Here is a 55775-nt window from a genome sequence, read left to right on the forward strand (position 1 = left end):
GGCGTCGAGCTGCTCGCGACCGACTTCTCGGGGAACCCGGCGCTGCTAGAGGAGGTGTTCGAGTCGCGGCCGGAGGTGTTCGCGCACAACGTCGAGACGGTGCCGCGCATCTTCAAGCGCATCCGCCCCGCCTTCCGCTACGAGCGGTCGCTCGGGGTGATCACGCAGGCCCGGGATGCGCGGCTGATCACCAAGTCGAACCTCATCCTCGGCATGGGGGAGACCCGGGCCGAGATCTCGTCGGCGCTGCAGGACCTGCACGACGCCGGCTGCGACATCATCACGGTGACGCAGTACCTGCGGCCCTCGCCACGGCACCTGCCGGTGGCGTCGTGGGTGCGGCCGGAGGAGTTCGTCGAGATCCGCGAGGAGGCGGAGGAGATCGGCTTCCTCGGGGTGCTCGCGGGGCCGCTCGTGCGCTCGTCGTACCGGGCGGGCCGGCTCTGGGCGCAGTCGCTCCGGCGCAAGGGCTGGCCCGTCCCTTCGGGCCTCACGGCCCTCGCCGACGCCCCGGCCCCCTTCGCCCAGGCCGTCTGACCCGCCCCCGTCGAGAGGCACGCAGAATGCACCGCGTTCCGGGGCGGCAGCGAGGCCACACGTGAGGTGGGGGACATGCACGGGAGGTGCCGCGTGCACCCGGAACGCGATGCGGGTTCAGGATGGCAGGCGAAGACGCCGGGGCGTGATGAGCAATTCCTACTCCACTTCGGTCAGTACTGAAGCCCCTCGTCGGGCCCCACTGCCCGCAGCCACTCGAAGCCGTAGCCCGCGAGGGGAACCGTCGCGCGCCCTGAGGAGTCGAGGCCGATCGACTCGCCCCCGAGCATCCGGTTCAGGCGCCAGCCCTCGGTCGAGCCCGTGAACGAGCGACCGAGCGAGAGCGGCACGTCAGCGGGCTCGGCCGCGAAGTTGTGCAGCAGCACGATCGTGCGCCCGTCCCAGCTCAGCGTGTGAGCGAGCACCGTGGGCGAATCCGTGTCGAGCACCTCGAACCGCCCCCAGCCGAACTCCGGAGCGTTGCGGTAGTGCTGCACCAGAGAGCGGATGAAGGAGTACAGCGAATCCGGATCCCGCCGCTGGGACTCCACGTTGACGTGCGCGGGGCCGTAGCCGCCCGTCACGACCGCGTTCCGGAGCCGCGAGGGGCGGGCCGTCGAGAAGCCGCCGTTCGGGCCGTCGCTCCACTGCATCGGGGTGCGCACGGCCATCCGGCCCTCGGCCTGGAGGTTCTCGCCCATCCCGATCTCCTCGCCGTAGAACAGCACCGGCGTGCCGGGCAGCGAGAACAGCAGGCTGTAGACCATCCGGATGCGCCGAGGGTCGCCGTCGAGCATCGTCGGCAGGCGGCGCACGAGACCGCGCCCGTAGACCTGCATCTCGGGCGATGGCCCGAAGGCGTCGAAGACCTCCTGGCGTTCGCCGTCGCTCAGCTTGTCGAGGGTCAGCTCGTCGTGGTTGCGCACGAAGTTCGCCCACTGCGAGTCGGGGGAGCCCTGGGGGCGCGAGAGCAGTGCGGCGACGAGCGGCCGCGCATCCTGTCTCGCCAGCGACAGGTACAGGTTCTGCATGGCGATGAAGTCGAACTGCATGGTGAGCTCGTCGCCGTCGCCGAAGTAGAGCTCCTGCTCGTCGCGCGGCAGGTTCACCTCACCGAGCAGCACCGCGTCGCCGGAGCGCCGGCCGAGGAACGACCGCAGGTCGCGCAGGTAGTGGTGCGGGTCGGGCAGCAGCTCGGTGCCGCCGACCACGCCCGAGGCGTCGAGGAGGAACGGCACCGCGTCGACCCGGAAGCCTGAGAGCCCGAGCTGCAGCCAGAAGCCCATGATCTTCGCGATCTCGTCCCGCACCACCGGGTTGGTCACGTTGAGGTCGGGCTGGTGCCGGTAGAACACGTGCTGGTAGTACTGCCCGGTCTTCTCGTCGAGCTGCCAGTTGCTCGTCTCCTGGTCGGGGAAGACCGGTTCGCCGTCGTGCGCGGGCGGCTCGTCGCGCCAGACGTAGTAGTCGCGGTACGGATTGTCCCGGCTCTTGCGGGCCTCCTTGAACCACGGATGCCGGTCGCTGGTGTGGTTCACCACCAGGTCGGCGATCACCCGCATGCCGCGGTCCCGGGCGATCCGGATGACCTCGACCAGGTCGCCGAGGTGTCCGAGCCGGTCGTCGACGCCGTAGAAGTCGATGATGTCGTACCCGTCGTCGCGGTCGGGCGTCGGGTAGAACGGCATCAGCCAGAGGCACGTCACGCCGAGCTCGGCGAGGTAGTCGAGCCGGTTGGCCAGTCCCGCGAAGTCGCCCACCCCGTCGTGATTCCAGTCGAGGAAGGTCTCGACGTCGAGGCAGTAGACCACCGCGCTCTTCCACCACAGGTCGCTCGTGTCGGTGACTCGCATGTGCTCAGTCTGGCGGGTGCCGAGCCTCGGCGGCGCGTCGGATTCAGCGCGCGGCGAACAGCTGATCGTCGCCCACGCGGAATCACCGGGTGCAGGGCCTGGTTGCACCGAGCATGACTGATACCAGTACGCAGAAGCCCGCCGCCGCATCCGGAACCTTCGCCATCGGCGGCGACCTCACCGTCAACCGCATCGGCTTCGGCACCATGCAGCTCACCGGCCCCGGGGTCTGGGGCGAGCCCGCCGACCGCGCCGGCGCCATCGCGGTGCTGCGCCGCGCCGTCGAGCTCGGCGTGACCTTCATCGACACCGCCGACGCCTACGGCCCCTTCGTCACCGACGGCCTCATCCGTGAAGCGCTCCACCCCTACGCCGAGGGCGTCACCATCGCCGCCAAGGTCGGCAACACCCGCCCCGGCCCCGGCCAGTGGGTGCCGCTGGGGCGCCCCGAGTACCTGCGCCAGCAGGTCGAGCTCAACCTCCGCCACCTCGGCCTCGACCGCCTCGACCTGCTGCAGCTGCACCGCATCGACGCGAACGTCCCGCTCGAGGAGCAGATCGGCGCGCTCAAGGAGCTGCAGGACGAGGGCAAGATCCGCCACATCGGCCTCTCCGAGGTGTCGATCGACGAGCTGAAGGCCGCGCAGGAGGTCGCCCCGATCGCGTCGGTGCAGAACCTGTTCAACCTCTCGAACCGTCAGTCCGAGGCGCTGCTCGACCACGTCACGGCTGAGAACATCGCCTTCATCCCGTGGTTCCCGCTGGCGACCGGTGAGCTGAGCGGAGAGGGCTCGCCCCTGTCCTCGCTCGCCGCGCGGCACGAGGTGGCCCCGAGCCAGCTCGCCCTCGCCTGGCTGCTGCGCCGCTCGCCCGCGGTGCTGCCGATCCCCGGCACCAAGTCGATCGCGCACCTCGAGGAGAACGTGGCCGCCGCCCGGCTCGAGCTGAGCGACGAGGAGTTCGCCGAGCTCGACGCGCTGAAGTAGCGCGGGCGGGCATCCGCTCTGCCGGCTTCGGCCACGAGCGAGCGGATGCCAGGCCTGAGCGCCACCCGCAAGCCCCGCCGCGCACCCCCGCGGCGGGGCTACGCTTTTCCCGATGCACCGCACCGAGATGACGCCCCGCCCCGCCTGGCGCGACCGCCTGGACGCGGTCGGCTTCAGCTTCTACGACCTCGAGTCGGAGGGCGGCCGGCCGTACTGGAACGAATCCGCCGCGTACGTCTTCACGATGCCCGAGATCGAGCTCATCGAGGCCGCCACCGCCGAGCTCTTCGCGCGCTGCATGGACGCCGTCGAGCACGTCGTGCGCCAGGGCCGGTTCGATGAGTTCGGGATACCGGGGCGGTACCACGAGCTCGTCCGCGCATCCTGGGACGACGACGACCCCACGGTCTACGGCCGCTTCGACCTCGCCTACGACGGCGCGGGCACGGTCTCGCTGCTCGAGTTCAACGCCGACACCCCCACCTCGCTCGTGGAGACGGCCGCCGCCCAGTGGCAGTGGCTCGACGAGCGGCGCCGCGACGGCTCGCTGCCGGCCGGGGCTGACCAGTTCAACGGGCTGCACGAGCTGCTGGTGGAGCAGTGGACGCACATCCGCCAAGCTCGGTGGGGCCTCGCGCCGGGAGCGCGCCTGCACCTCGCCTCGCTGCACGACTCGGGCGACGGCTCGCTCATCGTCGAGGACTTCGACACGGTCGCCTACATGGCCGAGACCGCCGCGGCTGCCGGCTTCGACCCGAAGCTGATCTTCATGGAGGACGTGCGCTGGAGCATGGACCGCCAGCTCTTTCTCGACGGTTCCGACGAGCCCATCCGGCACATCTTCAAGCTCTACCCCTGGGAGTGGATGATCACCGAGCAGTTCGGCGGCTTCCTCCCCGTCAGCCGCGGGGCGACGCAGTGGGTCGAGCCCGCCTGGAAGCTGCTGCTCAGCAACAAGCAGCTGCTCGTCGTGCTCTGGGAGCTCTTCCCGGGGCACCCCAATCTGCTGCCCGCCTTCGCGACTCCGGATGCTCTGTCCGGCCGTCCTTTCGTGTCGAAGCCGCGGCTCGGCAGAGAGGGCGCGAACGTCTCGGTGCATGACGCCACTGGGGCTGTCGTTGCTGCCGCCTCGGGTGTTTACGGGTCGGAGGGGTTCGTGCACCAGGCTCTCGCTCGGTTCGCGCCGATCCCGGGGAAGACCGCGGTGATCGGGAGCTGGATCGTGGGGGAGACGCCGGCCGGGATCGACCTGCGCGAGACCAGCGGGCCGATCACCGGGGACCTCGCGGAGTTCGTGCCGCACTACATCGCTTCTGAGGAGTCATCGTGAGATCTGCTGCGTCGACGTCGCTGTCGCTGACCGGGATCGCCGCGGCCAACCGGCCCGGCCTCACCTCCCTGTCGCCCGGGGTGGCCCGCGGTGTCGCCGTCGCGTCGATCGCGGGAGCCGTGCTCGCCCTCTCGGGCTGCGCGCCGACCGAGGAGGGCGTGGTGCTCGAGGGCGCCGACGGCCAGAAGTACGTCGTGCCCTCGGACGCCGAGCGGCCCATGTACTCCTCGAAGGAGGACTGCATCGCCGACGTGACCGAGCAGATCGCCGTGCTCGAGAAGCAGGGCCAGGACATCGTGGACACCCCGGAGGAGCTCTGCGAGCCCTCCTCCCGCTACCCCACCGCCGGCTACGCCGGGCTCTGGCTCGGGCCGCTGCTCTTCGCCGGCTCCCGCTGGAACTCGCCGCGCGTCTCGGGCTGGGCCCCCGTGCCGTCGGCCGGCTTCGCCGCGCCGGGCTCTCGCCTGCAGACCGACGTGGTCTCGCCCGCCCCTGCCGGCGCCACCACGGGCGAACGCGCCCCCCTCAAGGCGGGCTTCGGCTCCTCGGGCAAATCCGGCTTTGCCTCCTCCACAGCCGGCGGCTGACCCCGGCGCTCGGCGGCTGACCCCGGCGCCTGAGCCTGGTGCCTCGGGCCGGTGTCGGGGGTGGCTGCCACAGTGGGGGGCATGAGCGAACAGGGCGACGACGGGACGTGCGGGTGGGCCACCGGGTCCGAGGCGATGCGGCGGTACCACGATGAGGAGTGGGGGCGGCCGCGGCGCGACGACGGGTACCTGTTCGAGATGCTCGTGCTCGAGGGGGCGCAGGCGCCGGGGCTGTCGTGGTCGACGATCCTGGGGCGGCGCGAGGGGTATCGGGCGGCCTTCAAGGGGTTCGACGTCGAGGCCGTGGCGGGCATGGGCGACCAGGAGCTCGAGGCTCTGATGAACGAGCCCACGATCATCCGGAACCGTCTGAAGATCGTCGGCACCCGCAAGAACGCCCTCGCCTTCATCGCGGTGCAGTGCGAGTTCGGCAGCTTCGCCGAGTACCTGTGGGGGATGGTCGGCGGCGCGCCGATCGTGAACCACCCCAGATCGACGGCCGAGCTGCCGGTGACGAGTGAACTGAGCGACCGCCTCAGCAAAGACCTGAAGAAGCGGGGCTTCACCTTCGTCGGCTCGACCATCATGAACGCCTACCTCGAGGCGGTCGGCGTCTTCGACGACCACGTGGTCGGCTGCCCCGCGAAGACACCCGAGGCATAGGCTCGAAGCATGGCCACGACCGAATTCTCCGTTCCCCAGGAGCGCAAGCTCGTCACCGAACTGCCCGGCCCGAAGTCGCGCGAGCTGCACGAGCGGCGCCGCAAGGCCGTGTCCCGCGGAGCCGGCACGCTCGCCGACATCTACATGGACCACGGGTCGGGCGCCATCCTGGTCGACGTCGACGGCAACCAGATCATCGACCTCGGCTGCGGCATCGGCGTCACCACGGTCGGCCACGCCCACCCCGAGGTCGTCGCGGCCGCCGCCGAGCAGGCCGCGAAGCTCACCCACACGCTGTTCACGGTCACTCCCTACGAGCCCTACCTCCAGGTGGCCGAGAAGCTCGCCGAGATCACCCCCGGCGACTTCGAGAAGCACTCGATCCTCGTGAACTCGGGCGCCGAGGCCGTTGAGAACGCCGTGAAGATCGCGCGCAAGTACACGGGCCGCCGCGTCATCGCGACGCTCGACCACGCCTTCCACGGCCGCACCAACCTCACCATGGCGATGACCTACCGCCCCTGGCCCGAGCGCGCGGGAATGGGCCCGATGCCCGGCGACATCTACAGCGTGCCGATCAGCTACCCCTTCCGCGACCCCGAGGGCATGACGGGAGAAGAGGCCGCCGAGCGCACGATCGACTACATCGTCACCCACATCGGCGCCACCGAGCTCGCCGCGCTCTTCGTCGAGCCGATCCAGGGCGACGGCGGCATCATCATCCCGGCGCCCGGCTACTTCCAGCGCCTCAGCGAGTTCTGCACCGACAATGGCATCGTCTTCGTCGCCGACGAGATCCAGGCCGGCATCGCCCGCACCGGCGCCTGGTACTCCATCGAGCACCACGGCGTCGTGCCCGACCTGGTCACGAGCGCGAAGGGCATCGCGGGCGGCTTCCCGCTCGCGGCGGTCACCGGCCGGGCCGAGATCATGGATGCGGTGCAGCCCGGCGGCATCGGCGGCACCTTCGGCGGCAACCCGGTCTCCACCGCGGCGGCGCTGAAGGTCTTCGAGATCATCGAGCGCGACGATCTGATCGGCGAGGCGCAGCGCGTGGAGCGCGCGTTCCTCGCCCGCATCGGCGACTGGGCCGAGCGCTTCCCGATCGTCGGCGAGGTGCGCGGCAAGGGCGCCATGTTCGGCGTCGAGCTGGTGCTCCCGGGCACCAAGAAGCCCAATCCCGAGGCGCTGGCAGCGATCATCCGCCACGCCACCTCGAACGGCGTGATCGTGCTCGACGCCGGCAGCTGGGACAGCGTGCTCCGCTTCCTCCCCAGCGTCGTCATCTCCGAGGCCCTCATCGACGACGCCGCGACGGTCATCGAACAGAAGCTCGCCGAGCTCTCGGCGTAGCCTCAGCCGACAGGGCCACACTCGCAGTCACGCACGCTCGGGGGTCTCCACATGAACGCTCGCACCAACCGGTTCGGTACGGGGCTGCTGCTCGCGCTCGCCCTCTCGGCGACGGTCTCCGGATGCTCGGGCGAGCGCGACCCGTCGGCCGGCGCCGAGGCGCCGACCCCGCCCGCCGCATCAGCCCCGTCGACCGGTGGGGAGGCGACCCCGACACCCGCGGGCACCGACGCCGCATCGATGGAGCCCCCGTTCGTCCAGCCCTACGTCGGTGACTACGACCCCGCCGAGTACGGTTCGGGCGACGTCGAGGACGACATGGCGATGATCGGACCCGAGCTCGTGGCCGGTGTCGAGGCGATCCGGGGCTACGCCCCCGGCCGCTACCCCGACGTCTACACGGGCCTCGCCAGCGGAACCCGCGGCGACCCGAACGTGCTGCGCATCTACCTCACCGAGCTCGACCCGGCGATCGAGGACGACCTGGTGAGCGTCTCGGGCATGAAGCGCGATCAGGTGCTCTTCGAGCAGTCCTACGTCTCGGCCCGCGACGCGCAGGCCGCATCCGACGCGGTGACGGCCGACGTCGACGCGGGCGACCTCGAGGGCATCGACCTCGTGGGCTGGGGCAGCGGCCTCGACGGCCTGCTCGAGCTCTCGCTCGAGGGCCACGACCAGGCGCAGATCGACACCCTGCTCGACCGCTACGGCCCCGCCGTCCGCATCCTCACCGACGCCCCGACGGCGACGGCCACCGACGGCAGCGCCGACACTGGCGCCACGCGCTGACCCGCTCGACCGCTCGCAGGTCTCACCTCACCCTTCGCGAGTGGTCACTTCTGGCGCCACAGCGGCGTGTTTCGCGCCGAAAGTGACCACTCGCGAGAGGGGCTCGGACGAGTGAGGGGGGTCAGCCCGCGGGGGTCGCGGCGGGGGTCGGGGCCGGGGCGTCGGGCACCACGGGGTCGGCCGGCGCCGGCGCGGTCGGTGCGGGCTTGGCGGGCGCCGGAGCCGGAGCGGGCGCCGGAGCGACCGGGGCCGGAGCGGTGGTGGCCGTCGGGGCCGGGGTGTCGTCCGAGTCCGAGTCCGACGAGTCCGTCGACGGCGAGTCGAAGCGCTCCGAGGTGCCGTCGACGAGGGCCTCGTCGGGCTCCGGGAACTCGTCGCCGCCCAGCACCTCGTCGTTGACCGTCATCATTCCGTTCCAGATGCGGTGCCGCACGGTGGAGCCGAGGTACCCGTTCGGGTAGACGTCGGTCATCGAGACGTCGCCGGTCACGTTGCCCACCCAGACGGCGGTCGCGGCCTTGGTGGACGCCCCGACCATCCAGGTGTCCTTCTCGTTGTCGGTGGTGCCCGTCTTGCCGATGTGGGTGATGCCGTCCTCGGGGTTCGAGGCGACAGCCGTGCCCTCCTCGATCGGGCCGAGCATCGCGTAGGCGAGGGTCGAGGCGATCGCCGGGTCCATGGTCTGCTGGCAGTTCGCCTGCGGCGCCTGCACGTCCTGCCCGTCGGGCCCGACGATCCGGTCGATGGCGACGGGGGCGCAGTAGATGCCGTTCGCCGCGATGGCGGCGTAGGAGGCGGCCATCGTCAGCGGCGCGATCTCGTTGGTGCCGAGCACCGAGGAAGGCTGCGTGTCGAGCGGGTTGCCGTCGGCGCGGTGCACGCCGAGCGACTCGGCCGTGGCCTTGATGGCGCAGAGGTCGAGCTGCTGCGCCATGGCGATGAAGGCGTTGTTCACCGAGTTGGTGAGCGCGTTCTGCACCGACATCGTTCCGGGGCGGGAGCTGCCGTCGTTCGCCGGCTCCCACGGCCCGCCGAGGGCCTGGCAGCTGTTCGGGAACGTCGACTGGTCCCACTCGCGCTCGTTGCCGCTGACCCGGTCGGAGAGGCTGTGCCCCTGCTTCAGCCACTCGGCCAGCGCGAACACCTTGTAGGTCGACCCGACCTGGAAGCCCGAGGATCCGCCGTAGTCGATGTCGGTGTTGTAGTTCAGCGCGGTCGACCCGGCCACCGGGGTGTCGGGGTCGGAGGCGTAGTTCGTGTTCTGGGCCATCGCCAGGATGCGCCCCGTGCCCGGCTCGACCGTGACGATGGTGGAGCCGAGGTCGGCCTCGTCGCTGGTGGCCGGCACGTACTCCTTCATCAGGGCGTCGGCGTTCCACTGCAGGTCGGTGTTCAGCGTCGTGTAGATCTTGTAGCCGCCGCGCTTGAAGTTCGACCAGCGCTCGTCGGAGGTGTCGCCGAAGGTGGCGTCGTTCCGCACGATGTAGGTGACGTAGTCGCAGAAGTAGGCGGCGCCGCTGGCGGCGGCCTGGCACCCCGTGGTCGGCGCGGTGATCACGGGCGTGACGGGCGTTGCGATGGCCTCGTCGTACTGCTGCTGGGTGATCGCCTGGTGCTTCAGCATCGACGCGAGCACGTCCTCGTCGCGGCGGGCCTGGTTGTCGGGGATGTTCTCGGGCTCGTCGATGCGCAGCCCGTTGGGCTCGTTGACGGTCGCGGCGAGGGAGGCGGCCTGGGCGACCGAGAGGTCTTTCGCGCTGACGCCGTAGTAGTACTCGGCCGCAGCCTGGATGCCGTAGACCGAGCCGCCGAAGTTCGCGATGTTGAGGTAGCCGAGCAGGATGTCGTTCTTCGAGTACTGCTTCTCGAGCGCGATCGCGAGGCGCATCTCGGTGAGCTTGCGGTCGACCGACTCGGTGGTCGCGGCCTCGTAGGCGGCGTCGCGCTCGGCCTTGGTGTCGAGCGACTCCGCCTGCTGCACGAGGATGTTGCGCACGTACTGCATCGTGATCGTCGAGGCGCCGCTCTCCACGCCGCCCGAGGCCACGTTGCCGAGGGCCGCCCGCAGCGTCGAGGCGATGTCGACGCCCGCGTGCTCGTAGAAGCGCGGGTCCTCGGTGGTGACCACCGCATCCTTGACGTAGGGCGAGATGTCATCCCAGCCCACCTCCTGGCGGTTCTGGTCGAACACCGTGGCGAGCAGCACCTGGGTGCCGTCGCTGTTGGTGGCGTAGATCTCGGAGTTCTGCGCGAGAGTCGACGGCCGGATGTAGTCGGGCAGCGTGTCGAGCACCTCGGCGGTGCGGGAGGCGTAGACCCCGGTGACGGCGACGGCGGGCACGGCCATCACGGTGACGAGCAGGGCAGACGCCACGCCGAGGGCGAGCATCATGCCGACGGGGCGCTTGGTGCCGTCGATCAGGCGCTGGAAGGCGCTGGTGAGGCGGTGCGGTGCTTCGGGCATATCCGCCAGAGTACGACGGATGCTTCGGAAGAGCCTGAAAGCGCGGCCCGACCGGGGGCGGCGGGCGAGGGCGCCTGTGCCTAGGGTGGTTGGCATGACGACGAGCATCGACATCCTCGACGACGGCTTCGGCCGCATCCGCGACACGGTGGCGGCCGCCCTCGACGGCATCGACCCCGAGCTGCTGACCGCCCGGGTCGACCCCGGCGCGAACACGATCGCCTGGCTCGTGTGGCACCTCACGCGGGTTCAGGATGACCATGTGGCCGACGCGGCCGGCACCGAACAGGTCTGGCAGTCGGGCGGGTGGGCCGAGCGGTTCGGGCTGCCGTTCGCTCCGGATGCGACGGGTTACGGTCAGAGCTCCGCCGACGTCGGGCGGGTGGCCGGCCCCGGCGTCACGGCCGAGAGCCTGCTCGGCTACCATGACGCCGTGCTCGCGGCGACGGGCGCCTACCTCCGCACCCTCGACGACGCCGCGCTCGACCGCGTGGTCGACGAGAACTGGACCCCGCCGGTCACCCTGGCGGTGCGCCTGGTCAGCGTGCTCTCGGATGACCTGCAGCACGCCGGCCAGGCGGCCTACGCCCGCGGCGCCCTGGAGCGCCGGGCCTAGAACTCGAAGCGGGCCGCGGCCTCGCCCGCGACCGCCGTGTCGATGCGCGCGCGCATCTCCTCGCTCATCGAGGGCAGGGCGTCGAGCGCGAACCAGGCCGCCTCCGTGTTCTCGCCGTCGGCCGGGAACGGCTCGCCCGAGACGTACCGGAACAGGAAGCAGAGGTCGAGGTACAGCGTGCGGTCGCCGTTGTCGTAGACCACCTCGGGCAGGGTGTGCACCCACACCAGGCTGACCGGCTCGGCGACGACGTCGGCCTCCTCGAGCACCTCGCGGGCGCCCGCGACGGCGGGCTCCTCGCCCGGGTCGATGATGCCGGTCACAGGGGTCCAGGCGCCGTTGTCGCTGCGTCGCACCAGCAACACGGAGGCCGGAGCATCCGGAACCGTCGAGGGCCGCAGCACCACCGCGGTCACCCCGGTCAGCCAGAGCTGGTCGTGCCCGATCTTCTCGCGCAGGGACAGGACGAAGTCAGGGGTAGGCATGCGCCAAGCCTAGGAGAGCTGGTTCTTCTCCACCCACGCGAGGTACTCGGGCGTGACCGTGCCGGTGACGTACTCGCCGGTGAAGCAGCTCATCTCGAGGTCGTGCACGTCGGGAGAGCCCTGCGTGATGGCCTTCCGCATGTCCTCCACCTCCTGGTAGATGAGGTGGTCGGCGCCGATGGCCGCCGCGATCTCGGGGATCTTGCGGTCGTGCGCGACGAGCTCGTGCCGCGACGGCATGTTGATGCCGTAGACGTGCGGGTAGCGCACGGGCGGCGCCGCCGACGCGAAGGTGACCTTGTTCGCCCCGGCTTGGCGGGCCATCTCGACGATCTCCTTCGAGGTGGTGCCGCGCACGATCGAGTCGTCGACGATGAGGATGTTCTTGCCCTTGAACTCGCTCGACATGGCGTTCAGCTTCTGACGCACCGACTTCTTGCGCGCCGCCTGCCCGGGCATGATGAACGTGCGGCCCACGTAGCGGTTCTTGTAGAAGCCCTCGCGGTACTCCACGCCGAGCTTGCGGGCCACCTGCATCGCGGCGGGGCGCGAGGAGTCGGGGATCGGCATGACGACGTCGATGTCGCCCATCGGCGTGTAGCGGGCGACCGTGTCGGCGAGGTAGTCGCCGAGCCGCAGCCGGGCCTCGTAGACCGAGATGCCCGAGAGCACCGAGTCGGGGCGGGCGAGGTAGACGTACTCGAACGAGCACGGGATGAGCCGCGCATCCGGTGCGCACTGCTTGGCGATGAGCTCGCCGTCGAGCGTGATGAAGACGGCCTCGCCGGGCTCGACGTCGCGCACGACCTGGTAGCCGAGGCTCTCCATGACGAGCGACTCGGAGGCCACGACGTACTCCATCTGGCCGTTCTGCAGCAGGCGGCTGCCGATGGTCAGCGGGCGGATGCCGAACGGGTCGCGGAACGCGAGCAGCCCGTGCCCCGCGATCATGGCGATGGTGGCGTAGGAGCCCTCGACGCGCTCGTGCACCCGCGAGACGGCGGTGAAGATCTGGTCGGGGTCGAGCGAGAGCCCGGTGATCTGCGACTGCAGCTCGTTGGCGAACACGTTCAGCAGCACCTCGGTGTCGCTGCTGGTGTTCAGGTGCCGGCGGTCGATGTTGTAAAGCTCGTTGGTGAGCTCGCGGGTGTTCGTGAGGTTGCCGTTGTGAACCAGGATGATGCCGTACGGCGCGTTCACGTAGAAGGGCTGCGCCTCCTGCTCCTGGGAGGCCTGGCCCTGGGTGGCGTAGCGCACGTGCCCGAGGCCCATGGTGCCGAGCAGGGAGCGCATGTCGCGGGTGCGGAAGGCCTCGCGCACCTGGCCCTTGGCCTTCACGATGTGGAAGACGCTGCCCTCGGCGGTGGCGATTCCGGTCGAGTCCTGCCCGCGGTGCTGGAGCAGCAGGAGTGAGTCGTAGACGAGTTGGTTGACGGGCTCAGCCGAAACGATGCCCACGATGCCGCACATTGCAGCGATTCTACCGTGCCCGGGCGGCCGTCCTGCCGGTCGTCAGAGCAGGTACACCTTGCGCAGGGTCTCGGTGATGGTCCAGCGGGTGCGCATCCCCGCCGTCAGCGACATCAGGATGCCCGGCCGGAGCTCCTCGGCAGGCCCGCCCTCGATCTCGACGGTGCCCCGGCCGGCGATCACGACGAACGTCTCGTCGATCTCGACGTCGGTGACCACGCCGGGTTCGAGCGTCCAGACGCCGAGTTCGCCGCCGGTGCTGTCCGGGCTGTCCAGGTTGTCCGGGCCAGGGCTTCCCGGGCGTCCCGGACGGATCAGCCCTCGGGAGCCGGCCCGCGGCTCGCCCTCCTCGACGTCGGACGGGGCGACCGGCGCGAGCGGCAGCGCCAGCGCGAGCAAGTCGACGGCGCGGCCGGGCACGAGGGCGAGGTCGCCGAGCGGCGGCTCGGGCATCCGCTGGTCGGTCACGAGTCGAACCCCACGCCGAACGCGTCGGCGAGCTTCAGCAGCGGCCCGTCCTTGCCGCCGCGCTCGTCGGAGCGCACCACCGCCCGTCGCATCAGCTCGATCAGTGGCGTCGCGAACGGCTCGGGCGGCACGGGCACCGGCTTCCGCCGGGCCATCGACAGCCGAGTGCGCTCGGTGTCCTCCCCGCTCAGCAGGTCGAGCATCGTGTCGGCGCCGAAGCGCGTCGCGGCGACCCCGAGCCCCGTGTAGCCGGCGCTGTACGCGGCCTTGCCGCCGAGCGCCCGGCCGTGGAAGGCGACGAGCTTCGTCGACATGTCGATCATCCCGCCCCACTTGTGCGTGAAGCGGATGCCCGCCAGCGACGGATAGGTGGTGAAGAAGTGGTCGGCGAGCGCCTCGAAGGTCTCCTCCCGCTGATCCTGCGCGGGCCGGATGCGACGGCCGGGGTGGTAGATCGCGTCGAAGCCGCCGAACAGGATGCGGTCGTCGGCGCTCTTGCGGGAGTAGTGGAACTGGCGCGACGAGTCGGTGACGCCGTGCCGGCCCTCCCAGCCGATCCCGGCCAGCTGCGCCGGGCTGAGCGGCTCGGTCATCAGCACGTAGTCGTAGATCGGCACGGTGGAGAGCCGCGTGCGCTTCAGCAGCGACGGGAAGCCGTTCGTGGCCAGGGCGACCCGGTCGGCGGTGACCGCGCCGGCCGGCGTCGAGACCCGCACGCGATCGCCGAGGTCGTGCAGCCCGAGCGCCGGCGTGCCCTCGAAGACGCGCACGCCGAGGGCGAGGCAGGCGGCCTTCAGCCCCCAGGCGAGCTTCGCGGGATTCACGTAGGCATAGCCGGCGTGCTTCTGCACGGCCGCGCGGTAGACGGCCGGCAGCGAGCGCGCGTCGAGATCGGCGCGGTCGAGGTAGACGTCGTCGCCCGCGACCGAGGCGCGCAGCCCCTCGACCTGGTGCGGTTCGGTGGCGGCGACGAGCACGCCGGTCTCCTCGTACTCCGCGTCGATGCCGTAGCGCTCGAGGGTGGCGGCGAGCTCGGCGAAGTTCTCGGCCGCGAGCCGGTTGAGAACGTCGAGCTCGCGGGCGAAGTGCCGCTCGCCGTTCTCGGAGCCGTGGGTGAGGCTGCTCTCGCAGAAGCCGCCGTTCCGTCCGCTGGCGGCCCAGCCGATGCGGCGGCCCTCGAGCAGCACGATGTCGGCCGAGGGGTCGCGCTCCTTGGCCCGCAGCGCCGTCCACAGCCCGCAGTACCCGCCCCCGACCACTACGAGCTGCGCCGTCGTCGCACCCTCGAGCGGGGGCTCGGGGTCGGGCGCCTCGGGGGAGTCGAGCCAGAACGGCGTGGTGCTCGCGTCGCGCAGCGACTCCCGCAGCAGCGCGGGGTCGGTGCGGCGCACGTGGCTGTAGGCGGGGAGGGGCCGGGTCATGGCTGCCTGCTTCCGTTCCTTGAATGAACATTCAAAGAATAGCGGATGCGCGACTCCACCACGAGGGGGAGGAGGTTCCCCCGGCCGCCGGATGCGCATCCGGAACCCGCCCGCGAGGCTGGGGTCATGCCCTCCACACCGCGCACCGCCCCGGCCCGAACGGCGCTCGCCGCCCTCGCCCTCACGACCGCCGCCCTGCTCGCGGGCTGCACGGGGAGCCCAGGCGCGCCCGTCGGCACCCCGGCGGCCTCCGCCGCCTCGACCGGATCGCCCACCGCCGTCGCCCTGCCCGAGACTCCGGTCGGCGAGCACGCGGCCTGGGTGATCGAGTCGATCAGCACGGAGCCCACCGAGCCCGACCAGATCGAGGGACAGGTCGCCGAGCGCCTCTCGCCGTCGGTGGCCTCGCAGCTGACGCCGGCGCAGCTGGCCGAGGTGTTCACGGGGCTCCGAGCCTCCGGCCCCTGGGTGCCCACCTCGGTGCAGTCGGCGGAGGGCCAGGCGCTCATCACCATCGTCGACCGCGACGGCCAGAAGCTCGACCTGCAGCTCTCGCTCGACGGCGAGGAGCTGATCAACGGCATCCTGTTCAGCCCCTCGGCGGCCGACCGGGTGCCGGCTGCCTCGTGGCAGGAGCTCGACGACACGATCGCGCAGTTCGCGTCCGACACCACGCTGGTCGTCACCGACGTGGCGAGCGGCGAGCGCATCCTCGAGGCCACGAGCCCCGGCCAGTCAGACGCCGACGAGTCGAAGCCGTCCGGCTCGATGTTCAAGCTCTATGTGCTCGGTGCGGTCGCCGACGCGGTCGCGGTCGGCACGCTCGCCTGGGACACCCCGCTCACCCTCACCGACGCGGTGAAGAGCCTGCCCTCGGGTGACCTCCGCAACGAACCCAGTGGCACGGTCGTCACGGTTCAGGATGCGGCTGCCGCGATGATCTCGGAGAGCGACAACACGGCGACCGACCTGCTGATCGCGACGGTGGGGCCGGAGGCGGTGGAGCGGTCGTTCGCCGACCTCGGCCACCACGACCCCGCCGAGAACACGCCGCTGCTGACGACGCGCGCCCTGTTCGAGCTGGGCTGGGGCTCGCCCTCGTCGGCCGCGGAGTGGGCCTCGGCCGACGCGGACGGCCGCCGTGCCCTGCTGGCCGGACTGCCCACGGGGCTGCTGGACGTCGACGCCGCCGCCGTCACGACCCCGGTCTGGGAGCAGGGGCTCGACTGGTTCACCACGCCCGACGACCTCGTCGCCGTGCACCGCGGCCTGCAGCAGAAGGCCCAGACGCCGACCGGTGCCCCGGTCCGGGAGATCCTGGCGGTCAATCCCGGGCTCGGCGAGGACATCACGGGCAGCGACGCGTGGTCGTACATCGCCTTCAAGGGCGGCAGCTCGGTGGGCGTGCTGGCGGGCTCCTGGTACCTGGAGCGCTCCGACGGGCGCGCCTTCACGATCAGCATCCAGGGCTCGTCCGACGACCCGGCCGAGCTGACCGACCAGGCGCTCTTCTTCGGTCAGGTGTCCGACGCGGCGGCGTTGCTCGAGTCACAGGACTGACCCGGGCGCCCCGCGCGGTTGACTCCGGCGCGGGGCGGCGACGTACGATGAAGGGGATCCGAGCCGGGGGACTCCGATCAGTCGAACGCCCTCGGGTGGCGGCATGCGCCCTCGGCCGATCGAGAGGCAGCACCATGACCGTCCGCACCGCCGTCACCGGGTCGCTGACCGCTGTCGCGCTGCTCGCCGGGGCCCTGCTGGGCGTTCCGGCGTCGGCCGCGCGCGCCGACGAGACGCCCGCGCCCGTCGACCCGGGCCCGGTGGTGATGGGCGACTTCCCGCTCCAGGCCTACGCCGCCGAGGCCGCCGAGGCGCCGCCCGAGCTCGCCGAGGCGCTCCGGCGCGACCTCGGCATCACACCCGAGCAGTTCTACGCGCAGGCCGACGCGGCGGCGACCGCCGTCGGGGTCGTCGACGCGCTCGCGGCCGCCGGCACCACGGTGCTCGGCTCGCGGCTCGAGGGCACCGAGCTCGTGGTGTCGGTGCCGACCGAGGCCGACGCGGCCGCCGTCGAGCAGGCCGGCGCGATCGCCGAGGTGGGCGAGCAGCCGGCCGCCCCCGGCGCCCCCGGCGAGCCCGGCACGCCCGGCGCCCCCGCCCGCCAGACCGCCGACCTCCCCGACGCCGAGCTGCTGCGCGACCTCGTCGGCGGCCAGGGCTACTACGACCACAAGGGCGTCTACGACTACTTCTGCTCCGTGGGCTTCAACGGCGTCGACACCTCCACCGGCGCCGCCCAGTTCCTCACCGCCGGCCACTGCGTCACCCCGGGTGCCGCGTACGGCGGCCGGGTGTTCTCGCTCGAGCAGCAGCGCCCGGGCCAGAACCCGACCGTCGCCGGCACCCACCTCGGCTCCCCGCTGCCCGCCTCGTTGCGGTTCGGAGGCTACTACGACACCGCCCTCTACGCCACGGCCCCCGCCTGGACCCCGGTGCCCGCCGTCGGCAGCTGGGGCGGCAACCAGGGCTCGGCCGATGCAGGCCAGCGCGCCACGGTGCGCGACTACACCCGGGCCGTCGTGAACCAGAGCATCTGCAAGTCGGGCCGGAAGACCGGCTGGACCTGCGGCACCGTCAGCGCCATCGACCGTGCGTCGACGATCGGCACGACCGACGTCAACGCCTTCCTCTCGAACGTCTGCGCCCTCACCGGCGACAGCGGCGGTGCCGTCATCTCGGGCTCCTACGCGGTCGGCGTCATCTCCTTCGGCGACTACAAGACGGGCTGCGGCGAGACCGGCCGCACCACCGGATCCTTCCCGATCGACTCGCAGTTCTTCGAGAGCGCCCTCGACGTGCAGACGTCCTGGGAGCCCCTCGTCTCGGTCTCGGCCCCCACCAGCGACACCCTGCTCGGCGGCGTGCCGCTCTACCGCGGCGAGCCGGCCACCGGCACGGTGCCGGGCGGCGGCCTGCGCCACACCGTGCACCTCTCCGTCGACGGCGACCCCGAGCAGCTGATCCCGGTCGGCGCCGACGGCCGCTGGTCGATCCCGGACGCCGCGGGCCTCGGCGCCGGCAGCCACGGCGTCAGTCTCTTCACGAGCTACGGCGCGGGCGTCCAGCGCTCGCCGGCCGTCACCGGCACCGTGCTCGTCGCCGACCGCCCGGCGGTCGACCGGCTCGACGGCGCCACCCGCTTCGACGTGGCTGTCGCGGTCGCCGACGAGGCCTTCCCCGGCACCGCCCCCGTGGTCTACGTGGCCACGGGCACCAACTACCCGGATGCGCTCAGCGCCGGCCCCGCCGCCGTCGCGAAGGGCGGCCCGCTGCTGCCGGTGCTCCCCGACTCCGTGCCCGAGGTGGTCGCGGCGAAGATCGCCTCGCTGAAGCCGGCGCGCATCGTGATCGTCGGCGGCACCGACTCGGTGCGCGACGCCGTGCGCGCGGCGCTCCAGCAGCTGGTTCCGGATGCGCGGGTCGACCGCCTGGCCGGAGCCGACCGCTACGCCGCGAGCCGGGCCGTCGTGGCCGACGCCTTCGGCACTGCTCCGCAGGCCTACGTGGCGACGGGCGGCGGCTTCGCCGACGCTCTCTCGGCGGGCGGCGCGGCGGGCTCGAAGGGCGAGCCGGTGGTGCTCGTGAACGGCCCGGCGGCGGCAGCGGACACGCCGACCCTGGAGCTCTTCCAGAGCCTGAAGAGCACGTCGCTCACGGTCGCCGGCGGCCGCTTCAGCGTCTCCGAGGGCGTGCTGGACTCGCTCAGCTCCGGCGTTCCCGCGGCCGTCACGCGGGTCAGCGGCGACGATCGCTACGCGACCTCCGTCGCCCTGAACGGCGACGCCTTCGAGCAGGCCGACACCGTCTACCTGGCGACCGGCCTGAACTTCCCCGACGCCCTGGCCGGCGGGGTGCTCGCGGGGCTCCGGGATGCGCCGCTGTACGTCGTGCCCGGGGACTGCGTGCCCCGCGGCGTGCTCGCCGGCATCGCCCGGCTCGGTGCCGACGACGTGGTGCTGCTCGGCGGCACCACGGCGCTCACGCCTGCCGTGCAGCAGCTCGCGCCCTGCGGGTTCTGATCCCGGGCCCGGGCCTGGGAGAATGAGCGCATGAGCAACAGTTACGCCGCCGCCGGAGTCGACACCGAGGCGGGCGACCGCGCGGTCGAGCTGATGAAGGCGGCCGTGCAGCGCACCCACGGCCCCGAGGTGCTGGGCGGCGTGGGCGGGTTCGCCGGGATGTTCGACGTGTCGGCACTGAAGCAGTTCGAGCATCCGCTTCTCGCGACCTCGACCGACGGCGTCGGCACCAAGATCGCCATCGCGCAGGCCCTCGACAAGCACGACACCATCGGGCAGGACCTGGTGGGCATGGTCGTCGACGACATCGTCGTCGTGGGGGCGCGGCCGCTGTTCATGACCGACTACATCGCCTGCGGCAAGGTGGTGCCCGAGCGCATCGCCACGATCGTCGCGGGCATCGCCCGGGCCTGCTCGGAGACGGGCACGGCGCTCGTCGGGGGAGAGACGGCCGAGCATCCTGGGCTGATGGGCGACGACGACTACGACGTCGCGGGCGCCGCAGTGGGTGCCGTCGAGGCCGACGCGCTGCTCGGGGCCGAGCGGGTGCGAGACGGCGACGTGGTGCTCGCGCTGGAGTCGTCGGGGCTGCACTCGAACGGGTACTCGCTGGTGCGCAAGATCCTCGCCGATGCCTCGCTTGGCTACGCCGATCACTCGGCCGACTTCGGCGGGGTCGTCGGCGAGGTGCTGCTCGAGCCGACCCGGCTGTACTCGGGGCCGCTCGTGCGGGTGCTCGCGCAGCCGGCGCTCTCCGGCGCCATCCACTCGCTCTCGCACGTGACGGGAGGCGGCATCGCGGCGAACCTGGCGCGGGTGCTGCCGCGCGGCGCCTGGGTCGAGGTCGACCGCTCGACGTGGTCGCCGGCGCCGGTGTTCCGCGTGCTGTCCTCGCTCGCGGGCTCGACGCTGGAGTCGGCCGAGGGCACCTGGAACCTCGGCATCGGCTTCTTCGCCGTCGTCTCGGCGGGCTCGGCGGCGGCGGTCGCTGCGGCGATCGAGGCGGAGGGCATCCGCACCTGGCAGGTCGGCACGGTGTCGACGGCTGCGCGCGCCTTCGCGGCCTCCGACGGCTTCGAGCAGAACGCCAAGGGCGTCGACGGCGGCGCGGTGCGCCTCGTGGGCGCCTACGCCTCCTGACCGGCGCGCGGAGGCCGGACCGCCCGCCGAGTCCTGACCGGCACGGGGTAGTCCTGACCGGCGCCCGGAGTCCTGCCAGGATGGACTCCGTGACCCCCACTTCCCCTGCACCGCACGCCCGTGCCGGCGTCGACCGCCGCACCGCTCTGAGCATCGCCGCCTGGTCGGTGCCCGTGATCGCCGTCGCCGTGGCCACCCCGGCCTTCGCCGCCTCGAGCGGCGACCTCGGGGCGTTCACGCTCCGTGGATCGTGCGGCGTTCCGGGCGCCATCGGCCCCGGGTTCACGCTGACCGCGGCGACCGAGCCGTTGCCCGTCGGCACGGTGATCATCATCACCGGGTCGGGCGTCGGGAACATCGGCGTCTTCTCGGTCAGCGGAGGGCAGGCGACCGTGACGACGCTCTCGGGCACGTCGCGATACATCACCCTGACCGCCGCCCTGCCGGCCGGGGCGACGATGGCGTTCCGCTCGACCCTGTCGACCAGTGTCATGTTCCAGCTGAACGCGGTCGTGTCGCTGCCGGCCGGGTACACCGCGACGGGCGCGAAGACCGCGGCGAACGTCAACTCCGGCGCGCAGCTCTGCACGGCCAGCTGACCGTTCCCGGCGCCCGGGCGGGGCGGGTGGGACGGGCGGTGCGGGCGGGGCGCGAAACACGCGCGCAACGCGCGTGCGGCAGGATGGCGCGGTGGATGCTGCGCTGAACGAGTACGACGCCTACGACCTGCTGGGGGCGCTCCGGCGCCGGGAGGTGTCGGCCGTCGAGCTGGTCGACGAGCACCTCGCGCTGATCGGCCGGCAGAACCCCGGGCTCGTCGCGCTGGTGACCGTCGATGGCGAGGGCGCCAGGGCGCAGGCCGCCGAGATCGACCGCCGCCGTGAGGTGGGCGAGCCGCTCGGCCCGCTGGCCGGCCTGCCGGTCACGATCAAGGACTCCTTCGATGTGCGGGGCCTCCGCACCAGCCAGGGCCGGCTCAGCGACTCGCGGATGCCCGCCGACGACGCCCCGGCGGTGGCCCGCCTCCGCGGCGCCGACGCCGTGATGCTCGGCAAGAGCAACGTGCCGCTCCTCCTCGCCGACAGCCAGTCGGCCAACGACGACTTCGGACGCACCGCCAACCCGTGGGACCCCACCCGCACCCCCGGCGGCTCCTCCGGGGGATCGGCTGCGGCGGTGGCTGCGGGGTTCGCGGCCGGCGAGCTGGGCAGCGACCTCGCCGGCTCGATCCGCATCCCGGCCGCCTGGTGCGGCGTGTTCGGGCACCGGCCGAGCACGGGCACGGTGTCCAAGCGCGGGCACCTGCCCTGGCCGGGCGGCGGGATGCTCGAGCCCCCGCTCTCGGCGTCGGGCCCGCTCGCCCGCTCGGCACGCGACCTCGCGCTGCTGATGGACGTCGTCGCCGGCCCCGCCGAGCCGGAGGCCGAGGGGTGGCGCCTCGCGCTGCCGCCGTCCCGCGTGTCGGGCCTGGCCGGGACGCGTGTCGCGCTGTGGAGCGATCCGGAGCTGCCGGTCGACGCCGAGACGGCCGAGGCGATCAGTGCCTTCGCCGGTCGCCTCGAGGAGGCCGGCTGCGAGTTGGTGGGGCTCGAGCATCCGCCCGTCGCCGGGGCCGAGGCGCTGGAGTTCTTCGCCCTGCTGCAGCAGATCGAGCTGGCGAACACGGCGACGGATGCCCCTGACGACCCCCTTCCGGGCATCGGTGACGTGTGGCGGGCCTGGGAGAGGCAGCGGACGGTCACCGAGCGGTGGAGCGCGCTGTTCCGCGGGGCCGGGCGCCCGCACGGCGTCGACGTCGTGCTCGCCCCGATCGTGCCGACGACCGCCCCGGAGCATTCGGACGTGCCCGCCGCCCGGCGCACGATCGACCTGGACGGGCAGGCGCATCCGTCGTCGCTCGTGGGCGACTGGAGCCGCCTGGCCGCCATCGGACGGAACCCCGCCACGGCCGTCCCCGTCGGACTCGGCCGCCGCTCGGGTCTGCCCGTCGGCGCGCAGCTCGTCGGGCCGTACCTCGGTGACCGCACCACGCTCGCGGTGGCGGCGCTCGCCGAACGGGCCGGGCTGCTGCTGACCGAGCGGCCGCCGGCGCAGCCGCTGGAGGGCACTGCGGAGTAGCATTCCGGCATGGCGGTGCCGGTCAGCTCCCAGGAGGCCCTCGAGGCGCTCGACCTCGTGGTGGCCGAGCTCGGCGACCCGGGCATCGGCCGCTCGCGCATGATGGGCCGGCCGATCCTCACTCTCGCGGGCACGATGTTCGCGGTGCTGAACGGCGACGCGCTGGGGCTGAAGCTCGGCGCGGGCACACCCGCCTTCGCCGAGGCGCGGGCGGTCGAGGGTGCGGGGCTGCTCGACCCCGGCGGGAAGGGCCGCCCGTTCAAGGACTGGGTGGCGCTGCCGCTCGAGCACGTGGCGCTGTGGTCGCGATTCGCCGGCGACGCGCTCGAGGCGGTGCGCCCGCGCTGACGCCTACGAGTCCGCGTCGAGCGCCACCCGCAGCAGCAGGGTGACCCAGGTGCGGTACGGCGCCCACCCGGCCGAGAGCACGGCCAGCTCCTCGGGCGTCGGGGGCTCGGGCAGCCGGTAGGCGTGCTGCACCGCGAGCGCGAGCCGCCCCTCGTGCACCGGGGCGTGATCCGGGTCGCCGGCTCCCCGCAGCAGGATCAGCTCGGCCGAGAACGGCCCGATCCCCGGCAGCTCCTGCAGGGCGGCCAGCGCCTCCTCGCGGGGCATCGTCCGCAGGCGCGTGCTGTCGAGCACGTTCGCGGCCGCCGCCGACCCGAGTGCGCGCAGCCGCTCGACCTTCGGCCCGGGCAGCCCGCGGAACGACTCCAGCCCGGCGAGCACCCGCGGCGCCGGGAAGGCCTGCTGCGGCCGCCCGTCGACCACGACGGTCTCGCCGAGCTCCGCGGCCATCCGCTGCTTCAGGGCCGCCGCCTGCGTCATCCGCGTGCGCTGCCCGACGATCGCCCAGGCCGCCGCCTCGTACCACGACCAGAACGCCACGGGTCGAAGGCCCGGGTACCGCCGCTGCAGGGCGCCGACGACCGGGTCGCGCTCACCCACGTCGGCGAATCCGCTGCCGTCGACGTCGAGCGACAGGATGCGCGCCAGCTGCGCCGCGGCCGCCGAGAGTCCTTCCCGGCCGAGCGCGCGCTCCGCGAACACGCGCCCGCGCACCGTGCCGCCGTCGTCCTGGGTGACCGAGACGCCGACCGTGCGCCACGACTCCTCGAGCACGAAGGCGGCGTCGAGCGACTCGGCGCCCACCTCCTCCCGGGCGGCCGGCGTGAACCCCTCCAGAAAACGGATGCCCGCCGCCAGAGAGAAGGGCCCGCGCGGCTCGATCCGCACCGACCCCTGCACCCCGCTGTCGATCACCGCGACCCCCTCGCTCGCGACCAGTGTGCCCGAGCGCGGCCTGGCGCACACCGGATGCCCAGGCGACACCCAGACGGCGAGCGGCCGGCACGGGCATCCGGGTACCCTGGTCGCATGACTACACCCGCACTCGCGCACCTCTCCGGCGGCCCGCTCGACGACCAGACCATCCCGCTCGACGACGGAGCGCCCGAGGAGCTCGTGCTCCCCTACAGCGATGGCCAGGTCGTCTATTCGCTCGTCCCCGACGCCCCCGAGGCCGAGGGCCCCGCCACGGCGCAGTACCGCTTCCACGAGGTCTCCGAGATCCTGAACCAGGACGAGTACGACGAGATCCGTCCCGAGTCGAACCTCTGAGCGGCACCGCGCACGCGTAATACGCCCGTAACGGCGGGCCGCTAGCCTCGAGGTCCCGGGCTCCCGCGAGCCCCAGGCAGGAGGCCCGCCGTGACGTTCCAGGTACCCGTCGTCGACATCGCGCCCTACGTGGCGGGCGGCAGCGCCGAGGAGCGCGCCGCCGTCGCGCGGGCGATCGACGCCGCGTGCTCCGAGGTGGGATTCATCCAGATCCTCGGGCACGGCATCGACCCGGTGGTGCAGCAGGGGCTCGCCGACGCGCTCGACGAGTTCTTCGCCCTCGACCTCGAGACGAAGAAGACCTTCCGCACCCCGCCCGGCGTCAACCGCGGCTACTCCGCGCCGAAGTCCGAGTCGCTGAGCCTGAGCCTCGGCGTCGAGTCCGCCAGCCGCATGAACGACTTCTTCGAGGCCTTCAACGTCGGCGCGGCGCAGAGCGACTACCCGGATGTCGAGCTCGACGCCGAGAACTACGCCGAGAACGTCTGGCCGGGCTCCGCGGCGCCAGGCTTCGAGCCGCGCGTGCAGGCCTACTTCGCCGAGGCCCGCCGGGTGGCGAACACGATGACCGACATCTTCGCGGATGCCCTCGGCCTCCCCGAAGGCTTCTTCGACGCCTTCACGGGCCACTCGCTCGACGTGCTGCGGATGAACAACTACGCCCTCCCGCCCGGCACCGTCGACCTCGACGGCGAGCTCACCGGGATGGGCGAGCACACCGACTACGGCATCGTCACCGTGCTCTGGGCCGACCAGGTGCGCGGGCTGCAGGTGCTCGGCGCCGACGGCTCGTGGAACGACGTCAGCCCCGCCGACGACGCCCTGCTGATCAACCTCGGCGACCTCACCGCCCGCTGGACGAACGAGCGCTGGATGTCGACCCTGCACCGCGTGAAGCCCCCGATCGTCGACGGCACGATCGAGCGCCGGCGCTCGGCCGCGTTCTTCCATGACGGCGACGTCGACGCGGTGATCGCGACGCTGCCGTCGTGCGTCTCGGACGGGCATCCGAACCTCTACGAGCCCGTGACCGTCGGCGAGCACATCGCCGCGAAGCTCGCCGGGTCGCGGGCCGGGGTGAGCAACGCGGGGGCGGCGCGCGAGGCGGCCCGCGTCTTGGCGGCCGCGGCGCGCTGACCCGGCCGCGACGCGCTGATCCCGCGCCGCCGTCAGGGCGCGGCGCTGCGGCCGGCCCGCCGCGTCTCGTCGGGGGTCTCGCCGAGCACCGCGGCGTAGCGGCGCGAGAAGTGCGGGTAGTCGGTGAAGCCCAGCTCGGCGGCGAGCTCGCTGAGCGCGGTCTCCGGATGCGCGTGCAGCCGGGTCGCGGCCTCCTGCAGTCTGCGGCACTCGACCAGCCACTTCGGCCCGACGCCCACCCGCTCGTGGAGCAGCCGCTCGAGGGTGCGGAGCGACACCCCCGCGTGCTCGGCCAGCTCGGCGGCCCGGAGGATCGTGGCGTCCTCCTCCGCCCGCCGGCACACCGCGTTCACCAGCCCGCCGCGCTCGTCCACCCCGGCCGCGAGGGGCAGCAGCCAGCGGCGCAGCACCTCGACGAGGCCCTGACGGGTGCTCTCGGCGGGCGCCTCCGTCAGCAGCGCCCGCACCTCGCGCTGCGGACCCCCGGTATAGGGGAGCTCCCGCCCGACGGCGTCCGCCGGCGGGTCGTCGGAGAGCAGCACCGCGGCAGCAGGGCGGAAGAGCACGCCGACCGCCCAGCCCGCTCCCGTCAGCCGCTGCACCGACAGCCGCGGATCGGGCCCCGCGAGCACCGCGCGGTGCGGCTCGACGACGACGTTCACCGCCGGGTAGCTCAGCACCCGCTGCGGCAGCTCCATCCCGTCCGCGAGGCTCCAGCGCACCACCCAGACGTGACGCACGAGCTCGCCGAGACCGGGGCCGAGCTCGAAGCGGTCGAAGGCGACCCCGGCCGCCCCGGGGTTCAGGTGCCCCTTCGAGTGCGGCTCGGGCATCCGGCCCCCCTCATGTCGCGCTTGTACAAGACGCGGCCGGGCCGCTGTTCCTAGCATGGCGGCATGAGCGATGAGACGACCACCCCGACCCCCACCCCGACCGCTGCGACCGGCGTGCACACGACCGACGGCCTGCCGCACGGCTCCACGTCCCTCACCCCGCACCTCGTCGTCTCGCCCGGGGAGGCCGCGCTGGCGTTCTATCGCGACGTGCTCGGCGCGCGGGTCGTCGACGTCACCCGTTTCCCGACGGCCGACGGCGCCGAGCTCGTCGCCCACGCCGTGCTCGACTTCGGCACCGGGCAGCTCACCCTGAGCGACGCCCTGCCCGACTACGGCCTCGTCGCTCCCGACCCGGCCACGGGATCGTCGTTCTCGCTCGCGCTCTACCGGCCCGACGTCGACGCGGTGGCCGCCCGGGCGGAGGCGGCCGGGGCGGTCGTGCGCGAGCATCCGGCGACCTTCGTCTCGGGAGACCGCTTCGCGTCGATCGTCGACCCGTTCGGGGTGCGCTGGTCGATCATGACCCGCGTCGAGGACCTCTCGCCCGAGGAGAGCGCGCGCCGCGTCGCGGAGTGGGCCGCCACGCAGTCGGCCTGAGCATCCGGCGCGGATCTCGACGCGCGAGGCGGCGCCTGTCGTCGCGGCGGCGAGCCTGCGCCCGCTGAGGGGTCACGGCAGACACCCCATCAGGCGCGCGGGGGCCTGGCGAGCGTGACAAGCTGGAAGGGCCATACCCGAACAGGAGACCCATGCTGACCGTCAACGCCTACGCCGCCCCCTCTGCCACCGAGCCGCTCGTCAAGACCACCATCGAACGCCGCGACCTCGGCGCGAACGACGTGCTGATCGAGATCGCCTACTCCGGCATCTGCCACTCCGACATCCACACCGTGCGCGGCGACTGGGGCCCCCAGCAGTACCCGCTCACCGTCGGCCACGAGATCGTCGGAACGGTCACCGAGGTCGGCTCCGACGTCACCCTGCACCAGGTCGGCGACCGCGTCGGCGTCGGCTGCATGGTGAACTCGTGCCGCGAGTGCGAGAACTGCCTCGCCGGCCACCAGCAGTACTGCCTGAAGGGCAACACCGGAACCTACGCGAGCGTCGACCGCGACGGCACCATCACGCAGGGCGGCTACTCCACCCACGTCGTGGTCGTCGAGGACTTCGTGCTGCGCGTGCCCGAGTCGATCCCGTTCGAGAAGGCCGCGCCGCTGCTCTGCGCCGGCATCACGACCTACTCGCCGCTCAGCCACTGGAACGCCGGCCCCGGCAAGCGCGTCGCCGTCGTCGGCCTCGGCGGGCTCGGCCACATGGCCGTGAAGATCGCCCACGCGATGGGCGCCGAGGTCACCGTGCTCTCGCAGACCCTGAGCAAGAAGGACGACGGGCTGAAGCTCGGCGCCGACCACTACTACGCCACGAAGGACGAGGCGACCTTCCGCGACCTGAAGAACTCCTTCGACCTGATCATCAACACGGTCAGCGCGGTCATCGACCTCGACGCCTACCTCTCGCTGCTCGCGCTCGACGGCACCATGGTGAACGTCGGCGCACCTGGCCAGGCCCTGCCGCTGCACGTGTTCACGCTGTTCGGCAACCGCCGCTCCTTCGCGGGGTCGGGCATCGGCAGCATCGGCGAGACCCAGGAGATGCTCGACTTCTGCGCCGAGCACGGCATCGCGCCCGAGACCGAGCTGATCTCGGCCGACTACATCAACGAGGCCTACGAGCGCGTGCTGAACTCCGACGTGCGCTACCGCTTCGTGATCGACGCCTCGACGTTCGCGTAGCCCGGGTCGCCCGCGCCTCGACCAGGGGGTGGCCGCTCCGCCTCCGTGTCTCCCACCTTCTGCCCGCTCTGGCGCCCCGCGCGCCGAGCGGGCAGAGTGGTCTGACGGATGCGCCCGCCCGGGTCGCGCCCACGACACGAGAGCGGGGTGGCTCATGGGCCGGGTCGGCGATCTGATCGAGGGGCTGCGCGAGGGCCTGCACGACCCGAAGGCGCCACTGCTGCACGTGGCGATCGACACCGGCGAACCGTCGGTCGAGCATCCGGGGCCCGTCGTCGTGATGGTGCACGGCATCGCCTCGAGCGCGGCCACCTTCCACTTCGTCGTTCCGCTGGTCGAGCCGCAGCAGCGCGTGATCGCCATCGAGCTGCTCGGCTTCGGCGGCAGCCCGCAGCCCGAGGGTGCCGAGTACACGCTCGAGGAGCACGTGGCCGCGCTGGCGCGCACCATCCGCTCGCTGCATCTCGCCGAGCCGTTCGTGCTGGTGGGCCATTCGCTCGGCTGCCTGATCGGCGCACGCTACGCCGCGACCCACCTCGAGCACGTCTCGAAGCTCGTGCTGGTGAGCCCGCCCGTGTACCTCTCGCCGGCCGAGATCGGCGACCCGCGGGTGCGGCTGCGGATGGCGGGCTACCTGCAGGCGTACCAGTTCTTCCGCGCGAACAAGGACTTCACGATCGCGCGGGCCGCCGTCGTGTCGAAGCTGCTGCCGGTGGAGCACGTGATGGAGATCACCGAGCAGAACTGGACGCCGTTCGTGAAGTCGCTCGAGCACTGCATCGAGTCGCAGACGGTGATCAGCGACCTCGCCCGGGTCGAGCGGCCGATCGAGGTGGTCTACGGGCGGCTCGACGAGTTCCTCGTGCCGGGCAACCTGGCGATCATCGAGCGGATGCGCGGGGTCACCACGCACGTCGTCGCCGCCAGCGACCACATGATCCGCAAGCCCATGGCCCGCGTCGTGGCGGCCGCCATCGCGTCGCCCCCGACCCCTCCCGCCGACTGACGCCGCCCCGCGGCCGACCGGCGACCGCCCTGGCGCGCGTTGCGGCTGGCGGGCGGCGCAGATGAGGCGCGGGCGCCCTGGCCGGCAGGCGCGCGGCGCGGCTCAGGCGCGGGCGGACTCCGCGAGGGCCGCGGCGAGGTCGGCCGGGCGGGTGAACTGGGGCCAGTGGCCCGTGGGGAGCTCGACGACCGTGAGCGACTCCAGGTGCGGCAGCTCGGCGAAGTAGGGATGGCCGGCCGCGAGGTAGCCGTCGAGCTCCTCACGGGTGAAGGTGCTCGCGACCAGGGTGACCGGAACGGCGTAGCGGCGCGGGTCGTGCAGCCGCTGCGGATCGCGCGCCACGTGCACCGGCTGCGGGATCGCGATGCGCCGGAACCACGCCCGCAGGTCGTCGGTCAGCCCCCGGAGGTCGGCCTCGCCGAACTCGCCCCAGCCGGGCAGCGGCACCTCGTCGCCCACCGCCTCCAGCTCCTCGTTGATCGCGACGCCGTCGGCGGTCGGCCAGCTGTCCACGTACACCGCCCGCCGGATGCGCTCGGGCCGCGCATCCACCACCGCGTGGATGATCGACCCGCCGCCCGAGTGCCCCACCAGCACGATCTCGCGCGAGGCGTCGACCGAGTCGACGAGCGCCACCACCTCGGCGATCTGCGACGCCAGGGTGACGCCGCTGCGATCGTCGTCGACCGAGTGCAGCCCGGCGAGCGTGGGCGTGTGCACGGTGAAGCCGGCGTCGCGCAGCCCGGGCTCCACATCGTTCCACGAGTCGCCGTTCAGCCAGAAGCCGGGGATGAGGATGAGGTCCATGCAGCGACGCTACGCCCCGCCACCGACACCGGGAACCCCCCGCCGCCGGGCCCGCATGTCGGCACGGGAGGAGAATCAGGCCGTCGACCGGTATATAGGCCCGAGGGCCGCATTCTCCTCCCGTACCGACATGCGCCGCCAGCGCTGGGTGGCCGGGGATGCCGGCGGCGGCTAGGCCGTGAGGCGCTGCAGAAGCTCCGCGTAGCGGGCCGCCGTGCGCTCCACGATCTCCTGCGGCAGCGTCGGCGGCGGCCCCACCTGGTCCCAGTTCGCCGCGAGCCAGTTGCGCACGATCTGCTTGTCGAAGCTCGCGGTGCGCTCGCCCGAGTCGTAGGCCGCTGCGTCCCAGTAGCGCGACGAGTCGCTCGTCAGCACCTCGTCGGCCAGCGTGATCGCGCCGGTCTCGGGATCGCGCCCGAACTCGAACTTCGTGTCGGCGAGGATGACCCCCCGCGCCTCGGCGATCGCCGCCGCCCGCTCGTAGATCTCGAGCGACAGCTCCCGCAGCGCGGTCGCGTCAGACAGCCCGATCAGCTCGACCGTGCGCTCGAAGCTGATGTTCTCGTCGTGCTCACCGAGCGGCGCCTTGTAGGCCGGCGTGTAGATCGGCTGCGGCAGCCGGTCGCCGTCGTGCAGCCCGGCGGGCAGCGCGAGGCCGCAGACGCTCTGCGACGCCTGGTACTCCTTCCAGCCGCTGCCCGAGAGGTACCCGCGCACGACGCACTCCACCGGGAACATCTCGAGCGACTTCACCACCATCGACCGCGCCTCGAGCTCCGCGGGCACCGGCGGCAGCCCGTCCCGTACGGCCACGAGGTGGTTCGGCACGGTGCGCAGCTGATGGAACCACCAGCGGCTCAGCTCGGTGAGCAGCTCGCCCTTGCCGTGGATGCCCGGCTCCAGCACGTGGTCGAACGCGCTCACGCGATCGCTCGCGACCACGAGCAGCGCGGCGGGACGAGCATCCTGAATCGTGTCGTCGGGCACGAACAGGTCGCGCACCTTGCCGCTGTAGACGTGCCGCCAGCCGGGCGCGACGGGGGCGGCTGCGCTGCTCAGCGAGGCCATCAGCGCACCTCCTCGGCGACGCGGGCTGCGATGTCACGGCGGTACTGCGACCCCTCGAGACGGATGCCCTCCAGCACCCCGTACACGCGATCGCGCGCCACGGCGAACGAGGGCGCTGTCGCGACCACGTTCAGCACCCGCCCGCCGGTGGCTCGCAGGACGGGGCGACCCTCCGCATCCGTCACCTCGTCGAGCTCGGTGGCCGCGTGCAGCACGCTCACGCCTTCGACGCCGACGGCGCCCTCGAGGCCCGTGATGCGGCGGCCGGTGACCGGCGAGCCGGGATAGTTCTCGCTGGCGAGCACGACGGTGACCGCGACCTCGTCGGAGAAGACGGGACGCGGCTGCGCCTCGAGCGTTCCCGTCGAGGCGGCGAACAGCAGGGTGCTGAGCGGCGTCTCGAGCCGGGGCAGCACGACCTGCGTCTCGGGGTCGCCGAAGCGCGCGTTGAACTCGATCACGCGGATGCCGCGCGGCGTGAGGATGAGGCCGCAGTAGAGCAGACCGATGAAGGGCGTGTCTTCGGACGCGAGCTGCCGCACGGTCGGCAGCGCGATCGTCTCGATCACCTCGTCGACGAACGCGGTCTCGGTGCCGAAGCGGTCGGCGAGCCAGGGCAGCGGCGAGTAGGCGCCCATGCCGCCGGTGTTGGGCCCCTCGTCGCCGTCGCCGAGGCGCTTGTAGTCCTGCGCGGGGGAGAGGGGCGCGACCGAGCGGCCGTCGGAGAGCAGGAAGAGCGAGACCTCCTCGCCGTCGAGGAACTCCTCGATCAGCACGTCGCCGTGCTGCAGCCAGTGCCGGGCGTGCGCGGTGGCCGCCTCGAGGTCGCTGGTGACGAGCACGCCCTTGCCGGCGGCGAGACCGTCGGCCTTGACCACGTAGGGGGCGCCGAAGGCGGCGAGAGCGGCTTCGGCCTCGGCCAGCGTCGAGGCGGTGGTGGCGCCGCCCGTGGGCACGCCCGCCTCCTCCATCACGCGCTTCGCGAACGCCTTGCTGCCCTCGAGCGCGGCGGCGGCGCGGCCGGGCCCGAAGACGGGGATGCCTCGCGTGCGCAGCGCGTCGGCCACCCCGGCGACCAGCGGTGCCTCGGGCCCGATCACGACGAACTGCACGTCGTTCTCGAGCACGTACGTCGTGACCGCCTGCGGGTCGTTCGCGTCGAGGTCGACGACCGGCACGTCGGCCGCGATGCCGGCGTTGCCCGGGGCGGCCACGATGTCGTGCGCCCCGCCCTCCGGCCCGTCGCCCTCGCGCCGCAGCGCCGTGATGATGGCGTGCTCGCGCGCGCCGGAGCCGAGTACGAGGATCTTCACGCCCACAGCCTACCGAGCGCCACCGACGGCCGCGGGGCGGGCTAGCGTGGAGGCATGGGCAAGGCACGCATTCCGGACGAGGTGGGGTCGGCGGCCGTCACGGCGGCCACGGGCGACTTCGAGGCGGCGAGCAGAGACATCCGCGCATCCGCTGTTCGCTGGCTGCTGCAGCGGCTCGCCGACGAGGCACCGGGCAACTCGGTCGAGGTGCGCGTGCCGCCGTTCGGTGCGGTGCAGTGCATCGAGGGGCCGGGCCACACCCGGGGCACCCCGCCGAACGTGGTCGAGATGGATGCTCGTACCTGGCTGCAGCTCGCCACCGGAACGCTCGCGTGGGCCGACGGGCTCGCGGCCGCGCGCATCCACGCCTCGGGGCAGCGGGCCGACCTGTCGGCGCACGTGCCGGTGCGCTGACCGTTCTCAGATCTGCTGTTTCGCGCCCCGCGTCCAGCCGGGTGGGGGACAATGGAGGGGTGAGTCAGCAGCCCGACGACAGCACCGCATCCGCCCGACCCGCCGAGTCCTCGGTGAAGGTGCGGCGCGCACCGCGGTACTACCGCTTCATGCTGGTGGGGCTCGTGCTCGGCGTGGTCGTGGCGCTCATCCTCACGTTCGCGTTCCCCGAGTCGGAGCAGTTCACGCAGCTGCAGGTGTTCGGCTTCCTCGCCATCTTCCTCGCGGCCGTGTTCGTGGCGCTCGGGGCGCTGGTGGCCATCCTGCTCGACCGGGGCAGCTCGAGGCGGGCGCGCACCGTCGCGGCGGAGTACGAGGAGCACGACGCTCCGGAGCCCGGCGACGACGTGGAGTTCGTGCAGGTGCGCGACGAGGGACCTCGGGCGTAGCTGCTCGGCCCGTTCACAACCGGCCGCAACAACACAGAAGGCCCGACTCGCGTCGGGCCTTCTGTCACGTCTGCAGCGGTCTAGGCGCGCTTCTGCTCGTCGGTCGGCTCGAACGGCGTCGGCTCGAAGGCGGCCGGCTCGAACGCGTCGTCGGAGTCGTCGTCCTCCTCGACCCACTTGGAGTAGTCGGGCTCACCGGCTTTGCCCGTGAGTTCGCGTTCCAGCGCCGAATAGTTCGTGTCGGGGCTGAAGTACTTCAGCTCGCGAGCGACCTTCGTGTGCTTGGCTTTCTGACGGCCACGCCCCATGCGAGACCCCCTCACGAATCGGGCCGGGGGCACTGCCACCGGATGAGACGAATAATCTACGAAATCGAGTGTGAGTTTAGCACGCAGGGATCACCCATCCGGGCGAGCGACGGGTGCCGTCCAGCCGAAGCTCAGCCGCGCATCCGCTTGTGGGCCGTCGGCTCACCGGCGTGGGGACGGCGGGGAACCGGGCGCACGGGCTCGCCGCGGCGCTCCTGGCCGGGCAGCGGGCGCGAACGGCGGCCGTAGAGCAGCTCGGAGGAGTCGAGCAGCCACGGCACGAGGGCGATCGTCACGCCGTGCACGAGCATCAGCTTCTTGCGGATGCGGCGGGCCTTGTGGTTGTGCAGCATCGACTCCCACCAGTGGCCCACGATGTAGATCGGCGTGTAGACGGTGACGACCTCGGAGCCGTGCTCGGCGCGGTGCTTCATGATGTACTTCGCCAGCGGCACGGCGACGTCGCGGTAGGGCGACTCGATGATGTTGAGCGGCACCTCGATGTTCATGTTCTGCCAGTCCTCCTCGAGCTGCGAGGTCTGCTCCTCGTCGATCGAGAGGTGCACCGCCTCGATCGAGTCGTGGCGGGCGGCGATCGCGTAGTCGAGGGCTTTCAGCACCGGCTTCTGCATGCGGCCGACCAGAACGATCGCGTGGTCGCCCGAGGAGCCGAAGGTGGTGGTCGGGTCGACCTCCACCTCCTTGTTCACGTCGCGGTAGTAGCGGTTCACGCCCATCATCAGGATGAACAGGATCGGCATGATCGCGAACACGAGCCAGGCGCCGTGGGTGAACTTGGTGATCGTGACGACGATCAGCACCACCGCGGTGAACACGGCGCCGACGGCGTTGATCGCGAGGGAGCGGTAGACGGCGCCGCGGTCCGCGCATCCGTTCTTCAGCATCGTCAGCCAGTGCTTCACCATGCCCGTCTGGCCGAGCGTGAAGGAGACGAAGACGCCGATGATGTAGAGCTGGATGAGCTGCGTGAGGCTGGCCTGGTAGACCACGAGAATGGCGGTCGCGGCCAGCGCCAGCAGGATCATGCCGTTGGAGAAGACGAGCCGGTCGCCGCGGGTCAGCATGGCCTTGGGGGCGTAGGCGTCCTTCGCGAGCACCGAGCCGAGCAGCGGGAAGCCGTTGAACGCCGTGTTGGCCGCGAGCAGCAGCACGGCGGCGGTGGCCGCCTGGATGATGAAGAACAGGATCGAGTTGTTGCCGAAGGTGGCGGCGGCGACCTGCGCCATGAGGCTTCGCTGCGGAGTCGTGGCGCAGTCAGCGAAGCCGATCAGGTGGCAGGCGTTCTCGGCGTAGTGCACGTTCGAGATCAGCGCGAGGGCGGTGAGGCCGGCGAACAGGCAGATGGCGATCGAGCCCATCAGCACCAGCGTGCGCTGCGCGTTCTTGATCTTGGGCGTGCGGAAGGCCGGCACGCCGTTGGAGATCGCCTCGACACCGGTGAGGGCCGAGCATCCGCTCGAGAAGGCGCGGAGCAGCAGGAGCACCATCGCCGCCTGCGTGAGCTGCTCGGCCTTCACATCGAAGCCGGCGGACTCGGAGACGGGGGCGTCGCCGGCGGCCGTGCGGATGAGGCCGGTGACGATCATCAGGGCGACGCTGCCCACGAAGATGTAGGTCGGGATGGCGAAGGCCTTGCTCGACTCGCGCACCCCGCGGAGGTTCACCGCCATCAGCAGGATGACGAAGCCGACCGCGAGCTCGACCCGGAAGGGGTTCAGCTGCGGGATGGCGCTGATGATGTTGTCGACGCCCGACGCGACCGACACGGCGACCGTGAGCACGTAGTCGACGAGCAGGGCGGAGGCGACCACGAGGCCGGCCTTCTCGCCGAGGTTCTTGTGGGCGACCTCGTAGTCGCCGCCGCCGCTCGGGTAGGCCTTCACGAGCTGGCGGTAGGAGGCCACCACGACCACGAGCAGCAGGATGACCGCCGCCGCAACCCAGGGGGCCAGGGTGAGGAAGGAGAGGCCGCCGATGAGCAGGATCATCAGCAGCTCCTGCGGCGCATACGCCACGGAGGAGAGCGGGTCACTCGCGAAAATGGGTAGGGCGAGCCGCTTGGGCAGGAGCTGGCCGTCGAGCTTGTCGCTCGGGAGCGGATCTCCGATCAGCCAGCGTTTCGCCGAGCGGGTTTCATTGACCACGAGTGAGAACACTACTCGCGGGCAACCCACTGTCAAGTCGGGGGAGGGGCGGGATATTCCCGCCCCTCGTTCTCCGTCTTTTTCGGCGGGTCTGAGAGGTGCGTCTACTCGTCGCCGGGGATGACGCTGTCGGTGTACTCGCCCGACTCCGGCTCGGGCTCGATGACGTTCTCCTTGTCGGTGTCGGTGTACTCGCCGTCGCGCTCGCCGCGTGCCTCGTGCTTGTCGTGCTTCTCGGTCATGAGATCCTCCTCGATTGTCTGGCCTTGAATCTGTCGTGAAGCTATCACTCCGCCTGGGCGCTGGCCAGGGATCCGCACGAACGTGCAGTCAGCCCTCGCGGGTCACCTCTGCCGGGGACTTGTCGGGGCGGAAGCCGCGCCAGGACGGCTGGCGCAGGCGGTCGGTCGACGTCCACTCGGCGAAGGAGACCTCGCCGACGAGCGAAGGCGTGACCCAGACGGCGTCCCGCGCATCCGCTGCGGGCACGTCGGCGAAGGGGGAGGTCTTCCGGCTGAGGCGGGCGAGGCGTTCGGCGATCGCGGTGAGGTCGCGGTCGGAGAAGCCGGTGCCCACGCGGCCGACGTAGCGCAGGGTGCCGTCGGCATCGGGAACCCCCATGAGCAGCGAGCCGATCTGCGCGGCGCGGCGGCCCTGGCCGGGTCGCCAGCCGCCGATCACGACCTCTTGCGCGAGGTGATGCTTGAGCTTCAGCCAGGCGCGCGAGCGGGTGGTCGAGTAGGTGCTGTCGCGCCGTTTGGCCATCACGCCCTCGAGGCCGAGGGTGCGGCTCGCGTCGAGCGCGTGCTGGAGGTCGCCGTCGAACGCGGGCGGGAGGTGGAGGGGGCCCTCGTCGGCGGGCAGGGTGTCGGCGAGCATCCGTCGCCGTTCGTCGTACGTCTCCTTCACGAGGGAGGAGCCGTCGAGCTCGAGCAGGTCGAAGACCATCAGGTCGACCGCGACCTGGGTGCGGGCCGCCGCGACGTCACGGGGCTTGGTCAGGCCCATGCGCTGCTGCAGGCGGCCGAAGCTCGGGCGGCCGGCCTTGTCGAGGGCGACGATCTCGCCGTCGAGCACTAGCGAGCGGTCGGGGAAAAGGGCGGCGAGGGCGTCGGTCAGCTCGGGGTAGGCGGGGGTGACGTCGTTGCCGTTCCGGGTGTGCAGCGTGACGGTTCCGCGGTCGACGCGAGCGATGGCGCGGATGCCGTCCCACTTCATCTCGAACGCGTAGGCGTCCTCGTCCTCTTCCACGTCGGCAGGGGTCGCCAGGGTGGCGAGCATCGGCTTGATGGTCTTGCTCGCGGCCGACGCGCGAGAGGGGGTGGCGGATGCTCGCGTCGGCGCCTTCCGTGGCGAGCCCGTCTCCGCCGAGTCGTCGTCCTTCGGGAGCATCCGGTGAATCAGCCAGTTGTGCTTCCCCGAGTCCCCGCGCCCGGTGTGGATCAGCACCACCTTCCGCGGGTCACCCAGCCCGCCCGACGGCTGACCGTGCAGCGTGACGATGATCTCTTTGCCGTCGCGCCACTTCTCGAGCTCGTACGTCCCGAGGTCCCAGATCGTGACAGTTCCGGCGCCGTATTCTCCGGCGGGAATACTTCCCTCGAAGGTGCCGTACTCGAGCGGGTGGTCCTCGGTCTGCACGGCGAGATGGTTCTGGCCCGGGTCGTCGGGCACGCCCTTCGGCAGCGCCCAGGAGACGAGGACGCCGTCGTGCTCGAGCCGGAAGTCCCAGTGCAGGCGTCTCGCGTGGTGCTCCTGCACGACGAAGCTGCGGCCGTCGGTCGAGACCGGGGCAGCGGCCGGGACGGGCTCGGGGGTCTTCGCCTGGTCGCGCTTGGCACGGTAGGTGGTGAGGCGGTCGGTGCCGGAAGAGGCGGCGGGATGCGCATCCGCCTGATCATCGGCCCCTCTGTTCGAATGCCATTCACCCGCCGGCGCCTCAACCGCGCCAGGGGCATCGGCGCTCTCGGCGAGCGGGTCGTCACGCTTCTTCATGCGGGCGAGCACCTCGTCGAGCTCGAGGTGCCTGAGGTTCTTCGACGCGAGCTCGCGCCAGGTGCGCGGCACGGCGACCGTCGGCCGCGACCGCCCGCGCAGCGAGTACGGGCAGATCGTCGTCTTGTTGCCGTTGTTCTGGCTCCAGTCGACGAGCACCTTGCCGGTGCGGAGCGACTTCTTCATGTCGCTGACCACGAGCTCCGGATGATCGGCCTCCAGTGCTCGCGCCAGCTCGTGCGCGACGGCCGAGACCTCGTCGCTAGTCTGCGAGCCGTCGAGCGCGGCATAGAGGTGGATGCCCTTGCTGCCGCTCGTCACCGGCACCGGGTCGAGCCCCATGCCCGTGAGGATCGTCCGCGCCAGCTTCGCCACCTCGACGCACTCGGGCAGCCCGGCGCCCTCGCCCGGGTCGAGGTCGATCACGAAGCGGTCGGGGTTCTTGCGGCGGCCGTGCGCATCCACCCGCCACTGCGGCACGTGGATCTCGAGCGCCGCGATCTGCGCCAGCCAGGCCAGTGTGGCCGCATTGTTCACCAGCGGGTAGGTGTTGACGTGGTCGGAGTGCTGGACGTCGACCCGCTTCACCCAGTCGGGGGTGCCCTCGTCGAGGTTCTTCTGGAAGAACACCTGACCCGGATGCTCGTCGCTGCCCACCCCGTGCACCCAGCGCTTGCGCGTGGCCGGCCGGTTGCGGGAGTGCGGGATGAGCACGGTCGCGATCTCGGCGTAGTACCGCAGGACATCCGCCTTCGTGGTGCCCGTCTCGGGGTACAGCACCTTGTCGAGATTGGAGATGCGCAGGCGGTGACCGCCCACCGTCACGGTCTGCTCGTTCGCGCTCGACGCCGCCATGGCTCCATCCTGCTCTGCGCGGCTCTAGCCGGAAAGGCCCGATCCACGGTCTAATTGGGTATGAGATCGATCTGGAAGGGCGCCATCACGTTCGGCCTCGTCAACGTGCCGGTGAAGGTGTACAGCGCGACCGAGGATCACGACATCGCGCTGCACCAGGTGCACGACGCCGATGGCGGGCGCATCCGGTACCAGCGGCGGTGCGAGATCGACGGCAAGATCATCGAGTACCAGAACATCGCGCGGGCCTACGACGACGGGGAGCGCACGGTCATCCTGACGAAGGACGACCTGGCGTCGCTGCCCGAGGAGAAGAGCCGCGAGATCGAGGTCGTCGAGTTCGTGCCGAGCGAGCAGATCGACCCGATCATGTTCGACAAGAGCTACTATCTCGAGCCCGACTCGAAGTCGCCGAAGGCCTACGCGCTGCTGCGGAAGACGCTCGAGACCACCGATCGCACCGCAGTGGTGCACTTCGCGCTGCGGCAGAAGACGCGGCTGGCGGCACTGCGGGTGCGTGGCGACGTGCTCGTGCTGCAGACGCTGCTCTGGGGCGACGAGGTGCGGGAGGCCGCGTTCCCGGCTCTCGACGAGCCGACGCGGGTGTCGTCGCAGGAGCTCGACATGGCCATGTCTCTGGTCGACCAGTTCGCGGGCGACTTCGAGCCCGAGAAGTTCACCGACGACTACCAGGAGCAGCTGCGCACCCTGATCGACGCGAAGCTGGCCCAGGGCGACTCGGTCGACACCGACGAGACGTTCGGGCGCGAGCCGGGCGAGAGCGACGGGGGCGAGGTGCTCGATCTGATGGAGGCGCTGCGGCGGTCGGTCGACAAGAGCCGGGGGTCGAGTTCGGCGTCGTCGTCGTCGTCGCGGTCGGCGTCGAAGAAAGCGGATGCGGACGGCGACTCCGACGAGAAGCCCGCGGCCGCGAAGAAGGCACCGGCGAAGAAGGCTCCCGCGAAGAAGCCCGCGGCGAAGAAGGCCTCCAAGGCGTCCTGAGTTCGGGCGGCCCGGCGGCTCCCCGGTAGAATCGCTAGCGATCCAGCGCGAGCAGCCGGCCGCGCGGAGATATCCCGGAGCCTTCATGCCTGCATCCCGTCTCGATTCCGTCATCGCACTCGCCAAGCGCCGGGGGTTCGTCTTCCCGACCGGAGAGATCTACGGCGGCACCAGGTCGGCCTGGGACTACGGCCCCCTCGGCGTGGAGCTGAAGGAGAACATCAAGCGCCAGTGGTGGAAGTTCATGGTGCAGTCGCGCGACAACGTCGTGGGGCTCGACTCGGCGGTCATCCTGCCGCGCCAGGTGTGGGAGGCCTCGGGCCACGTCGAGGTGTTCTCCGACCCGCTGGTGGAGTCGCTGCACACGCACAAGCGCTACCGCGCCGATCACCTGATCGAGCAGTACGAGGAGAAGCACGGGCATCCGCCGGTCAACGGCCTCGCCGACATCCGCGACCCCGAGACGGGCCAGCCCGGATCGTGGACCGAGCCGCGCCAGTTCTCGGGCCTGCTGAAGACCTACCTCGGCGTCATCGACGACGAGTCGGGCCTGCACTACCTCCGCCCCGAGACCGCGCAGGGCATCTTCGTCGACTTCAACGCGGTGCTGAACAGCTCGCGGCAGAAGCCGCCGTTCGGCATCGGCCAGATCGGCAAGAGCTTCCGCAACGAGATCACGCCCGGCAACTTCATCTTCCGCACCCGCGAGTTCGAGCAGATGGAGATGGAGTTCTTCGTCAAGCCGGGTGAGGACGAGGAATGGCACCAGTACTGGATCGACCAGCGCTTCCAGTGGTACACCGACCTCGGCATCGACCCCGAGAACCTGCGGCTCTACGAGCACCCCAAGGAGAAGCTGTCGCACTACTCCAAGCGCACGGTCGACATCGAGTACAAGTTCGGCTTCACGGGCAGCAAGTTCGGCGAGCTCGAGGGCGTGGCGAACCGCGGCGACTTCGACCTCACCACCCACTCGAAGGCCTCGGGAACCGACCTCTCGTACTTCGACCAGACCACCGGTGAGCGCTGGACGCCGTACGTCATCGAGCCGGCCGCCGGTCTGACCCGGTCGCTGATGGCGTTCCTGGTCGACTCGTTCCATGAGGACGAGGCGCCCAACACCAAGGGCGGCGTCGACAAGCGCACCGTGCTGAAGCTCGACCCGCGCCTGTCGCCGGTGAAGGCCGCCGTGCTGCCGCTGTCGCGGAACGAGGCGCTGTCGCCGCTCGCGCGCACCCTCGCCGCCGATCTGCGCAAGAACTGGAACGTCGACTTCGACGACGCCGGCGCCATCGGCCGCCGCTACCGTCGCCAGGACGAGATCGGCACCCCGTTCTGCATCACCGTGGACTTCGACTCGCTCGAGGACAACGCGGTGACCGTGCGCGAGCGCGACTCCATGGCGCAGGAGCGCATCTCGCTCGACCGCCTCACGGGCTACCTCGCGGAGCGTCTCGTCGGCGCGTAGCCGCTTCGCCGTCCCCTCTAGCCCTTCCTGACTCGCTGACCGTACGGCCCGCCTGTCCGTTTCCCGGGGCGCCTCTGTAGGCGAGTTCACCGTGCAGAATCGCGTGCGACGCGCCGGCCTTGTCAACCCGGCCATGTCCATCGAGGGCAAGCGCGTCAGCGCGCGGCAGCCGGATGTGCTGCCGCGCGCTTCGCGCTTGCCTTCGGAAATGGTGGCTGGCTATGCGGCGGGTCGCTGGATGGTGCGTCGACGGGTGGTCGGAATCGGTGTCTGTTCCGTGTCGACCCACCTCGGCGGAATCAGATGAGGCACACCCTCGTGCATGGTTAATTTCCACGGCGATTTGTGCAGGTGTGAATGGTGGAAGTGGCAGAGCAGAACCCCGTTGTCGATATTAGTGCGGCCGGGCGGATGATCGTCCGAAACCCATTCGTTCGCATGATGTGTTTCGCAGAACGAGGGTGGCCTGTCGCAGCTGGGCCACACGCAGCCGCCGTCTCGGGCGGCAAGGGCCCGGTTCTGCGCCGCAGTGAAGAGGCGCTTCGTCTTGCCGTGGTAAAGAATCTCGCCCTTGTCGCCGAAGAGCGTCGTGGCGACGGGTGAGGTGCACCGCAGCTGAGCGACGGTGGAAGCGGGGACGGGCTGGTCGATGCCGTCGATCCACCCGACGCCCCGGCCCGCTTCGAGGTCATCGAGGGTCATGTGCACGTTGACCGTGGCGATGGCTCCGTTGATGCGGGGCATGTCGTCGGCGCCAGCGGCGCGGGCGATGAGTTCGGTGACGGTGTCGGCGTTCTTCTGCGCCTGAGTGCGGCCATCGGCGATCACGTATTCGTCCCCATCGACGAACCGCGGCCCCGTCACGCGCGGGCTCTGCATCGCCTGGATGCTCGACATCCAGACCCCGCCCTGCTCGGGCGCGAGCGCGAACGTCCCCCGGTACATCCCATCCGGTGCCTGCGCGATGGTCAGCGACCGCTGCATCTGCAGCACTTCGTCCCGCGGCTCGGCACCATCGGGGTCGAGCACCTCGCGGAGGTGAGTGGCGGCTCGAAAGGTCTCGTCCGCGGTCAGTCGGCACGAGAGGGTCTGGTCGACGAGAGTCTCCTCGGCGAGGCTCAGAACCTCGGGGGAGCATCCACGGTCGGCGAGCACCCCACACTGCTTCACGATCGCCGACGCCGCCTCGACCCCGAGCGCGCCCTCATCGAGCACGCGGGAGACCGCCGGGAACGGCGCCGGCCCCTCGCCCCCACCCAGCAGCACGGCACCACGAAGCTTCCGCCCGAGTTCGAGCCGGGCTTTGCACGCCCGCGCCGACGCGCCGGTGACCTTCGCGACGAGCGCGACAGGGCTGGTGAAGTTCTGCGACCGGCTGAGCCCCTCGTCGCCGAGCTCGGTGCGTGACCGCACCGAGACCTCGCCGGCGGCGTGGACCTGTCCCGCCGAAGCCAGCCGCCCGATCGCCTCGAAGTCGGCCATGGCCTCGAGCAGTGCCTCGTCGGTGAGACCCGCCATCCCGCTTATCGCTGCGCCCAGAGCAACACTGAGATCGTCGGCGATCTCCTTGAGCTGGGCGTCTGTTTCCATACTGAGATTCTGTCAGAAAACACTGATGAATGCTCGATTAGCTCGGACTGCGATGCCGATCGAAAGGGGGTCCGCGCGAGCCGAGCGGACGGTCGTCAGGGCGTAGAGGTGGAGGTCGACGTCGGGCTGGAAGCGGCGGTGGGCCGCGGGGTGCCGTCGACCCCGTCGAGGGTGCCGAAGAGCTGGCCCTGCGCGTTCTGCGTGGCCATGAGCGTGGCGTAGGCCTCGGCGTAGGTCTGCGGCTCGGCCTCGCCCTTCACGCCGAACTTCGCGATGAGGAGCCCCAGCAGCCCCTTCGCCGGGTTGCTGATGGGCTTGATGCGCTGCGCCTCTGACGTTCCGTCGAAGCTCACCTCCGGGTTCGGCGGCGAGTACTGCGGCATGGTCTGCGGCCAGGCCGACGCCGGGCGCGGCTCCTTCAGGTTCACGGCGTCGAACATGTCGCGCGAGGCGGCGTCGCGCCGGGTGAGCGGCTTCAGCCCGTGCAGCTTCGTGAGGGTGGCGATGACCGATCCGTGATCCATCTGCTCGTTCACGATCGTGTTCTTCGCCGTGTACGCGGAGATCGCGATGGCCGGCACCCGGCAGCCGAGGCGGTCGAAGGTGAAGTCCATCTCGCCCGGGTCGCCGGTCGACGGCGGAACGGCCGAGGGCGGCGGCACGTGGTCGAAGGTTCCGCCGTGCTCGTCGAAGGTGACGAAGAGCATCGTGTTCATCGCGTTCGACCCCGAGGGGGTGTCGCTCGTGCGGATGGCCGAGTAGACGGCGTGCAGCAGGGCATCGGCCGCCCGCGCATCCGACAAGGCGCCATCGATGACCACGTCGCCGTCGGCGGTGGCGTCGTCGCTCTCTCGTAGGGTGCCGTGCGGCGGGTGCATGTCGTTGTGGTTGTAGATCATGCGCGGCTCGATGAAGGCGTAGTCGGGCAGGTCGCCGTTCGCGACGTCGTCGTAGAACTGCTCCATCACACGGAAATGCGACTTCCAGTACGGCTCGAGCACGGGCGCGTGCAGCACCCCGGTCATGGAGACGAGCTGGGCGGCGTCGTAGTAGACGCGCCAGGTGAGCCCCGCATCCTGAAGCCGGTTGAAGATGGTGGGCGCGTCGGCCTTCGACGCGTCGAGCCACTTGTCGTAGCCGCCCTCGCCCTTGTTGGTGACGAAGCCGTGCGAGGTGGAGGCGTGGAAGAACAGGCGATTGCAGAAGGTCTGCGAGGGCACCGCGCTGTGCCAGTGGTCGAAGACGGCGAAGTTCTTGGCGAGCGTCGAGAACACCGGGAGCATCTCGGGCGTGAAGCCGCCCATGGCCGTCTCGTACTCCTTGCGGCCCGGCTCCTTCTTGTTCTTCGTGATCTCGCGGTAGTTGATGATGTAGTCCTCGACGAAGCCCTTCATGGTGGGCTCGTCGTTCGGGCCGGGCGCGTTGAACGGATAGCTCAGGCCGTTCGCGTGCAGGTCGCGGTTCTCGTCGGGATCGACGCGCTGGAACAGCTGCGTGTTGACGTGGGGGTACTCCTCGCCCGGGTCGGGGTTGGGGCTCTGCATGATCTCGTCGGTCGAGCCCGAATAGGGGCGGGCCTCGACCTCCTCGTCGATGCCGGGCACGGGGTTCGAGCGGCGGCCCTGGTGCAGGCCCTCGAACTTCTGGCCGGCCTTGAGCTCTTCGTTCTTGTAGAGCCAGCCGAGCACGTTGTCGAAGGAGCGGTTCTCGTACATCAGCACGACGAGGTGCTCGAAGCCGGGCTTCTGCTCCTTGGCCTCGGGCGCGAAGTCGAGATTCGACTCCTGCGCGTAGACGCCGGCGCCGATGGCCGCTCCGCCGAGGCCCGCGGCCGCTGCTCCGGCGGCACCCACGGCGGCGGCCTTGAGGAAGGCGCGGCGCGAGGCGACGGCACCCGCCGCATCGGGCGCTGCCGGGCTCGGATGCAGGGGCTCACGCTGATCGTCGTCGTGTCGACGGCGGCGGAAGGGGGCCATGATCCGACGTTACCGCCTCCGTCCGACACTCGGCAGACGGGGTGCAGAGGGTTCGCATCACGATCCCGTCTCGGGCGCTTGACCTTGACGCTGCGTCAACTCGTACAGTCGGTTGAACCGAGACGTGAGAGGAGCATCCGATGGACCGGTCGATCACCGAGGTCGCTCGCCTGGCCGGCATCACGAGCCGGGCACTGCGGCACTACGACCGCATCGGGCTCGTCGCACCGAGCCGCATCGGCTCGAACGGCTACCGCTACTACGACGAGGCGGCGCTGGTGCGGCTGCAGCGGGTGCTGCTGCTGCGCGAGTTGGGCGTCGGGCTGACCGAGATCGCCCGGCTGCTCGACGAGTCGACGGATGCTCCCGCCGCCCTCCGCCGCCACCTCGACCACCTGCGCCGCGAACGCTCCCGGCTCGACCGGCGGATCGTCTCGGTGCAGACCACGATCGACACACTCACAGAAGGAGGAACACTCATGGCAGAGACGATGTTCGACGGGTTCGACCAGACCCGCTACGAGGAAGAGGTCGCCGAGCGCTGGGGCGCGGCGGCGGCCGAGGAGGGGCGTGACTGGTGGGCCTCGATAAGCCCGGATGCGCGCGGGGCCTGGCAGGAGCGCCTCGCCGCCCTGAACGCCGATTGGCGTGCCGCGGCTGCCGCCGGTCTCGACCCGGCGGGGCCCGAGGCGCAGGAGCTGGCGCGGCGGCACGTCGCGTGGCTGGCGGGCATCCCTGGGACGCCCGGCGCGGGCGCCGACCCCGACCCGGACTACCTCCGCGGCCTCGGCGAGCTCTACGTCGCCGACGAGCGCTTCGCGGCGAACTACGGCGGCCCCGCGGGCGCCGCCTTCGTGCGCGACGCCCTCACGGCCCACGCCGCCAACCTCGGGTGAGGCGGCGTGGCCCGGCCGGCGCGGCGCGGCCCCACCCGCGCGGCCGACGTCGGGTGATGGCGGGGGCGATGGCTCATCCGTCCGAGCCTTACCAGGTGGGAGCGGGTCGCGGCCGTCGCTGCTATTCGTTCAGGATGGCGCGGAGCTGCGTGTAGACCGACTGGGAAACCGCGTTGGTGCCTCCGAGCACCACGATCCGCGCGGGATCCAGCCGACGGAGTTCGGCAGCGATCTCGGCCGGTATGGCGTCGTGCTGGACGAGCAGCACGGGGCTGTCGGTCGCCGCGGCGAGAGGCCCTCCGGCGAGGGCATCGGGGAACGTGGTGCCGGAGGCGATGTAGGCGGATCCGGCGCGCGCTGTGAACGTCGCCGCGGAGAGCGCCGCCGATGTCGCGAAACGATCGGCGCCGCTGACCCTGCTGGTTGGTGCGAGGGCCGTCAGCGCGTCGGCGACACTGCGCCCGACGGCGTTCTGCCCACCGAGCACCTCGATCCGCTTGGGCTTCAGGCGGGCCAGCTCGGCCAGGACCGAGTCCGGGATGCCGTCTCGACGCACGAGGAGCACCGGCCCGCTGTTCCGGCCGGCGATCGCCCCCGCGGAAAGTGCATCGGGGAAGTTCTCGCCGGACGCGATGTAGGCGACCGGGGCGTTCGCGCCGAACGTATCGCGAGAGATCGCGGCCGACACCTCGAACCTGTCCTGTCCGCTCAGGCGCGATATCGGTGCGTACGACCCGAGTTGACGCTCGACGTCTTGGCTCACCGCTGCTGTTCCCCCCAACACCACGATCTTCTTGGGCTGCAGTCGGGCCAGCTCGGCCCCGGTGCGTGACGGGATGTGATCGTGACCGACCAGCAGCACGGGACCGCCGCGGTAGCCTGCCGCGGCGGTCGCCGACAAAGCGTCGGGAAAGTTCTCACCCGAAGCGATGTAGGCCACCTCGACTCGGCTCGGGAATTCTGACGCGGACATCTCGGCCGCACTGGCGAACCGGTCTGTTCCGCTCCGGCGGCTGAGGGGAGCGGTCACGTCCAGGTCGAGAACGGACACGTACTGTGTGCCGTCGATTGCGTAGGCTCGTCGGGCCTCAGCGGCGACCGCGATGGCCTGCGCCGATCCTCCCAGGTGGGTCTCGGCCGAATCGGCCAGGAACCGTGTGGTCCTCAAGGTCGTGGTGTCGATCGCCGTGATCCTCTGACGCGTACTCCCGAGGTTGTTCGAGCTGACCCAGATCTGTCCGCCGACGTCGTCGAGGGTCACCGCGTACGGTTCGTCGTTGACGTCGAGTTTCAGCACCGCGACGACCGTGTTCATCGAGGTGTCGATGACCGAGACGGTACTGCTGAGGGTGTTGGTGACGAAGGCACGGTGAGCGGCCTGGTCTATGGCGATCTGACGCGGGCGGAAACCGATACCGAGGGGGCCCTGGGGGATGACGGCGACCACCGCGTTGGTCGTGGTGTCGATCACCGACACCGTGGAGTCCATTTGATTGACGACGAACGCGCGATCGAGCTCTGAGTCGACGGCGATGTCAGAGACCCCTGTTCCGATACCTGTCGCGGAGTCGTGCGGAATGACCTTCACCACCCGATTGGTGCTCGTGTCGACGACCGAGACGGACCCGGACGTGTAGTTTCCGACATAGGCGGTGGCTGCCCCCGGGTTCGTGGCGACGGTGACCGGACCGTCACCGATTCCCGTCGACGCATCGTGAGGGATGACCGCCAGCACTCGGTTCGTGCTCGTGTCGATCACCGAGACCGTGCTCGAGCCCGAGTTGGTGACGTAGGCGCGACGGGCCGATGCATCGACCGCGATCTCTCCGGGCCGATCTCCGATGTCGGAGGGGCCGTGCGGAACCGTCGCGATGACCCCATTGCTGGTCAGGTCGACGACGGCGACGGTGCCCGCAGACCTGTCGGAGAAGTAGGCCCTGTGTGCCGATTCATCGACCGCGACGCCCCCTGATGCGAAGGGCGCCCCCAGGTCGATGGTGGCTTCACCGGCGTTCACTGCCGACGCGGTCGGGACAGTCAGCGGTGCAAAGACTCCCCCTAGGACGAGAAAGACGGCGACTCCAGCGGCGCGATGATGACGATTCATCAGTAAATCATACCAGAGCAATGCTCAGTAGACGAGCAGGTCGACTACTCCGCGAGGAGGGTGGCGATGCGCTCGGCGAGCCGGCGGCGCAGGGCCGGCGGCAGCTCGTCGCCGCTGATAGCGTCGTAGGCCCAGAGGCCGTCGGCCGCGAGGCGCAGCACGAAGCGGTCGAGGGCCGCGGGGTCGGCCTCCGCCTCGGCGGGGGTGGGCGTCCAGCGGCGCTGCACCTCGTCCCAGAGGGCGGAGTCGGTGGGGTTCTTCGACGCCTCCAGGATGAGCGCGAGCTCCGCCGGGTTCGTCTCCTCCGACGAGGTCACGAGCGTGTAGGCCGCGATGCGTTCGTCGGGGGTGCACGCGTCGGCGGCCTTCCCTGCGGCTGACTCCAGGCGGGCGTCCCATTCCCGGGCGAGGTGCTCGTTGAGCGCGTGCACGAGGGCGCCGCGGTCGCGGAAGTGGTACATCATGCCGCCGCGGGTGAGGCCGGCCTCCTCGGCGGTGGCCTCCAGCGTCAGGCCGCGCAGGCCGTCCCGCGTGACGACCCGCACGGCGGCGTCGAGGATCGCGGTGCGGTTGTTCGGGCGCATGGTCCCTCCAGGGTAGACGAGCTCAGGATGCGCGGCCCGCGGCTGCTCGCCGGGCGACCAACCGCGGTGGTGGGTTCAGGATGCGCGGCCACCGCGCTCCGGTCACCGCCCGGTGCCGGCCGCCCGGCCGCGCCCGCTCAGTGCCCCGAGAGCGCCGACGCCGGGGTGTCGCGGAGCAGCCGCGCCGTGGCGAGCGCGCTCAGCGCGAGCACCCCCGCGATCACGAGCAGCACCGTGGTGAACGCCGGATCGGCGCCCGAGGCGCCCGAGGCGCCCGCGGCGCCCGAGGCCGCGACGGCGCCGACCGCCGACGGCGCATACGTCGACGTGATCAGCCCGCCCAGCACCGCGATCGCCACGAGCCCGCCGAGCTCGTACGAGACCTCTTCGACCGACGACGCCATGCCCGCGCGGTGGGCGGGCGCGCTGCCGATGATCGCGGCCGACGCCGAGGCCATCACGAAACCCAGCCCCATACCCGCGACGGCGAGCCCGGCCACGACCCCGCCCCAGCCGAACGCCATCAGCGGCGGCGTGATCGCGGCGCCGACGGCCGCGAGCCCGAGCCCGCCGGCGATCAGCGGCCGCGGCCCCACTCGGTGCAGCAGCGCCCCGGCGGCGAGCGCGCTGGGCAGCGAGCCGAGGGCGAGCGAGGCCACGACGAGCCCCGCGTTCAGCGGGCTGAAGCCCTCGACGCCCTGGAAGCGCTGTGCCGTCACGAGTTCGGCGCCCGCGATGGTGAACAGCGCCACGCCCGCCGCGAGCACGCCCGCGGACAGCGCCGGCCGCCGGAACAGCGCCAGGTCGAGCAGCGGGTACGGCAGCCGTCGCTGCCGCCGCACGAACAGTGCGAGCCCGGCGACCCCGACGACCAGGGCGAGCCCGACCACGACCCACGACGGCCCCGCCTTGGTCACCTCCTTCAGCGCCACCACGACGCCGGCGAGTCCGACCATGGCGAGCAGGGACGACACCAGGTCCCACGGCCGGCTGCGGTCGCCGGGCGTGTGCGGCGCCACGAACGGGGTCGCCACGAGCGCCGCGATCACGATCGGCACGTTGATCAGGAACACCGAGCCCCACCAGAACCACTCCAGCAGCAGCCCGCCGAGGATCGGCCCGGCGGCGGCACCGACAACCGAGACGCTGCCCCAGATGCCGATGGCGATGTTGCGCTCCCGCACGTCGGAGAAGCCGAGCCGGATCAGCGCGAGCGTCGCCGGCATCATCGCGGCCGCACCGACGGCGAGCAGCGCGCGGGCGCCGATCAGCACGAGAGGCGCGGGCGAGAAGGCGGCCAGCAGCGAGGCGACCCCGAACACGACGAGCCCGATCAGGAACAGCCGCCGGTGCCCGACCCGGTCGCCGAGCGTGCCGGCGCCGAGCAGCAGCCCGGCCATTACGAGCGGGTAGGCGTTGACGATCCACAGGCTCTCGGTGCCGGTCGCGCCGAGCTCGCGGGTGAGCGTCGGCAGGGCCGTGTAGAGCACCGAGTTGTCGATGGTGATGAGCAGCAGCCCGGCCGAGACGACGGCGAGCAGGATCCAGCGCCGCGACGACGAGGTGCGCGCGGGCGTGATGACAGACATGGAGACCTCCGGGTGAGGCTCCTAACTATACATTCATGAATGTTTAGTTTCAAGCGGCGAACCGAGCATCAGCACGCCGGGTGGCCGCAGGCCGAGCGGCAGGAACCGCAGCAGCACCCCGGCGACGAGCGCCCCGAGCCCGCCCACCGCCATGTCCCCGATCGTGTCGTCGTAGGCGACGAAGATCGACGAGCTGACGTAGGTCTTGCCGAGCCACTCCACCATCTCCCACACGGCGCTCGCCGCGAGCCCCAGCGCGGTGCACAGCACCAGTGAGGTGCCGAGGGTGAAGCTGCGCGAACCGGGCTCGACGAGCATCCCGAGCCGTGCGAAGAAGAGGTACGCCATCATGGCCACGACCCCGGTCGCCACGAAGTGCACGGCGATGTCCCACCACCAGATGCCCGTGTAGAGGTCGAACACGTTGCTCCAGGCGGCCACCAGCAGCACGAGCGAGTAGACGATGTCGAAGAGCGGATGCACGCCCACGAAGCGGGGCAGCACCACCCCCGGGAGCACCAGCGCCAGCACCCCGGCATCGGTCGGCTCCCACCAGACGAACGCGGCGACGACGCTGAGCAGGGCGAGCACCCGCACGGCGTCGGCGGCCCACTCGGCGGCGCCGTGGGGTGGGCGGAGGAAGTTCCGGATCACGGTTCGGGTGCCGGCACGGGCATCCGGAGCACGGCCTGCACGGCCAGGTGGTCGGAGCCGAAGCCACCGGCGTAGCGGTGCGGGTTGATGCCGGCCTCGATGACCTCGATGCCGGGCGTGGTGGCGATCCAGTCGATGCGCTTGCGGTCGAGGCGCGGGGTGCCGTAGTTCGGGAAGCTGCCCCACTCCGGCGTCAGGCGCGACGCCGCGATGGCGTAGGCGTCGAGTAGCTCGCCGTCGCGCAGCAGCTCCTGCAGGGGAGCGGTGGCCTCGCCGCTGTTGAGGTCGCCGGTGACCACGGCGGGCAGACCGCAGGACGCCACGATCTCGCGCACGGCACCCGCGGCGAGCACGCGCGAACGTCGCGAGAGGTGGTCGAAGTGGGTGTTCACGGCGACGAAGTGCGCCGAGGTGGCGCGGTCGCGGAAGATCCCCGCCACGAGGATGCGCGGCACGCGGTTGCCCCACCCCGTCGAGCCCGGCACGTCGGGTGTCGGCGAGAGGGCCTGCTGCGACCAGTCGAGCAGCTCGAGCCGCCGCGTGTCGTAGAACAGGGGGCAGCCCTCGCCGCCGCCGTTCGCCGAGCGCCCGTGACCGATCGAGCGGTAGTGCCGGCCCAGGCTGTGCCGCACGAAGCCGGCCGTCTGGGGCATCGCCTCCTGCGTGCCCAGGATGCTCGGCTGCTCGGCCTCGAGCAGCGCGGCGAGGTGCGGCCGCCGGGTCTCCCAGCGATCGGGGCTGTGCGGCATCACGTGCGCGACCGGCCGGCGGATGTTGTACGTCATCACGTGCAGCTCGGGCGGCGCTGTGGGGCCGACGAGCACCTCGCCGAAGGCGCGCCCGTCGCCGTCGCCGTCACTGCTGACGCCGCCGCTCATGCCCGCAGCTCCTTGCGCATCTCGAGCTCCTTGCGGCTCGGGTCGAGCGGGTACGGCAGCGTGACCCCGGTCTCCACGAAGCCGCGCTTGCGGTAGGCGGCGATGGCCCGGGCGTTGTCCTCGTGCACCTCGAGGGTGAGGGTGTCGCCGCGCCCGAGGGCCCACTCCTCGATGCGGGTGAGCAGAGCATCCGTCACCCCGGCGGCGCCGCGGTGCGAGGGGGCGACGTACACGCCGAAGAGGTAGGCCCCGGATGCTCCGGGCGGCACCGACGAGAGCATCGTGGCCACGAAACGTCCCTCGGCTGTCTCGGCGACCACGGTGATCGCGCGGTTCGACGACCCCTCACGGGCCTTCGCGCGCCACTCGGCCTCGCTGCGGCGATTCGCGTGCGCGAGGGTCTCGAGGTAGGCCAGCGGGGTGTCGGCGAGCATCTCGAGGCGGAGTCGGCGCACCTCGCGCCAGTCGGCCTCGACCGTGCGGCGGATCGTCAGGCCGGCGGGCACGGCGACCGCGGTGGAGAGCATGCTCCGACCCTAGGGCGTTCGGGCTGCGACGGCTCGCGGCTCGCGGCTCGCGCGCCCGGCGGTCATGATGGAGGCATGAGCCCCGCACTGCACATCACCGGAGACGCCGACGCCGACGAGCTGCTCTCGACCGACCCGCTCGCCCTGCTCGTGGGCATGCTGCTCGACCAGCAGATCGCCATGGAGGCCGCCTTCGAGGGGCCGAAGAAGATCCGCGACCGCATCGACGGGCCGTTCACCGCGAAGAACCTCGCCTCCTATGATCCGGATGCGCTGGTCGAGGTGTTCCGGCAGACGCCCGCCGTGCACCGGTATCCGGGATCGATGGCCGGGCGGGTGCAGGCGCTCGCCGCGGCACTCGTCGACGACTGGAACGGCGACGCCGCCGCGCTCTGGAGCGACGTGCCCGACGGGAAGGCGCTGCTGAAGCGGCTCGAGGCCCTGCCCGGCTACGGCGCGCAGAAGGCCCGCATCTTCGTGGCGTTGCTCGGCAAGCAGTACGGCGTGACGCCGGAGGGCTGGCGCAAGGCCGCCGGACCCTACGGCGAGGAGGGCTCGCACCGCTCGGTCGCCGACATCGTCGACGCCGACTCGCTCACACTGGTGCGCGAGACGAAGCGGGCCGCGAAGGCGGAGGCGAAAGCGGCGAAGGCGTCGAAGGGCTGACGGCCGCGAGCGCGACCTTCCGCCCCGCGAGCAGCGGCAGTGTCACCCCGCAGAGCGGCCCGATCAGCAGCGCGAACGCCAGCGTGCCGAACCCCACGTCGCCGCCGAGCAGCCAGCCGGCGCCGAGCACCGTCGCCTCGATCAGCGTGCGCCCGAGCCAGATCGGCCAGCCGAGCCGCGCGTGCAGCCCGGTCATCAGACCGTCGCGCGGGCCCGGCCCGAACCGCGCCCCGATGTAGATGCCGCTGGCCACCGCGAGCAGCAGCAACCCCGCCGTGAACGACAGCACCTGCAGGAGCAGCGAACCCGGGGCGGGCAGCAGCCACAGCCCGAGCTCCATGAACGGCCCGAGCAGCAGCACGTTGAGCACCGTGCCGAGGCCGGGCCGCTGGCGGAGCGGGATCCACAGCAGCAGCACCGCGATCCCGATCAGGTTCGTCAGCAGGCCGATCGAGAGCCCGGTGCTGCGGGAGATGCCCTGCGAGAAGACCGTCCACGGGTCGATGCCGATCGCGCCCCGGATCATCAGGGCCTCAGCGAAGCCGTAGAGCATCAGGCCGACGAGAAGGCGGAGCACGCGGAAGGTCATGGGTAGATCCAATCGCACGATTGGCCTCGACTCGCCATGCCAATCCCGCTAAAGTGGCGCCATGACTGACCCGCGCATCGGCACTCGTGGCCTCATCTCCCTGCTCGGCGACTGGCGTGGCACCTCGGCCGGGCCGTCCTATCTGGCGCTTTTCGACCGCATCCGCCTGCTCGTGCTCGACGGCCGCATCGCCACGGGCACCCGGCTGCCGGCCGAGCGCGACCTGGCGCAGGCGCTCGGCGTCAGCCGCACGATGGTGTCGGGCGCCTACCGCGAGCTGCGCGACGCCGGCTACACCTCGAGCGTGCGGGGCTCGGGCAGCATCACGCGGCTGCCCGGCCGCGCGCCCGTGACGGGCACCGACGAGTCGGGTGACTTCATCGACTTCTCCAAGGCCACCGCCCCCGCGCATCCGGCCCTGCACGGCGCCACCCTGCGCGTGATGGACGAGTTCGCGCGCGAGCTCGGCGGCACCGGCATCGACCCGTTCGGGTCGATGACCCTCCGTCAGGCGGTCGCCGACCGCTACACGGCGCGCGGCCTTCCCACGACCGTCGAGCAGGTGATGATCACGATCGGCGCCCAGCACGCGATCTCGCTGCTCGCCCGCACCCTGCTCTCCCGCGGCGACCGCGCGGTGGTCGAGCTGCCGAGCTACCCGCACGCCTACGAGGCGCTGCGGGCCGCCGGCGCGCGCTTCGTGCCCGTGACGGTCTCGGCCCGGGGCAGCGGCGCCGCGCCCGAGGGCCTGCACGGCTGGGACGCCGCCGGACTCGAGCAGGCCTTCGCCCGCACCAGCCCGACGCTCGCCTACCTGATGCCCGACTTCCACAACCCGACGGGCGAGTCGATGCCCGCCGAGCTGCGCTCGAAGGTGCTCGCCGACGCGTCCCGGCAGGGCACGCTCGTGCTCGTCGACGAGACCACGGCCGAGCTCGACATCGACCGCGCCGGGTCGTTCCTGCCGTTCGCGGCCTACGGCGACGCCGGCACCGCCGCCTCCGCCGTGCTGATCGGCTCGGTCGGCAAGACCGTGTGGGCCGGGCTCCGGGTGGGCTGGGTGCGTGCCGAGCCGGCGATCATCCGCAAGCTGGCGGGGGCGCGCTTCGCCGGCGACCTCGGCACCCCGGTGCTCGAACAGCTGATCGTCGCCGAGCTGCTGCGCGACTTCGACCAGGTGCTCGCCGGGCGCTCGGCGCAGCTGCGCGAGGGTCGCGAGACCCTGCTGCGGATGCTCGCCCAGAACTTCCCCACCTGGCAGGTGCCGCCCGTCGACGGCGGCCTCGCCGCCTGGGTGAACCTCGGCGCTCCCGTCAGCTCGCAGCTGGCGCTCGCGGCGCGCACGGAGGGGCTCCTCATCACGGCCGGCCCCCGCTTCGGCCTCGACGGCGCGTTCGAGCGCTTCCTCCGCGTGCCGATCATCCATCGCCCGGGCGACATCGAGCGCGGCGTCCACGCGCTCCGGGCCGCGTGGAGCGCGGTCTCCCGCGCCCCCCACTACGCCCCCACCGACCTGTACTCCGAGGTCGTCTAGCAGCGACTCGTCAGGAGACGGCGGTCGCCTTCAACACCAGCGACTGCTCGGGGGCGAGCAGGGGGAGGGGCAGCCCCACGAGGGCGAGCTGGCGGCCGGTGGCCGTGACGCCGCCGTCGAGCCACCAGGGCGGCGGAGCATCCTGGATCAGGCGCGGACCGCCGCCGAGCAGCACGGGCTCGACCCGGTAGCGCCGCGCGTCGTCGAGCCCGGGAAGCGTCACCGGGGCGGGCACGGCCTCGCGGGTGGCGGCGCCCGTGACCACCGCGAACAGCGCGTGCGAGCGGTCGGGCGCCACGACGCCGTGGGTCCAGAGTGCAGGGTCGACGCTGTCGGCCCGCACGGTCGTGCCGGTGCGGAGCAGCTCGCGGGAGGCCTTGTAGACCTCGATCCAGTGGGCGACGGCGGCGCGCTCCTCCGCGCTCGCGCGGGTGAGGTCCCACTCGATGCCGGCGTGGCCGAAGAGCGCCGTCGCGAGCCGGAACGACAGCTCGTGCGTCCGCCCGGTGGTGTGCGCGGTGGCGGCGCCGAGGTGCGCGCCGAAGTACTCCGGCGGCACCACGAGCGAGGTGAAGCGGTGGATGCCCTGCCGCTCCAGCGGATCGTTGGTGTCACTCGGCCAGACCCGGTCGGTGCGCGCCATCACGCCGAGGTCGACGCGACCGCCGCCGGAGGAGCACGACTCGATCTCGAGGCCCGGGAAGCGCTCGCGCAGCGCGTCCATCAGCCGGTAGCTCGCCGCCGTCTGCCGGTGGGCGGAGCCGCCGAGCAGGTCCCGGTTCTGATCCCACTTGAGGTAGGCGATCGGGTACTCCCGCAGCAGCGCGACGAGCTGGCCGAGCACGTGCTCGAAGGCCGCCGGGTTCGCGAGATCGAGCACGTGCTGCCAGCGCCATGAGACGGGCGCGGCGGGCGCAGCGGAGGCGGGGTCGCCGGCTCCCGCGCCGGGCTCCAGCCCGATCACCCACTCCGGATGCGCGCGCGCCACCTCGGAGTCGAGGCTCACCATCTCGGGCTCCACCCACAGCCCGAAGTCCATCCCCAGCGTGATCACGTGGTCGATCAGCGGATGCAGCCCGGCCGGCCACTTCTCGGGGTCGACGACCCAGTCGCCGAGGGCGCGGCGGTCGTCGGTTCGGCCGAGCATCCACCCGTCGTCGAGCACGAAGCGCTCGACCCCGACCGAGGCGGCCGCGTCGGCGAGGGCCTCGAGGCGCTCGAGGTCGTGGTCGAAGTAGACGGCCTCCCAGGTGTTCAGCATCACCTTCCGCGGCTCGGGGCCGGTCGGCGACTGGGCGCGGGCGTGCGCGTGCAGGCGGGCCGTGAGGCCGTCCAGGCCCTCGCCGGAGTGTGCCGCGACCAGCGACGGGGAGCGGTAGCGCTCACCCGGCGCCAGCACGATCTCGCCGGGCGCGAGCAGCTCGCCGCCGCCGAGCGACTGCCGGCCGGTGGCCGAGGCCTCGGCGAACAGCCGCTTGTCGCCCGACCAGGCCACGTGCACCGCCCAGACCTCGCCCGAGCGGAAGCCGAAGCCCGGCGTGCCGGCCACGAGAAGGAAGGCGTCGTCGTGGCCGGGCCGGCCGTGCCGGCTCTCGCGCAGCCAGGTGCCGT

51 protein-coding genes (2 of these 51 only partly in view) are annotated in these 55775 nt (G+C 71.6%); 26 read left to right on the plus strand and 25 right to left on the minus strand.

The features are described from left to right. Positions 1–537: the 3' portion of a lipoyl synthase gene (lipA, locus tag HQQ85_RS10640; RefSeq protein WP_173182462.1), read on the plus strand. The gene continues 450 nt to the left of window position 1, outside the view; the window shows 537 of its 987 coding nt (coding positions 451–987); its start codon lies beyond the left edge, outside the window; the stop codon is at positions 535–537. A gap of 173 nt (positions 538–710) precedes the next feature. Here lipA and HQQ85_RS10645 read toward each other — a convergent pair whose 3' ends face one another. Continuing rightward, the gene (locus HQQ85_RS10645; protein WP_173182463.1) at positions 711–2390 is read right to left on the minus strand and encodes an alpha-amylase family protein; all 1680 of its coding nucleotides are present in this window, start codon (positions 2388–2390) and stop codon (positions 711–713) included. Between the two features lie 113 nt (positions 2391–2503). Between HQQ85_RS10645 and HQQ85_RS10650 the strand changes: the two genes are divergently transcribed. From HQQ85_RS10650 to HQQ85_RS10675, 6 genes are all read left to right on the plus strand, one after another. Then, complete coding sequence (locus HQQ85_RS10650; protein ID WP_173182464.1) at positions 2504–3376, plus strand: aldo/keto reductase; 873 nt, start codon at positions 2504–2506, stop codon at positions 3374–3376. Between the two features lie 112 nt (positions 3377–3488). Continuing rightward, positions 3489–4706: a glutathionylspermidine synthase family protein gene (locus HQQ85_RS10655; RefSeq protein ID WP_173182465.1), complete on the plus strand. Its 1218-nt coding sequence runs from the start codon at positions 3489–3491 to the stop codon at positions 4704–4706. Further along, a complete protein-coding gene (locus tag HQQ85_RS10660) occupies positions 4703–5293 on the plus strand; it encodes a hypothetical protein (protein ID WP_173182466.1) in 591 nt (196 codons plus the stop codon). Before HQQ85_RS10655 ends, HQQ85_RS10660 begins: the two co-directional genes overlap by 4 nt. An 81-nt stretch (positions 5294–5374) precedes the next feature. Further along, a complete protein-coding gene (locus HQQ85_RS10665) occupies positions 5375–5956 on the plus strand; it encodes a DNA-3-methyladenine glycosylase I (protein ID WP_173182467.1) in 582 nt (193 codons plus the stop codon). Positions 5957–5965: 9 nt separating this feature from the next. Beyond that, complete coding sequence (locus HQQ85_RS10670) at positions 5966–7309, plus strand: aminotransferase class III-fold pyridoxal phosphate-dependent enzyme (protein ID WP_173182468.1); 1344 nt, start codon at positions 5966–5968, stop codon at positions 7307–7309. 51 nt (positions 7310–7360) lie between these two features. Further along, complete coding sequence (locus tag HQQ85_RS10675; protein WP_173182469.1) at positions 7361–8098, plus strand: hypothetical protein; 738 nt, start codon at positions 7361–7363, stop codon at positions 8096–8098. A 121-nt stretch (positions 8099–8219) separates the two neighbouring features. Here HQQ85_RS10675 and HQQ85_RS10680 read toward each other — a convergent pair whose 3' ends face one another. Further along, positions 8220–10562 (minus strand): transglycosylase domain-containing protein, encoded by a 2343-nt coding sequence (locus HQQ85_RS10680; RefSeq protein WP_173182470.1) that lies wholly within the window; start codon positions 10560–10562, stop codon positions 8220–8222. Between the two features lie 94 nt (positions 10563–10656). Between HQQ85_RS10680 and HQQ85_RS10685 the strand changes: the two genes are divergently transcribed. After that, on the plus strand, positions 10657–11178 hold the full coding sequence (locus HQQ85_RS10685; RefSeq protein ID WP_173182471.1) for a DUF664 domain-containing protein: 522 nt from the start codon (positions 10657–10659) through the stop codon (positions 11176–11178). Here HQQ85_RS10685 and HQQ85_RS10690 read toward each other — a convergent pair. From HQQ85_RS10690 to HQQ85_RS10705, 4 genes are read right to left on the minus strand one after another with little or no spacing between them, the layout of a single operon-like run. Next, positions 11175–11663, minus strand: a complete 489-nt coding sequence (locus HQQ85_RS10690; RefSeq protein WP_173182472.1) for an NUDIX domain-containing protein — start codon at positions 11661–11663, stop codon at positions 11175–11177. The genes HQQ85_RS10685 and HQQ85_RS10690 overlap by 4 nt on opposite strands. A 9-nt stretch (positions 11664–11672) precedes the next feature. Further along, positions 11673–13133: an amidophosphoribosyltransferase gene (purF, locus tag HQQ85_RS10695; RefSeq protein WP_173182473.1), complete on the minus strand. Its 1461-nt coding sequence runs from the start codon at positions 13131–13133 to the stop codon at positions 11673–11675. 42 nt (positions 13134–13175) lie between these two features. Then, positions 13176–13601 carry a cupin domain-containing protein gene (locus HQQ85_RS10700; RefSeq protein WP_371741848.1) on the minus strand — a complete coding sequence of 142 codons (426 nt, stop codon included), beginning with the start codon at positions 13599–13601 and terminating at the stop codon, positions 13176–13178. Beyond that, the gene (locus HQQ85_RS10705; RefSeq protein ID WP_173182474.1) at positions 13598–15022 is read right to left on the minus strand and encodes an FAD-binding oxidoreductase; all 1425 of its coding nucleotides are present in this window, start codon (positions 15020–15022) and stop codon (positions 13598–13600) included. Before HQQ85_RS10705 ends, HQQ85_RS10700 begins: the two co-directional genes overlap by 4 nt. Before the next feature lie 126 nt (positions 15023–15148). Between HQQ85_RS10705 and HQQ85_RS10710 the strand changes: the two genes are divergently transcribed. The 6 genes from HQQ85_RS10710 to HQQ85_RS10735 all read left to right on the plus strand — a co-directional run bounded on the left by HQQ85_RS10710 (position 15149) and on the right by HQQ85_RS10735 (position 22707). Beyond that, on the plus strand, positions 15149–16582 hold the full coding sequence (locus tag HQQ85_RS10710) for a serine hydrolase (RefSeq protein ID WP_173182475.1): 1434 nt from the start codon (positions 15149–15151) through the stop codon (positions 16580–16582). 134 nt (positions 16583–16716) lie between these two features. Next, positions 16717–19101: a cell wall-binding repeat-containing protein gene (locus HQQ85_RS10715; protein ID WP_173182476.1), complete on the plus strand. Its 2385-nt coding sequence runs from the start codon at positions 16717–16719 to the stop codon at positions 19099–19101. 30 nt (positions 19102–19131) lie between these two features. After that, positions 19132–20241 (plus strand): phosphoribosylformylglycinamidine cyclo-ligase, encoded by a 1110-nt coding sequence (purM, locus tag HQQ85_RS10720; RefSeq protein ID WP_173182477.1) that lies wholly within the window; start codon positions 19132–19134, stop codon positions 20239–20241. An 89-nt stretch (positions 20242–20330) separates the two neighbouring features. Next, positions 20331–20840 (plus strand): hypothetical protein, encoded by a 510-nt coding sequence (locus HQQ85_RS10725; protein ID WP_173182478.1) that lies wholly within the window; start codon positions 20331–20333, stop codon positions 20838–20840. 91 nt (positions 20841–20931) lie between these two features. Continuing rightward, entirely contained in the window at positions 20932–22359 is a 1428-nt protein-coding gene (locus tag HQQ85_RS10730) for an amidase family protein (RefSeq protein WP_173182479.1), read from the plus strand. A 9-nt stretch (positions 22360–22368) separates the two neighbouring features. Then, positions 22369–22707 (plus strand): hypothetical protein, encoded by a 339-nt coding sequence (locus tag HQQ85_RS10735; protein WP_173182480.1) that lies wholly within the window; start codon positions 22369–22371, stop codon positions 22705–22707. Positions 22708–22710: 3 nt separating this feature from the next. Here the strand turns inward: HQQ85_RS10735 and HQQ85_RS10740 are convergent, their stop codons facing one another. Continuing rightward, positions 22711–23622, minus strand: a complete 912-nt coding sequence (locus tag HQQ85_RS10740) for a DNA-3-methyladenine glycosylase (RefSeq protein ID WP_216851621.1) — start codon at positions 23620–23622, stop codon at positions 22711–22713. Between the two features lie 114 nt (positions 23623–23736). Here HQQ85_RS10740 and HQQ85_RS10745 point away from each other — a divergent pair, with 114 nt between their 5' ends. Then, the gene (locus HQQ85_RS10745; protein ID WP_173182481.1) at positions 23737–23979 is read left to right on the plus strand and encodes a response regulator; all 243 of its coding nucleotides are present in this window, start codon (positions 23737–23739) and stop codon (positions 23977–23979) included. A gap of 90 nt (positions 23980–24069) precedes the next feature. Then, positions 24070–25116: an isopenicillin N synthase family oxygenase gene (locus HQQ85_RS21660; RefSeq protein WP_173182482.1), complete on the plus strand. Its 1047-nt coding sequence runs from the start codon at positions 24070–24072 to the stop codon at positions 25114–25116. Between the two features lie 32 nt (positions 25117–25148). Here the strand turns inward: HQQ85_RS21660 and HQQ85_RS10755 are convergent, their stop codons facing one another. Further along, entirely contained in the window at positions 25149–25949 is an 801-nt protein-coding gene (locus HQQ85_RS10755) for a helix-turn-helix domain-containing protein (protein WP_173182483.1), read from the minus strand. 63 nt (positions 25950–26012) lie between these two features. Between HQQ85_RS10755 and HQQ85_RS10760 the strand changes: the two genes are divergently transcribed. The 3 genes from HQQ85_RS10760 to HQQ85_RS10770 all read left to right on the plus strand — a co-directional run bounded on the left by HQQ85_RS10760 (position 26013) and on the right by HQQ85_RS10770 (position 28751). Then, positions 26013–26549, plus strand: coding sequence for a VOC family protein (locus HQQ85_RS10760; RefSeq protein WP_173182484.1), 537 nt, complete (start codon positions 26013–26015; stop codon positions 26547–26549). Positions 26550–26701: 152 nt separating this feature from the next. After that, the gene (locus tag HQQ85_RS10765; protein ID WP_173182485.1) at positions 26702–27745 is read left to right on the plus strand and encodes an NAD(P)-dependent alcohol dehydrogenase; all 1044 of its coding nucleotides are present in this window, start codon (positions 26702–26704) and stop codon (positions 27743–27745) included. A 154-nt stretch (positions 27746–27899) separates the two neighbouring features. Then, positions 27900–28751, plus strand: a complete 852-nt coding sequence (locus tag HQQ85_RS10770) for an alpha/beta fold hydrolase (RefSeq protein WP_173182486.1) — start codon at positions 27900–27902, stop codon at positions 28749–28751. 102 nt (positions 28752–28853) lie between these two features. On the opposite strand, the gene HQQ85_RS10775 is transcribed toward HQQ85_RS10770, so the two are convergent. The 3 genes from HQQ85_RS10775 to purD form a co-directional block, all read right to left on the minus strand. Then, positions 28854–29558 carry an alpha/beta fold hydrolase gene (locus tag HQQ85_RS10775; RefSeq protein WP_173182487.1) on the minus strand — a complete coding sequence of 235 codons (705 nt, stop codon included), beginning with the start codon at positions 29556–29558 and terminating at the stop codon, positions 28854–28856. A 171-nt stretch (positions 29559–29729) separates the two neighbouring features. Next, positions 29730–30626, minus strand: a complete 897-nt coding sequence (locus tag HQQ85_RS10780; protein ID WP_173182488.1) for a phosphoribosylaminoimidazolesuccinocarboxamide synthase — start codon at positions 30624–30626, stop codon at positions 29730–29732. Beyond that, entirely contained in the window at positions 30626–31939 is a 1314-nt protein-coding gene (gene purD / locus HQQ85_RS10785; protein WP_173182489.1) for a phosphoribosylamine--glycine ligase, read from the minus strand. The genes HQQ85_RS10780 and purD overlap by 1 nt, the downstream gene beginning before the upstream one ends. 54 nt (positions 31940–31993) lie before the next feature. Between purD and HQQ85_RS10790 the strand changes: the two genes are divergently transcribed. After that, positions 31994–32353, plus strand: coding sequence for a sterol carrier family protein (locus tag HQQ85_RS10790; protein WP_173182490.1), 360 nt, complete (start codon positions 31994–31996; stop codon positions 32351–32353). Between the two features lie 59 nt (positions 32354–32412). Next, complete coding sequence (locus tag HQQ85_RS10795; protein WP_216851622.1) at positions 32413–32781, plus strand: hypothetical protein; 369 nt, start codon at positions 32413–32415, stop codon at positions 32779–32781. Between the two features lie 80 nt (positions 32782–32861). Here the strand turns inward: HQQ85_RS10795 and HQQ85_RS10800 are convergent, their stop codons facing one another. The 4 genes from HQQ85_RS10800 to HQQ85_RS10815 all read right to left on the minus strand — a co-directional run bounded on the left by HQQ85_RS10800 (position 32862) and on the right by HQQ85_RS10815 (position 38104). Further along, entirely contained in the window at positions 32862–33089 is a 228-nt protein-coding gene (locus HQQ85_RS10800) for a DUF3073 domain-containing protein (RefSeq protein WP_173182491.1), read from the minus strand. A gap of 131 nt (positions 33090–33220) precedes the next feature. Further along, the gene (locus tag HQQ85_RS10805; RefSeq protein WP_371741849.1) at positions 33221–35254 is read right to left on the minus strand and encodes an APC family permease; all 2034 of its coding nucleotides are present in this window, start codon (positions 35252–35254) and stop codon (positions 33221–33223) included. Between the two features lie 104 nt (positions 35255–35358). Beyond that, complete coding sequence (locus tag HQQ85_RS10810; protein WP_173182492.1) at positions 35359–35496, minus strand: hypothetical protein; 138 nt, start codon at positions 35494–35496, stop codon at positions 35359–35361. Positions 35497–35584: 88 nt separating this feature from the next. Next, positions 35585–38104: an ATP-dependent DNA ligase gene (locus tag HQQ85_RS10815; RefSeq protein WP_173182493.1), complete on the minus strand. Its 2520-nt coding sequence runs from the start codon at positions 38102–38104 to the stop codon at positions 35585–35587. 60 nt (positions 38105–38164) lie between these two features. Between HQQ85_RS10815 and HQQ85_RS10820 the strand changes: the two genes are divergently transcribed. Together HQQ85_RS10820 and HQQ85_RS10825 are read left to right on the plus strand one after the other, a co-directional pair. Further along, entirely contained in the window at positions 38165–39106 is a 942-nt protein-coding gene (locus tag HQQ85_RS10820; RefSeq protein WP_173182494.1) for a Ku protein, read from the plus strand. Between the two features lie 85 nt (positions 39107–39191). Further along, positions 39192–40574 (plus strand): glycine--tRNA ligase, encoded by a 1383-nt coding sequence (locus HQQ85_RS10825; RefSeq protein WP_173182495.1) that lies wholly within the window; start codon positions 39192–39194, stop codon positions 40572–40574. Between the two features lie 219 nt (positions 40575–40793). Here HQQ85_RS10825 and HQQ85_RS10830 read toward each other — a convergent pair whose 3' ends face one another. Together HQQ85_RS10830 and HQQ85_RS10835 are read right to left on the minus strand one after the other, a co-directional pair. Then, a complete protein-coding gene (locus HQQ85_RS10830) occupies positions 40794–42164 on the minus strand; it encodes an HNH endonuclease signature motif containing protein (RefSeq protein WP_173182496.1) in 1371 nt (456 codons plus the stop codon). A 95-nt stretch (positions 42165–42259) separates the two neighbouring features. Next, on the minus strand, positions 42260–44140 hold the full coding sequence (locus HQQ85_RS10835) for an alkaline phosphatase family protein (protein WP_173182497.1): 1881 nt from the start codon (positions 44138–44140) through the stop codon (positions 42260–42262). Between the two features lie 140 nt (positions 44141–44280). Here HQQ85_RS10835 and HQQ85_RS10840 point away from each other — a divergent pair, with 140 nt between their 5' ends. Then, positions 44281–45036, plus strand: a complete 756-nt coding sequence (locus HQQ85_RS10840; protein ID WP_173182498.1) for a TipAS antibiotic-recognition domain-containing protein — start codon at positions 44281–44283, stop codon at positions 45034–45036. Between the two features lie 121 nt (positions 45037–45157). Here HQQ85_RS10840 and HQQ85_RS10845 read toward each other — a convergent pair whose 3' ends face one another. The 6 genes from HQQ85_RS10845 to HQQ85_RS10870 form a co-directional block, all read right to left on the minus strand. Continuing rightward, positions 45158–47164 carry a cell wall-binding repeat-containing protein gene (locus HQQ85_RS10845; protein ID WP_173182499.1) on the minus strand — a complete coding sequence of 669 codons (2007 nt, stop codon included), beginning with the start codon at positions 47162–47164 and terminating at the stop codon, positions 45158–45160. Between the two features lie 23 nt (positions 47165–47187). Further along, on the minus strand, positions 47188–47727 hold the full coding sequence (locus tag HQQ85_RS10850) for a TetR/AcrR family transcriptional regulator (RefSeq protein WP_173182500.1): 540 nt from the start codon (positions 47725–47727) through the stop codon (positions 47188–47190). 137 nt (positions 47728–47864) lie between these two features. Next, complete coding sequence (locus HQQ85_RS10855) at positions 47865–49316, minus strand: MFS transporter (protein ID WP_173182501.1); 1452 nt, start codon at positions 49314–49316, stop codon at positions 47865–47867. A 33-nt stretch (positions 49317–49349) separates the two neighbouring features. After that, a complete protein-coding gene (locus HQQ85_RS10860) occupies positions 49350–49970 on the minus strand; it encodes a hypothetical protein (RefSeq protein WP_254069311.1) in 621 nt (206 codons plus the stop codon). Further along, entirely contained in the window at positions 49967–50848 is an 882-nt protein-coding gene (locus HQQ85_RS10865) for an endonuclease/exonuclease/phosphatase family protein (RefSeq protein ID WP_173182502.1), read from the minus strand. Before HQQ85_RS10865 ends, HQQ85_RS10860 begins: the two co-directional genes overlap by 4 nt. Then, positions 50845–51375, minus strand: coding sequence for an N-acetyltransferase (locus HQQ85_RS10870; protein ID WP_173182503.1), 531 nt, complete (start codon positions 51373–51375; stop codon positions 50845–50847). The genes HQQ85_RS10865 and HQQ85_RS10870 overlap by 4 nt, the downstream gene beginning before the upstream one ends. A 75-nt stretch (positions 51376–51450) precedes the next feature. Between HQQ85_RS10870 and HQQ85_RS10875 the strand changes: the two genes are divergently transcribed. Beyond that, a complete protein-coding gene (locus HQQ85_RS10875) occupies positions 51451–52041 on the plus strand; it encodes an HhH-GPD-type base excision DNA repair protein (RefSeq protein WP_173182504.1) in 591 nt (196 codons plus the stop codon). Here HQQ85_RS10875 and HQQ85_RS10880 read toward each other — a convergent pair. Beyond that, the gene (locus HQQ85_RS10880) at positions 51971–52630 is read right to left on the minus strand and encodes a YitT family protein (protein WP_173182505.1); all 660 of its coding nucleotides are present in this window, start codon (positions 52628–52630) and stop codon (positions 51971–51973) included. The two genes, HQQ85_RS10875 and HQQ85_RS10880, sit on opposite strands and share 71 nt — an antisense overlap. A gap of 61 nt (positions 52631–52691) precedes the next feature. Here HQQ85_RS10880 and HQQ85_RS10885 point away from each other — a divergent pair, with 61 nt between their 5' ends. Next, entirely contained in the window at positions 52692–54164 is a 1473-nt protein-coding gene (locus tag HQQ85_RS10885) for a PLP-dependent aminotransferase family protein (RefSeq protein WP_173182506.1), read from the plus strand. Positions 54165–54174: 10 nt separating this feature from the next. Here the strand turns inward: HQQ85_RS10885 and HQQ85_RS10890 are convergent, their stop codons facing one another. After that, positions 54175–55775, minus strand: the 3' portion of a protein-coding gene (locus HQQ85_RS10890) for an alpha-galactosidase (protein ID WP_371741850.1). It continues 556 nt past the right edge of the window; 1601 of the gene's 2157 nt are visible here — the last part of the coding sequence; the start codon falls outside the window, past its right edge — the gene reads right to left on this strand; the stop codon is at positions 54175–54177.

It is taken from the genome of Herbiconiux sp. VKM Ac-2851, assembly GCF_013205105.1.
Taxonomy (GTDB): domain Bacteria; phylum Actinomycetota; class Actinomycetes; order Actinomycetales; family Microbacteriaceae; genus Herbiconiux; species Herbiconiux flava.

Excerpts from the sequence above, each read along its gene's own strand:
- HQQ85_RS10645 (WP_173182463.1), bottom strand. The coding sequence starts at position 2,390 with ATGCGAGTCACCGACACGAGCGACCTGTGGTGGAAGAGCGCGGTGGTC.
- HQQ85_RS10685 (WP_173182471.1), top strand. The coding sequence starts at position 10,657 with ATGACGACGAGCATCGACATCCTCGACGACGGCTTCGGCCGCATCCGC.
- HQQ85_RS10870 (WP_173182503.1), bottom strand. The coding sequence starts at position 51,375 with ATGCTCTCCACCGCGGTCGCCGTGCCCGCCGGCCTGACGATCCGCCGC.
- HQQ85_RS10665 (WP_173182467.1), top strand. The coding sequence starts at position 5,375 with ATGAGCGAACAGGGCGACGACGGGACGTGCGGGTGGGCCACCGGGTCC.
- HQQ85_RS10810 (WP_173182492.1), bottom strand. The coding sequence starts at position 35,496 with ATGACCGAGAAGCACGACAAGCACGAGGCACGCGGCGAGCGCGACGGC.
- HQQ85_RS10800 (WP_173182491.1), bottom strand. The coding sequence starts at position 33,089 with ATGGGGCGTGGCCGTCAGAAAGCCAAGCACACGAAGGTCGCTCGCGAG.
- HQQ85_RS10690 (WP_173182472.1), bottom strand. The coding sequence starts at position 11,663 with ATGCCTACCCCTGACTTCGTCCTGTCCCTGCGCGAGAAGATCGGGCAC.
- HQQ85_RS10755 (WP_173182483.1), bottom strand. The coding sequence starts at position 25,949 with ATGCCCGAGCCGCACTCGAAGGGGCACCTGAACCCCGGGGCGGCCGGG.
- HQQ85_RS10840 (WP_173182498.1), top strand. The coding sequence starts at position 44,281 with ATGGACCGGTCGATCACCGAGGTCGCTCGCCTGGCCGGCATCACGAGC.
- HQQ85_RS10865 (WP_173182502.1), bottom strand. The coding sequence starts at position 50,848 with ATGAGCGGCGGCGTCAGCAGTGACGGCGACGGCGACGGGCGCGCCTTC.
- HQQ85_RS10775 (WP_173182487.1), bottom strand. The coding sequence starts at position 29,558 with ATGGACCTCATCCTCATCCCCGGCTTCTGGCTGAACGGCGACTCGTGG.
- HQQ85_RS10770 (WP_173182486.1), top strand. The coding sequence starts at position 27,900 with ATGGGCCGGGTCGGCGATCTGATCGAGGGGCTGCGCGAGGGCCTGCAC.
- HQQ85_RS10825 (WP_173182495.1), top strand. The coding sequence starts at position 39,192 with ATGCCTGCATCCCGTCTCGATTCCGTCATCGCACTCGCCAAGCGCCGG.
- HQQ85_RS10670 (WP_173182468.1), top strand. The coding sequence starts at position 5,966 with ATGGCCACGACCGAATTCTCCGTTCCCCAGGAGCGCAAGCTCGTCACC.
- purM (WP_173182477.1), top strand. The coding sequence starts at position 19,132 with ATGAGCAACAGTTACGCCGCCGCCGGAGTCGACACCGAGGCGGGCGAC.
- HQQ85_RS10680 (WP_173182470.1), bottom strand. The coding sequence starts at position 10,562 with ATGCCCGAAGCACCGCACCGCCTCACCAGCGCCTTCCAGCGCCTGATC.
- HQQ85_RS10885 (WP_173182506.1), top strand. The coding sequence starts at position 52,692 with ATGACTGACCCGCGCATCGGCACTCGTGGCCTCATCTCCCTGCTCGGC.
- HQQ85_RS10820 (WP_173182494.1), top strand. The coding sequence starts at position 38,165 with ATGAGATCGATCTGGAAGGGCGCCATCACGTTCGGCCTCGTCAACGTG.
- HQQ85_RS10765 (WP_173182485.1), top strand. The coding sequence starts at position 26,702 with ATGCTGACCGTCAACGCCTACGCCGCCCCCTCTGCCACCGAGCCGCTC.
- HQQ85_RS10745 (WP_173182481.1), top strand. The coding sequence starts at position 23,737 with ATGACTACACCCGCACTCGCGCACCTCTCCGGCGGCCCGCTCGACGAC.
- HQQ85_RS10710 (WP_173182475.1), top strand. The coding sequence starts at position 15,149 with ATGCCCTCCACACCGCGCACCGCCCCGGCCCGAACGGCGCTCGCCGCC.
- HQQ85_RS10675 (WP_173182469.1), top strand. The coding sequence starts at position 7,361 with ATGAACGCTCGCACCAACCGGTTCGGTACGGGGCTGCTGCTCGCGCTC.
- HQQ85_RS10705 (WP_173182474.1), bottom strand. The coding sequence starts at position 15,022 with ATGACCCGGCCCCTCCCCGCCTACAGCCACGTGCGCCGCACCGACCCC.
- HQQ85_RS10715 (WP_173182476.1), top strand. The coding sequence starts at position 16,717 with ATGACCGTCCGCACCGCCGTCACCGGGTCGCTGACCGCTGTCGCGCTG.
- HQQ85_RS10815 (WP_173182493.1), bottom strand. The coding sequence starts at position 38,104 with ATGGCGGCGTCGAGCGCGAACGAGCAGACCGTGACGGTGGGCGGTCAC.
- HQQ85_RS10830 (WP_173182496.1), bottom strand. The coding sequence starts at position 42,164 with ATGGAAACAGACGCCCAGCTCAAGGAGATCGCCGACGATCTCAGTGTT.
- HQQ85_RS10780 (WP_173182488.1), bottom strand. The coding sequence starts at position 30,626 with ATGGCCTCGCTGAGCAGCGCAGCCGCCCCCGTCGCGCCCGGCTGGCGG.
- HQQ85_RS10850 (WP_173182500.1), bottom strand. The coding sequence starts at position 47,727 with ATGCGCCCGAACAACCGCACCGCGATCCTCGACGCCGCCGTGCGGGTC.
- HQQ85_RS10790 (WP_173182490.1), top strand. The coding sequence starts at position 31,994 with ATGGGCAAGGCACGCATTCCGGACGAGGTGGGGTCGGCGGCCGTCACG.
- purF (WP_173182473.1), bottom strand. The coding sequence starts at position 13,133 with ATGTGCGGCATCGTGGGCATCGTTTCGGCTGAGCCCGTCAACCAACTC.
- HQQ85_RS10650 (WP_173182464.1), top strand. The coding sequence starts at position 2,504 with ATGACTGATACCAGTACGCAGAAGCCCGCCGCCGCATCCGGAACCTTC.
- HQQ85_RS10875 (WP_173182504.1), top strand. The coding sequence starts at position 51,451 with ATGAGCCCCGCACTGCACATCACCGGAGACGCCGACGCCGACGAGCTG.
- HQQ85_RS10735 (WP_173182480.1), top strand. The coding sequence starts at position 22,369 with ATGGCGGTGCCGGTCAGCTCCCAGGAGGCCCTCGAGGCGCTCGACCTC.
- HQQ85_RS10835 (WP_173182497.1), bottom strand. The coding sequence starts at position 44,140 with ATGGCCCCCTTCCGCCGCCGTCGACACGACGACGATCAGCGTGAGCCC.
- HQQ85_RS10880 (WP_173182505.1), bottom strand. The coding sequence starts at position 52,630 with ATGACCTTCCGCGTGCTCCGCCTTCTCGTCGGCCTGATGCTCTACGGC.
- HQQ85_RS10760 (WP_173182484.1), top strand. The coding sequence starts at position 26,013 with ATGAGCGATGAGACGACCACCCCGACCCCCACCCCGACCGCTGCGACC.
- HQQ85_RS10855 (WP_173182501.1), bottom strand. The coding sequence starts at position 49,316 with ATGTCTGTCATCACGCCCGCGCGCACCTCGTCGTCGCGGCGCTGGATC.
- HQQ85_RS10655 (WP_173182465.1), top strand. The coding sequence starts at position 3,489 with ATGCACCGCACCGAGATGACGCCCCGCCCCGCCTGGCGCGACCGCCTG.